The following is a 42,351-nucleotide window of genomic DNA, read 5'->3' as shown; positions in this document are numbered from 1 at the left end:
AGGGCATAGTGGTGGCACGAGGCTGAGGCGATCGCAGCCGATTATCCCATCATCGATAAACGATCCGTGCACCAACGTCGTCTGGAGCCAATACCGTGGTCGCCGCGCGGCTGGACGACGCTTAAAACGATCGCCGAGGCTGGCGGCCATACCGGTCTGCCTGGGGGCGGCTGGTGCCTGGCGTCCATTCGCTGGAACTGCGCGTCGCCAACACGGCTGCAAATCGCTATTACACCAACACTCCCTTTCTTGGCGACGGTCTCGACAAGAGCGGATTGACTGCCGCACCGAAGCTTATACCGTTGCTAAACTGAACGGAAACCATAGAGCCATGCCACAACATTCGACGATTCCCCTCATGCGCGCCTGGAACAGCTGGTCCAACAGACCGGCCGAAATGGTTTTCCTGCCGCTCGGCGTTCGGATCACGCCGATCCTCTATTCTACCCGCAGCAAGACGACCTCCGCGATCGAGCCGCGCCGCGATACCGTTCGGCTGGGGCGCCACACGATCGACGGCTCGTTGATCGAGCTGGAGACAGATCACAGCGGCACGACCGTGGCTTTTTCGACGACGAAGACCGATCCCTTTGCCGTTCGCGGCAGTTGGGACGGGAAGGTGTCGGCCGAATGGGGGCTGCGCTTCTGGCTGACGCTCGCGATCTCTTCCGATGGCGGTGAGATCACTACCCACGATGCAGGGAGAAACGTCACCCTCGTGAAGATCGGTACCCGGTTCGTGGCGGTCGCGACCGCTGAAGCGCCGGTGCATGTAACCGGGCATGACACGATCGAAGCCTTGCGCGCGGATTTCGAGGAGAACGGCTACTTCTACACCGCCACCCGCAAAAACGAGGCGCCGGTCATCGCCTTGCGCTTCAACCTCGAAATGATGCGCAGGGGCGCCTATGCCGCCGGTGTTGCCGATAGTGCGGAGCTTGCGATTGCGAAGGCAAAGGCCTGCCTCGCCGCCGGAGCACCCGCCGATATCTCCGATGCGCAGGCCGGTTTGTTCGAAGGCGCACTCGACGCGATGCGTGATGTGGTGGCCTGGAACACCATCTGGGACGAAACCAACGCGCGTCCGTACACGGCGGTGACGCGGATCTGGAACCTCGGGAAATTTGCCGTCTGGTTCAACGACCAGATTTTCGCGGCACTTCTCGCCGGCGTGTTCGATGCGGATCTGGCGCGCGAAAACATGGCGACGGCAATGGCGGGCGCGACGCCGCAGGGCAACATTGCCTGCATCGTCACCTCCAACGATGCATGGGTTGATCGCAGCCAGTTGCCGTTTGGCGCGCTTGTTGTCTGGCAGCTCTACCAGCGAACGGGCGAACGTTCGATGATCCAGGCGAGCTATGATGCGCTGGTGCGCAATCGTCGCTGGTGGCAGGAAAATCGGGATCCTGACGGCTTTGGCCTGCTCTCCTGTGGCACGTCGGATGTTGGCGAAGGCCTTTACAAGGGAACTGCGTTTGCCGCTCGCAACGAAACCGGCATGGACAACTCCGCTACTCACGACGAGGCGGTCTATGATCCCGTCACTCGTACGCTGTCGACCTTCGATTTGGGCCTCAACTGCGCAGCGGCTCTCGACGCCGAAATGCTGTCGAAAATGGCCGCCGTGATCGGCAAGCATGATGATGCGCGCGAATTCGCAGCGCTGGCCGAGCGCAGCCGCACACTCATCTCGGAAACGTTGTGGGACGAAAGCCGTGGCATCTTCGCCAACCGCCAGCGTCGTGGTGGCTTCGTGCGGTCGCTGTCTCCGACCAGCTTCTATCCGCTGCTCTGCGGCGCGGCGACATCAGCGCAGGCAGCTCGCCTGCTTGAGCATCTGAGCGATGCGAGCACCTTCGGCGGTGACTACGTGCTTCCGAATGCAACACGAGACGATCCCGCCTTCGCCGACAATGTCTATTGGCGCGGACGCATCTGGCCGAATGTCAACTACATGGTCTGGCTCGGCCTGCGCCGTTACGGCTTTATTGCGGAAGCGAGCAAGCTTGCCCGCCAGAGCTACGACCTCTTCATGCAGTCCTGGCGGAAGGATCGCATCGCCTCTGAAAACTACAACGCGGTGACCGGCGAAGCGATGGACCAAGGCGATACCGACCCGTTCTATATCTGGGCCGCCATGTTGCCGCTGATGGCGACGGGCGAGATTGTGGAGTTCGATCCTTGGACGGGCTGGACCATATGCAACACCGGACAAGATGTTGCTCTCGGACCGATGGTGTCGCCCTCGGGAGCGCTGCGTCTGAGCGTCGAAGCCGGAAACCTTGTGATGACGCTAAACGAGCGCGTGACGCTGAAGACTGATCTGCGGACCACGCTCTCTCGCATCGCGATCGCAGAGGGGCGGTTTGCCTGCACTGTCGCGCCAACCTCCGGAAGTGGCTACATCGAGCTGCCGGGCGTCAATGTTCAGAGCATTTTTGCCGCCCGTCTGGATGGAGAGAATGCCGGCTTCGTTGCATCTGAGGAAGGTATACGTATCACGGTTGCTGAAAGCGCCCGGGATCGCCAGCTCGAAGTCTCTTTCTCCCCGTGCGACCCTCTTGTGATGCAAGGTATCGCTTGACAGGTATCGCTTCCTCAATAATAGTTTGTGTACAAATAAAAAAACTACAAGACTGATGCTAAAATCAGAGGGTTGAACTGGAGGCTTGCCTACGATCAAGTGATGTAGGTGGGAGGTTATTGGAGTTATGCGCCACTTTTTGTTGTTAAATGATGTCCCGCCTTGTGCGGTGCAGGCTTTTGCTCGCCCAAAAAAGCGTATTTCAAATGCTGGATCACCTCTGATTATAGTTTGCATACAAACAATTTGATGTGCTTGCGACACGTCATCTGTTTTCGGCCTGGCCGATCCGTTGAGGTCGCTGACTGCGGTCACGATCATCCATAACTGTGTATGTTCCAGAGGGGTACCACAATGACTGAACTCACCAGACGCAACACGATGAAGTTGATGTCCGCGGCGTTTGTCGCCGGCGTCGGCTTCTCCAGCCTGCCGCGCAAGGCATTTTCCGCTGGCTCCATCACGGTGCTGAACTGGCAGGGCTACGGCACGGACGAAGCGTGGTCCATCAAGGCTTTCACCGAAAAGACCGGTATTGCAGTCGTTCACGACTACTACAGCTCCGAATCGGAAATGCTGACCAAGCTGCGCACCAATCCAGGCACTTACGACCTTGTTGTTCTCAACGCCGCACGTTGCGCCCAGGCCGCTGCCGAGGACCTGCTTCAGCCGATCGATTTCAGCAAGGTTCCGAACGCTGCAACCGTCGATGAAGCCCTGCGTTCCAATCCGAACTTCAGCAAGGACGGCAAGGGCTTCGCAGTGCCGTGGGTTTGGGGCATGACCTCCCTCGCCATCCGCGAGGGTATGCCTGTTCCAGACAGTTACGCCGTTCTGGCTGATCCCGCCTACAAGGGCCGCGTTGCCATGGACGACGACCCCATCATCAACGTCGGCGTCGGCGCCCTGATGAGCGGCCAGGACATCAACGATCCGAAGGATCTTGCCGCTGTAACGGCTGCGCTGAAGTCGATCAAGCCGAACGTCAAGCTGTTATGGTCCACGGAAGACCAGTGGAACAAGTCGTTCGCCGCCAAGGAATTCGATCTCTCGCTCTTCTGGTCTGGCGGTTCGGTGCGCTCCAAGCGTAATTCGAAGCTTCCGGTTCAGTTCGTCGTTCCCAAGGAAGGCGGCATCGGTTGGGTTGACGGCCTCGGTATCCCGGCATCGGCTCCGAATGCAGAAGGCGCCCTTGCTTTCGCCAACTGGCTGATCGATCCGGTATTCTACGTTGAATGGGCAACGAAGGTGGGTGCACCGGCTTCGTCGAACTCGGCCGCTCTCGCAGCGCTGCCGGCCGACGATCTCAGCCGCCAGGTGCACAAGCCGGAATACCTGAAGACGATGGGCATCATGTCGGCTCTGCCGGACGATCGCCGCGAAGCCTTCAACAATACATGGCAGGAAGTGAAAGCCTTCTATGCAGAATGATCAACTGACATCGGCGTCAGAGCGCGGACCTTCGGGTCCGCGCAGCCGGCGGACGCTTCCGTCATGGATTTCAACGACCGCCCTGCTGCTTCCGACGTACGGGTGGTTGACGCTTGCAGTTTTCCTACCGCTGCTGACCATGCTGGTGTTCAGCTTCATGTCGGCAACACCGATGGGCAAGGCCCCCATCGTCTTTACGCTGAAGCAGTACCGCGCCTTCATCGATCAGCCCTATCTGGTCGGTATTGGTATCACATCGCTGCTGATCGGCTTCTGGACAACGTTGTTCTGCGCCGTACTCGGCTTTCTCGCCGCCGTTGCGCTGGTTCGCTCAACCTTCGGCAAGACGCGTGAGATGCTGCTGATCCTGGTCCTTTTGCCCTTCTGGACCAACGGCCTCGTGCGCGTCTTTTCCTGGACGATGGTGCTCAGGGAAAACGGCTTCCTCGACAATCTGCTGCATATGATTGCGCCTGACGCCGGCTCGATCGGCTTTCTCTACACGCGCTATGCAATCGTGGTCGGTCTCGTTCACGGCTATCTGCCCTACATGATCCTGACCTGTTACATCGCCCTTGTGGCTATCGACGACGCGATCATAGAGGCTGCATCGAGCCTCGGCGCGCGCTGGTGGACCATTCTGTTCAAGATTTTGGTGCCACTCGCGGCTCCCGGCCTGATTTCCGGGTCCGTCCTGATCTTCATCCCTGTCATTGGTTCGTTCATGGAGCCGCGCATCCTGGGTGGTCGCGTCGGCGTCACCATGGGGACGGTGATCGAGGACCAGTTCACCCAGGCCTTCAACTGGCCTCTGGGCGCATCGCTGTCCTTTACACTGCTGGCCGTCGTGCTCGCTATTTTCGCAACCTTTTCCGGCGTCCTGCGCCGCGGCGCGGCAGCTTGAGGAGAGGATCATGAAACCGCTCGGACGTATCTATCTCATCGCTATTCTGATCTTCCTCTACACGCCTATTCTCGTGATGATGGCGATGGGGTTCAACGCATCGCCGCTCTACGAACTGCCATTCAGCTTTTCGCTGCAGTGGTATCAGGCGCTGTGGAGCAACACCGTGCTTCTGACTGCCGGCCTCAACAGCATCATCATTGCCACGATCACGGCCGTGCTGGCGACGACACTCGGGACCATGGCCTCGGTGGCGCTGTCGCGCAGGACATTCCGCGGCAAGAGCCTGCTGCAACTGATGCTGCTACCGCCAATCGCCATCCCCTGGCTGATCACCGGCACGGCAATGCTGATCTTCTTCTACTGGAGCGGCATCGGGCGCGGCATGCACGCCTTGCTGATCGGACATGTCGCACTCGCCATCCCCTATGTGGTTCTGGTGGTCGGCACCGGTTTCCGGACCATTCGTTCCGACCTGGAAGAAGCAGCGATGAGCCTTGGCTCTACCCCAGTGCACGCCTTCTTCTCGGTGACGCTGCCGCTGCTCTATCCGAGCATCCTGGGTGCCGCCCTGTTCGCCTTCGCGGTATCGCTCGACCAGTTCGTGATTTCCTACTTTCTCGCAACGCCCGGCTATACCACTCTGCCGGTGCAGATCTACTCCTCGATCCGCAAGGGCTTCACCCCAGAAATCAATGCAATCTCGACCGTGCTTCTGCTCGGCTCGATGACGGTCATCCTGATTTTTGCGCGCTTCGCCAAGCCCGGAGACACCCGTGACAAACGTTAAAGTCGAATCCGTTGCCAAGACCTATGGCGCCACGCCCGTCCTCGCCGACATCACCGCCGAGTTTCCGGAAGGCTCTTTCACCAGCCTTCTCGGACCGTCGGGTTCCGGCAAGACCACGCTGCTTCGTATCATCGCGGGTTTCATCAAGCCGGATCAGGGCGTGGTTACGATCGGCAACAACGATGTCACAGACATTCCGGTCTGGGGCCGCAACATTGGCATGATGTTCCAGTCCTACGCGCTGTTTCCGCATATGACGATCGCCCAGAACGTCGCGTTCGGCCTCGAGCGGCGCGGCATCAAGGGTGCGGCAGCCCGCAAGGAAGTCGACCGCGCCCTGGAGATGGTGCGTCTTCCGGGCTTTGGCGAGCGTACGCCCAAGCAGCTTTCCGGCGGCCAGCAGCAACGCGTGGCGCTTGCGCGCGCCATCGTCATCAAACCGAGCGTGCTGCTCCTCGATGAGCCGCTGTCGGCGCTTGATCGCCGGCTCCGTCAGGAAATGCAGGTCGAATTGCTGCGCATCCAGCGCGAAAGCGGGCTGACCACGATCTTCGTGACCCACGACCAGGAAGAAGCACTGACGCTGTCCGACAAGGTGGCCATCCTCGACAAAGGCCGTATCGTCCAGATAGGCGAACCGGAAACGGTGTACGAGCGGCCGCTGACGCGCTTTGCGGCGGAATTCCTCGGCGATTCGAATTTCCTCAACGGGACGGTCGATAATGGCGCCGTCCGCCTCAGCGATGGCGCGCTCGTCAGGACCACGGGCACGCTGCCCGCCAATGGCTCGAAGGTCACGCTGGCCGTCCGCCCGGAAAAGATGTCGATTGCATCCGGACCGACGGATGGCAACAGCCTGACCGCCCGCATCACTACCGTCATCTATGCCGGGCCGGTGTTGTCCTACCTCTTGGAGACCCCGGATGGCCTGCCGCTCAAGCTGTTTGCGCAGAACCGCGACGGTAAGGTTTTGAGCGATGGCGACACCATTACCTTGAGTTGGTCTCCGGAACATTCGGTTCCGGTGGCGAACTGATCATGGCAACGGCGCCTTTCTCGAACAACACGCTGCATGTCGTCATCGACATGCAGCGCCTCTTTGCCGAAGAAACGGCGTGGCACACGCCGGCGCTTGCGGAGATACTTCCGAACGTGCTGGCGCTCTGTAAAACGAGGCCATCCGATACGGTCTTTGCGCGCTTTATCGTTCCGCAAAACGCGGAGAGCGCCAAGGGCCGGTGGAAGAATTACTATCGTCGCTGGGCGGCTGTGACGGTCGATGAACTGGACATTGCGATGCTCGATCTCGTCGCGGAGCTTGCGGCGATCGCTGGCCCCGGCTCCATCATCGACAAGGAGACCTATTCGGTCTTCGGAGCGCCCGGTTTTGCGGAGCGATTGCAAGCAGCAGGTATCGATACACTGATCTTTTCGGGCGTGGAGACGGACGTCTGCGTCTACGCAAGCGTTCTCGATGCCGTCGATGCCGGCTATCGCGTCATTCTCGCAAAAGACGCATTGGCAAGCGGCGACAGGACTGCGCATTCAGTCATTCTGGAAAATTTGGCGCCAAGGCTTTCCGAGCAGATTGAAATCTTGTCGACCGAGGCCATCCTGAATCTGTGGCGATCATAAATCTTGCGGCGGTGCTGCTCGGAGAGGCGAACAGCGAAATTTGGGAGATCCGATGGACGTTCCGTTCAAAGACAAAGCCGGCTTGCCGACAGCTACATCTTCATCGACGACCAATGAGAAAGGCCAGCAAGTCGAATACGCTCTTGACGAGCAGATCGGGTTTTACCTGCGTCAGGCCAACCAGCGCCATGTGGCCATCTTCGCAAACCTGATGGCGGAGAAACTGACCACCACCCAATGGGCAGCCCTGGTCAAGCTCAAGGATCTTCAGCCCTGTTCGCAGGGCAATCTTGGCCGCGAGACGGCGATGGATATGGCGACCATCAAAGGCGTCGTCGATCGCCTCGTCAAGCGCGGGCTTGTTCACACTGCGCCGGATGCGGCCGATGCACGGCGTCTGGTCTTGCGGCTGACGGCCGAAGGCGAGGCGACGGTGGCGCGCAATTTGTCGATCGCGCTTGAGATTTCGCAGGAAACGATGAGCACCCTGACGCTCGCCGAGCGGATGATGTTGATGGAACTGCTTCAGAAGATCTGCTGAGCGGCCGTCGGCTGCAGCTTCGAACCCGAAAGACTATTCATGTTTCAGCCCAGCGAAGACGAAATCAAGTCGCTCATCGGCCGAATGACGGTTGCCGAGAAGGTCGATCTCCTTAGCGGACGCGGCCTTTGGAAAACAACAGCGATCGCAAGACTTGGGATTCCGTCGATCATCATGACCGACGGCGCTTATGGCGTTCGCTATTCGACCACACAGATCGACGCCGGCGACAGCGACGAGGACAGCCTGCAGGCATTCCTGCAGCTCGTCGACCAACAGGCTGACGCATCGGGCGGCATGTTCGGTGCGACCCGACCGGCGACGTGCTTTCCAAACGGCAACCTGCTCGGCTGTTCCTGGGACGTCGATCTTGCCTATCGCATGGGGGCGGCGTTGGCGGCGGAATGCCGGAATTTCGGTGTTCATCTGCTGCTTGGCCCCGGCATCAACATCAGGCGTACCCCGCTGGCCGGCCGCGCTTATGAATATTTTTCCGAAGATCCCGTGATCAGCGGCGATCTGGCGGCAGCTGTTATCTCGGGTCTGCAGGACAATGGCGTCGGTGCCTCACTGAAGCATTTTGCCTGCAACAATTCCGAGATGGAGCGGACCACGACCAGCTCCGATGTCGATGAACGGGCGCTCCGCGAAATCTATCTGGCTGGCTTCGAGCGCGCGATAGAAAAGAGCGCGCCGTGGACCGTCATGAGCTCCTATAACCTGCTGAACGGCGTCCAGGCTGCCGAAAACCGGTGGCTCCTCACCACTGTTCTGCGCGAAGAATGGGGTTATGACGGACTTGTCGTCTCGGACTGGCACGCGATCAAAGACCGTGGCACGGCACTTCTTGCCGGGACGGATCTCGATATGCCGGAGAGCCAACCGCGCAAGACGCGGCTCCAAGCCGCGATCGAGGCCGGCGATGTCGCCCCGGAGGCGGTGGACACAGCCTGCGTGAAGGTGCTGGAGCTCTTGCGCAAGTGCACGGCCCGCGAGCGGCTTCACACCGCCACCGATTTGGAGGAACACCATGCCCTGTCACGGGTGATCGCAGCGGAATCTATCGTATTGTTGCGCAACGAACGTAAAGCGTTGCCGATCGACCCAAAAAGCCCGGGGCGGCTTCTTGTCGTGGGCGATGGTGCCATTTTGCCCGTTATCCAGGGCTCCGGTTCCGCCACGACCAACCCCTATCGCGTCGATAGTCCCTTCGCCCAGATTGCTCGACGAGCAGGTGCGGACTTCAAGGTACAGCACCTGCCATTCGCATCTACAGCCAACGTCGAGATGGAGGCGTCGATCAACGCGATCGTCGACGCGGCATCAAAAGCGGATACGACAGTGGTGTTTGTGGAAAACGAGAAGAGCCGGCATGGCGAGGGCAACGATCGCGATACGCTCAAACTGGCCGCGAGCCACAATGCCCTCGTCCATGCGCTGGCTGCGGCCGGCTGCAAGGTTGTCGTCGTACTCTCCATGCCGGATGCCGTCGAAATGCCCTGGCTCGACGAGGTCGATGCGGTGCTGGCCGGCTTCTATGCCGGGCAGGGCGGTGGCGAAGCGATTGCCCGCATTCTGTTCGGCGAGCAGAACCCATGTGGCAAGCTGTCTGCCAGCATGCCCGCGCGGATACAGGATATTCCCGGCTGGCACACCTATCCCGGCGAGCAGGGGCGTCATCTCTACAGCGAAAGCATTTTCGTCGGATACCGCTTCTACGATCTCAAGGCCATTGCCCCGGCATTCCCGTTCGGGCATGGCCTCAGCTACACGACATTTGCCTATGAGGATCTCGCGATCAATATACAGGAGATCGCGCCGGGCGCGGCTTGTACCGTGAGCGTCACCATCCGCAACACGGGATCGGTCGCGGGCAAGGAAATCGTTCAGCTCTACGTCCGTCCGGTCAAACCCGGTTTGAAACGGCCGATCCGTGAACTCAAAGCCTTCGTCAAACTGCATCTGGAACCCGGTGAAGCGAAGACGGTGACACTTGCGCTCGTTGAGCGCGACTTCCAATATTTCGACGCCGCCCGCTCCGCGTGGGTGCTGGATGCGGAGGCTTTCGTCATAGAAGCGGGGGCATCATCGCGTGATATCCGTCTGGAGGTCACTATACCGTGCCGGCCGGAACGTCCGGCACTGCCTGTGCTTTTGCCCAATTCACCGACGGCGCAGGTGTTTGCCCATCCGAAGACCGAAGCCGCTCTCGTCACCTTCTTTGTCACCAAGCTTTCGATCACCGGCGCGGAAGCCACGGCGCTTCTTGCGAAAACCAAAGGCTCCTTCCTCGGCTTCTACGACACGTTGAGCTGGTACGTCGGTGATAGCGTTCGGGAGACGGATATCGCCGAAATCTTTGGAGGGTTGAACAACGTTTAGATACAGTATCCGCTGGAATGACAGCCATAACACCCTCAGCTGATCCACTTTTCGTCGCAGAGGCGTGGATAGCTGAAGGTCGGTCTGTCACCAATACGACGGTTATTGAGACCTGAGGCTTGGTACCGCAATCTGAAGGACGCCACTTGGTATAGATAACGTCGGGAACTTTGATGGCTCTGTTTCTGGCGGCTGTGATGACCGAGATGTTATTGACGGTAGCGCGCGAAATTTCGCGTTAACGGCATCGGGGCCCTTCATAGCCGATGGTACTGCTATCTATCTGGAATTTGATGCTTGCTGTTGTAGGCTGTTGACTTAAGCCGACCGCAGGATCAAGGGTTCCAAGTCCCTCAAGGCGAGCGAGTGAACCTCACCTCCGCCAATCTTCCAACATGGATGGTGAACGATGTGCTCCAAAACGGCGGGCTGTCCATTGCGCTCTTATTGACTCCGTCCTTCACTGAGCCGAAAAGAACTTGCGGCAACACAGGGGAGATAATTCATGGCTGACGAGAACAATACAGGCTCTATTGTCGGGGGCGTAGAGACGGATACACCGGCAAAGACGCCGGCTCCTAAGAAGCAACGCGCACCACGACGTCAGAAGATAGCCGCCGAAGCAACAGCTGCCTCAACTGCGGAGACTGTGAAAGTGCCGAGGGGGCGCAGGAAGCGTGTCGAGCAAGCCGGTGAAGCGACACTGGTCGAAACGCCAGTCGCCAAGCAGCGCAAGACGAGAGGCCCCAACAAGGGTCCCAGAAAAAATAGCGCGATAAAGCAAACCGGGCAGGCGGCCCAGACGTCTGTTCCGGCAATCGATGAATTCGCGGATCTTCTTCAGCTTGAAGAAGAGAACAAGCGGCTTCGCAAGACTCTGGCAGAGAAGTTGCGCGCGGAAAATGCCGATTTGCGCAAAAGACTCGGGCTCGATTGATCACTGCGCAACAATGCAGTGGTTACGGGATCGCTCTCGACCACTGCATTGTTGGTAGGAGAGATATTCCCGGGCTCGTCTCGCGAACCAGATCCAGAGCTGCGGCAACGTCGTGGTGCAGTTTGCTCGAGGTTGAAGCACGATGAAATCACCATGGAAATTTCTTGTTCAATTGACGTTGCGGGGACGAGCGACCGACACGCCGGTGGTTTCGATTGAGCATGATGCTGAAGCTACGGCAATCGAAAGCAAAGCAGAACGGACGTCGATACTTCCGTTAAGTTCCACGGAAGCATCCGATAGACCTGACCACGATCATACCCCACCTGCAGATCTCGCGGCGACGTCGCCGTCAAATGAAACTGGAAGCGATCTCGATGCGACGCCGGCGGTCTCGCTGCCAGGCGATATTGAAGAGGTCCGGGCATCGGCGCGTGAGGAAGTTCGCCAATCGAGTGTTGAAGCACATGCGTTGGTGCGGGAAAACGCGACAAGCAAACAGTCTCCGCGAACGCCACAGACAAGGCCGCCAACACACGTCAAGAAAGTTCGCACCAATTTGGATGCGGCAAGCATCGTTGCCACAAGTCAGAATCAAAGTGCGCAATCCCCGTCGCCCCTGGGAACTTTCTTCGATGAGGCGATCAGCCTTGATGAAGAAATCAAGCAACTGAGAGGCCAGTTGGCTCAAAAGCTGCACTTGCAGAATGTTCAGCTTAAAAAGCTGCTTCAGCGATTCGACCCATCGTGAGCTTGCCTTAAAATCTCAAAGATCGGACACATATGAAAACACAGCAACGAAGCTTCGTCGTCGAATTCAAATCGGGGCGTCGACGTTCAAGCCTGAAGCAAGATGCAATTTGGGGCAGCATGGATCTCAAGGCTCTTGCGCGTGAGGCGGAGGCGGAAGCGCCTCATCTGTTCAAGCCCAGCACGGTTTCAGCAACTGAGGACCAGGATGGCGTGATGTCGCCGAATTTGGAGCCGGCAACTCATTGCGACGACAGGATCGGGACCCTCGACGACAAAAAGATTTCGGCTTCATTGGCTGAGACGGAGCAAAATTGTCCGCCGCAGCAAAACGATATTGCAGCCTTCAATCCGATTTCGGAATCGAAAGAGAACCTTCCAGAGCAGGGATATCCGAAAGCGCCGCGGCGTCGGCGTGACGCAGGCGCCGTTCATCGCACCAAGGGTGCAAAAGGCGCAGCCATTGTGCGATCGACAGCGGTTCAACTCGAAGTACCCTCCGATGAGTTGGTCGTACTTGGGGAGGAGAATCGACGATTGAAGGGCTTTCTGGCAGAACATCTGCGTCAACAGAACATGCAGCTTCGAAAGATGCTTGAGCGATTTGGCGGCATTTGAAATCTCTCGCAAATTGGTCGCCTGGCTTGCATATCGACAGTTAGAATCCTATCAAGGGCACGGTTTACGGTTTTCGTCGGGGAAATGCTCCCATTGTGACCAAAGGCACGATTTGCGACAGAACCAATACTCGCGGCGATGGAATGATCCTGCGATGTTTAGGCAGAATTTGGTTCGTAGTATTCGCCAACTACCTTCAGGAATTATCTTTCAACCGCCGTTTTTAAGGCCGTTGACCCGCAACGAGCCTGGACTCGATATCGTCAATCACCGGCAGCAAATCCGCGACGGTATCGATGATGTAGTGCGCGCCGCGTGCGCGCAGCACGCCTGCGGCGCGTTGGCGGACGCGGTCGAGTGCGTCCGGGGCAAGTGCTGCGATCTCCTGTTGCGTCATGCCGGCTTCATTGCCGCTGAGTGCGACGCCGACCGTCCAGCAGCCGGCGGCGACCCCTTCATCGATGCCAACATCGGTGTCGTCGACCTTGACGACCGCATGCGCGGGCCAAACGTTAAGATCGAGAAAGCATTTGTACATGTTCATCGGCGTCGGCCGGCCCTCTGGCATGTCGCCGGCGCAGACGAGGTTGTCGGCTTCATATCCTTGCGCCTTCGCCAGCGGCAGGAGCCGCTCTATGATCGAGCGGGTGTATCCGGTCGTAGAGCCAATCTTCAAGCCGCGTGCGCGCAGTGCCCTGGCCATTTCCGGCGTTCCGGGCACGAGGTCGGCAAATTTATGGACGATCTCTTCGTTCATTGGCACGAAGACCTTGTAGATCGCGTCGACATCCGCCGATGTCGGCGTCTTGCCATGGCGGGACGTCCAGGCATCATGAATGCGCGGCTGCTTGAGCATGGCATCGATATGATCCCATTTCGGCCGTCCCATCGGCTGACGGGCCTCGGCAATCGTCACCTCGATGCCGAACCGGTCGAACACCTCGACGAACACGCCCATCGGGGCGAAGGATCCAAAGTCGATAACCGTGCCCGCCCAATCGAACACAACTGCCTTCAAGCCGCTCATTGTGAAATCTCCTGAAAAACTGAATGCGATCCGAAGAGATCGCCAATAACTTGTTCGCCAAGGGCAAAGCCCGTCGATGCACCCGTTCCGCCCGTCACCATTACGATCCTGACGTTCTCCGCCGGCCGATCCACGAGGACGGTGTGCTCCTTGGAAGAGGCGTAGGTGCCGATCCAGCGGTTGATCACCTGCCGGCCCGGCAGATCGAACACCCGGTCGAATTCGGCGAGGATAAGATCGTCGAGGCGTATTTCCGCGAAGGGCGCCTGAGCGTCGCCATAGACATGGCTGTCACCGACGACCAGCGAACCATCGCCGGATTGCACGGCAATCAGATGAATGCCGGCGGCGCGGCTTTCGGCCTCCTCGGCGTCCAGCCGCTTTGCCAAAGCTTCGGCTTCCGGCAGCACGGCGAAGCCTTCATAACGGGCAAGGCTCATATCCGACATGACGGCAGCGCCGAAGGGGGTCGGCGTGGCAGGCGCGACACGCAGCATCTGCAGGGTGCAGACGGAGAGGGCATGCGGGGCGATCCGTTCCGGATAGAGTGCCGAGAAATCGTCGCCGGGGCAGACGATGGTGGCGCCGGCATGGACGATGCCGCGGCTGGTTTCGATGCGCGATCCTTCGATGGCGCGCACCGCCGTGTTCCAACGGAATTCGACGTTGTGTTTCGCGGCAAGCCAAAGAGCGAGTTTCGGCAGCGCATCCATGGATTCGACCCGCAGCTCGTGCGGGCTGTAAAGGACCGATCTGACCTCGGAAAGCCGCAGCGCGGGAACGATGTCTGCCGCCTCTTTCTTGCTGATCATCCGGCAGCCTGCAGCCATCGGCCCCTTCAGGAAAGCCTCCAGAACTTCGGCCGCCTCGTCGCGCCTTGCCGGCAGCAGCGTTCCGCGATGGTGAACGGCAATACCCGCCTCCTCGACCACCTCTGCCCAAATATCCCGGCTTCGCATGGCGCGCGCCCAGTGATCGCCAGCCTTTTGGCCACTCACGGTGATGAAGCCGAAATTGCGAATGGAGGCACCGACCGCCTTGGCGTTGCGCTCGATAACGACGACTTTCTTACCCTGCCGAGACGCCGCCAATGCGACACCGAGGCCGACAATGCCCGCACCGACGACCGCTAAATCATACTCAACCGTCATATTTTAAATCCTTACAACTTGCGGCACAGGCATTCTCGTCCGGCCACATCTCGCTGCAGAAAACCATCCGCCGCGATCACTGTCGGGGACGACAAGTAAATCGGCCGCAGTCGATTGCGCTATGGGGTGACCATAGCTCATTATATATTACAATGATATGAATATTTTAAATTTATAGGCAAAAACTATAAATTTGCAGGTAGCCTATCTCGGGATTGGACCATCTGCCGAAGAACCGGATTCCTTCGCCACCTCGAAGAAGGCATTGACGGTGGAATGGTTACGGCACTCCGGTAAGGCGATCAGATAATGTCCGATTGCCAACTCAGGCTCGACAAGCGGTGCTACGTCGATATGTTCGTCGGCGCGAACCTCGCCCTCGATGGAAATGGCAAGGCCTATCCCCGCCGCTGCCGCAGCGTAAGCAACGTCGAGGGTTGCGACTTCCAGAACCGGTTTCAATTCTACACCGTATTTATTGGCCGCTTCCTCGATCACCGTCCGGGTTCCGGAAGCGCGATTCCAGAGGACCATATCCTGTCCATCCAGATCCGTGAGCTTCAACTGCCCCTTCTTCAAAAGCGGGTGATCTTTGCGGCCATAAATGGCGACACGCGAGTCAAACAGTTTGAACGATGCAAACCGCTTGTCCGGTACGGCCTGGGAAATCGTGGCGACGTCCAGTTCGCCCGACAAAACCGCGTCCGCCAGTTCCAGCGATGGCCCGCCATGCGTCGTCAGGCGCAGCCCGGGATATTTGCGCACGAACGCTGTCAGCGTCGGCATGATAAGGCGGTGTGCACTGAAGCCAACCGAAAGAAGCCCGCTCTTCAGGGCCGTCTTGTCCGTTATGGCCATTTCGACCTCGTCGACGCATTTTAGCGCAATCTTGATCTTGGCGATGAGATCGACGGCTGCCGGGGCGACATGAATGGTATGTCCGTCGCGAATAAAGACGCGCGTCCCGCAAAGCTCCTCGAACGACTGGATTTGCGTGGAAACCGACGGCTGACTGATTCCCAGGGCTTCGGCGGCCCGGGAAAACTTGCCCGTTCGCGCAAGAGCGTCAACGGCTCTCATTTGAGAAAGGGTCGGGGACGCCATGCTCGATATTCTCCATCGTTCGCTTCGCCGCAACACACCTCTTAGATGAGCCGCTTAGCCTAAGCAAACAATCCGTGTCCAGGGCTTTGCCATAGCCCTGGATCATCAGCGTCTTGTCTCAGCGCAACATCGCCTTTGTCGACAGTCGCGACAGCGCGAGAAGCACGATCAATGTCGCCGCACCGAGGATCATCGTCAGTGTCGCTGCATCGAAGATCGCTCCGCGATCGGAGAGCGCAAAGATATTGACTGGCAGCGTCACCCAGCCTGGCGGATAGACCATCACCGTTGCGCCAAGCTCGCCCATCGACATCGCGAAACTAAGGCTGAAGGCGGCAACCAGATAGGGCATGAGGAGTGGCAGGGTAACCCGGCGAAGCTTATAAAAGGGCCGCGCGCCGAGGCTTTCGGCGATCTGCTCGCAATCATTCGGCAGGCGCGACAGACCCGCCGTCACATTGCCGTAGGTAAATGCGGATATCAGCACGAAATGCGCGATCAGCACGATCAGCCATGTGCCGTTCAGCAGCAAAGGCCGATGACTGAAGGCAACAAGCATCCCCAGTCCGACCGACACGGACGGTACCGCACTCGGAATGAAGAAGAACAGATCCAGCAATCGCTTCGGCAGCGGCTTAAGTTCGCGCAAGGCAAGTGCCGCCCATGTACCGCTCACCAGCGCCGCGGCGCTCGCGATGATGCCGGTCCAGATGCTGGATTTCAGGTTTGTGAAAGAATCGCTCCTGAAAGCATTTGCATAGTGCGCCAGCGTAAGATGGCTGGGCAGTATATCGTTCCACTGGCCGCTGATGCTTGCAAGCGCGATCACGGCGACCGGAAGGCCGTAGATGACCAGGAACAGCGGTACAGCCACCGCCCAGACGGCAAATCGCCCTGTTTTAGACCACACCAGCACGGCCAGCTCCCAAATGCGCTATTGCGACGCGATAGAGACTATAAAGACCCAGCGAGAGAACGATATTGACGACGGCGATGACGCAGGCGGTCGTATAATCGAATTCCTGGATGGCTTTCCCATAGATCAGCAGCGGCAGGGTGATCACGCCCTTGGCGCCGATGAAGAGCACGATGCCGAACTCGTTGACCGTCAGGAGCAGACAAAGGCTGCCCCCGGCGACGAGTGCCGGAAGTGCTGCGGGTAAAATGATCTGCCGGACGATGCGCCAGGGCCTTGCGCCGAGACTGCTCGCCACTTCGATTTGTGCCTGATCGATCAGCGAGAACGACGCCAGGAGCGGGCGCATGACGAAAGGCGTATAGACCGTCGCTTCCGCAAGGATGACACCCCATTGCGAATAAAGAAAATCAAGCGGCGGCAGATCGGTATGCGTCAGCCTCATCAGCGATTCATTGAGAAGCCCCGCCGATCCGTAGATGAAGGTGAAGGCGAGCGTGACGAGGAAGGTCGGCAGGGCGACGAAGGTATCGATCAGCCGGCTCGCCAATTTCGCGCCGGGAAACGGAACGAAGGCGATTACGAGCGAGAAGACGAAGCCGAGGAGAAGGCAACCGGCCGTGGCGCCGATGGCGATGACGATGGTGTGAAGGAGCCCGTCACGAAACTCGTGCGAACCGAGCACCTCGGCGAAGGCGGCCGATGACAGAACATCGCCGTCGCCAAGGGATTGGCGCACGATCAGTCCTAGGGGATAGAGGAACAGCAACGCCAGTATCAATAGCGGCGGTGCGATCCAGAACCGACCCCATTTCATTTTGGGCGCGGGCACCGTGGCAGCGAGATCAGCCATGTCTGCTGTCCTCCGGCACGAGCGTCACGTCAGCGGCGGAAAAATGCACTTCGATCGAGGCGCCGGGCTGGGGAGGTTCGCTCATTGGCATGGAGGTCATCCGCAATTCGTGACCGCCGGCGTCGAAGGTAATGTTGTGCACGTCGCCCTGCCACTGGACGCTGCGTACGATGCCCGTCAGCGAATTTGAATCGTCGTGAGTTCGTCGAAGCTTGAAATCGTGCGGACGAACGCAGAGCAGGCAATCACTGCCCTGGGGCACGCCATGATGATTTTGTGCCGACAATGCAGCATTGCCGAACCCGACCCGCGCCCGATTGCTGTCAATCGTTTTCAACCCACTCACCGGAAGCAGATTGGCTCGTCCCAGAAATTCGGCAGCGAAGCGGTTCGGGGGGTGGCGAAACAGCGACTGCGTGTCGCCGAAGGCCCTGAGCTTGCCGTCGCGCATGATGCCGATGTGGTTGGCGAGCGTCAGCGCCTCGGACTGATCGTGTGTCACATAGAGAACGGTCAGCGCCGGCAGATCGCGATGCAGCTTGGCGATCTCGTCGACCATCGAACGGCGGATCTGTGCGTCGAGCGCCGAAAGGGGCTCGTCGAGAAGCAACACCTGCGGCCGGATCGCAATCGCCCGGGCAATGGCGACGCGTTGCTGCTGGCCGCCGGACAGCTCGCGCGGGTAGCGCTTGGCGTAGGCCGCCATGCCGACCATGGCCAGGGATTCAGGCACGCGCGACCGAATGATGTCCTCCGGCACGCGGCGGGCACGAAGCCCGAACGCCACGTTCTCCTCCACGCGCAAATGAGGGAATAGGGCGTAGTTCTGGACCACCATGCCGATATTGCGGTCATAGGGCGCCAGATGTGTGACGTCGCGGTCGCCGATGGTGATGCGTCCGGTGGACGGGCGCACAAAACCGGCGACCGTCCTCAAAGCCGTCGTTTTGCCCGATCCCGAGGGACCGATCAACGCGACTATTTCGCCCGGATTGACGGTCAAGGTCAGGGAATCGAGCACCACGAGGCCGCCATAGGCAACCGATACGTTCTCGAAACCGATCCGACTGCCGCCTTGTGTCTCGGGTGCAGCCGTGGTGGCTGCACCCTTCTTTCCTGTCAATACCGTGGTCGCGGACATATCAGCTCCCCGATACCGCTTGCTTATAGTCGGCGATGTCCTGCTTCAGATCGGTCAGAACCTTGGTCCAATCCGGCGACCAGATCTCCACGCCTTCCATGATGGCATGGAGCTTGGCGAAATTCTCGTCGGTTGGATGGATATCGGTACGCACCGGCAGGCCTTGCGCGACAGCGCTTACGTCCTTCTGGGCTTCCGCCGTCAGCAGGAAGTCGATCAGTTTTTTGCCATTATCGCTGTCCGGGGCGCCGGCGACCAGCGCGATATAATAAGGAAGGGAGAATGCCGTCTTCTTGCCGTCCGGACCGGTCGGGAAGAATATCTTGATGTTCGGATTGTCAGCCTGTTGCGCCAGGTTCATCTGGAGATCGCCGTTGGCAACATAGAGTTCGCCCTTGTTGACGAGCGCCGTGAGCTTGCCGGTCGAGGCCGAAGGGCCGAGATTGTTCACCTGAAGCTTCTTCAAATAGGCAAGGCCATCGTCCTTGCCGCCAAAAGCGTGGAACGCCTGCAGCATGAGCGCCGTGCCGTCGCCGGCCTGGCCGGGTGTCGAATACTGGACTTTCTGCTTGAATTTCGGATCGAGCAGATCGCTATAGGCCGTGGGAGCGGTCTTCAGGATCGAGGCATTGTAGATGAAATTGGGATAGTTATTGACGAGCGCGACGTAGAAGCCCTTCGGATCCTTGTCGCGAGCATCGATTTTGTCGGCGCCGGCTGGCGTATAGGCCTGAAGCAGGCCGTCGGCAGCTGCCTTTTGCACGAAGGGCGGGAGGGTCACGAGAACATCCGCCTGCGTGTTGGACTTTTCCTTCGCCAAGCGATCGACAACGCCGCTCGAGCCGCCTTCGACATATTGCACCTTGATGCCGGTCGCCTTCGTGAAGGCGTCGAACTCGTTGCCAAACCAGCTCGGCGTTCCGTCATGAAGTCCGTCCGCGCTGTAGATGGTGACGACATTAGCCGCCGCCATCGCCGGCAGCGCCGCTGCCGCCACAACGCCAGCAGCCAACAATATAGATCTTGCTGTCATGATCTTTCCCTCTTGTTGAATTGCGCGCACCCTGCCGTGGGTTCGCGATCTTTCCGGCCCTGCTCTCGTGCTTGGGAGATCCCTTTAAGAAGGGCTACGGTGAGCAGAATTATAGGAAATACCTATTTCATTTTTATGACAATAGTCTTTGTCTATTATTTTGGAGCGGCTGGCAGAGAGCATTGATCCGAGTACATCGCTAAATGGCGAGTATTTGCTCGCTGTGAAACGTACCCAAGAATGGTCCCGCCGGAGAGACAGAGGCTCTCAGCCGCGTCGGCAAGGTGCGTCAATTATCGGAATGGCATTTTTACTAGATGGCACCATTGCGCTATCTAGTGGAGCTGACCTTGCCCCCAAGTTTTATCCAGTTTTGAGTTCGCTCCGGCGGTTTAAACAATCCCACTTTGCCACACACTGGGGTCGTCGCGGGCGTCTACACCATCAACGCCCGTCTAATGCCAACGCTGTCATGCTCTAGAAATTTTCCCAGATGCTAGACGATATTAAAGCGGCAAAAATGAACCTACAAATTTGTGGCTCTAAACCTTCTTGGGGCTGACTGCATTGAGGTAGCGCGAGCTGCGCCACTTCGGAATAGAAGCCGCAAGCGGATGTTTCTGATCGCGAATGTGAGCTTGGATAAGATTCGCGATGAATCAGGCGCATCAGTGCGCTGATATAGACGCTGGTCATTGATGAAAGATCATTTCATGACGACAACATCATTCTTCGGAGAAAATGCAAACTCTGTCGCCCGTGTTCATACATTTACGAACTCTGATGTTTCTGCGTTTGCGGGTCTTAGCAAGGATTTTAACCCTCTGCACATGGATCGAAACTACGCCAGACATTCGCCTTTTGGAGGGTGCATCGTCCATGGCGCGATTGCGGTCTTGGCGGCTTTGGAGAAAACCGGAATTTCTGAACCCGTGCGCGTCAGGGAACTATCGGTTAGCTTCAAGAACCCGATTTTCTGTGACCAGAAATATACCTATGAGCTGGACCGGGACGGTAAAGATAGCTGCATCGTCTCCTTGCGGGATGGTGCGACCGTGCTCATGCAGTTGAGTATGTCATGGGGGCTGCTGACGCAATCTGCCGCGTTTGAGCTTGCCGAGGTCATGATGCCGCCTGAAAGCGAAAGCGATGAAACACCGCGCGAAGCCTGCGACTATGCGGAAGATGCTTTACTCGCGGGCATTGAGCTTAGTGGGACCTATTCGCCGAAAGGCCTGCAAGACCATTATCCGATTGCATATCGGATTTTCGGAAGGGCGGCCCTGGAGGTGGTTTCGCTTTGCAGCTTCCTTGTGGGGATGAAGCTCCCCGGGAAAAGAGCGCTATTCTCATCCATGCAGCTGACGTTCGAGGGGCGCGGGACCAACGGTGACTTGGCTTATGCCCATAAGACGCAATTCTACAATCCAGGATACGGATTGCTGGAAACCGAGCTCAGCGTGTACTCGGCGCAGTCCGTTGTTGCACACGGCCAGCTGACATCCTTTGTCCGAAAAGAGTTTGATGACAGGCCCGTTGCCAATTACCTTGCTAAGATACCCAGCGGAGAACGGGGGCTTCTGGCCGGCAAGGTCGCGCTTGTCACTGGTGGTGCGCGCGGTCTTGGTGCCTCCATGGTCAAGAGCCTTGCAGCACTTGGCTGCCATGTCTACCTGAATTTCCTGAGTAGCGAAGCACAGGCTCGGGCAATTGCGGAGGACCTTGAAGGCAATGGCTTGCCGGTAACTCTGTGCCAGGGAGATGCCAGCAATACTGATTGGTGTAACGGTCTGAAGGCCGAACTGCTGGAGAAGCATGGGCGGCTGGACATTCTCGTTTGCAATGCCTGCCAGCCCCCCTTGCGCACGGAAGAGGAGGAGTCCACCGCTTCCCGTCGAGCCGAATACGTCGCTTACAATCGCGCGATGGCAGAGGCTCCGATCGCGACGTTTTCCGATCTGCTTGAATCAAGCAGCGGAGTGTGTGCTGCCATCTCGTCGACCATGGTCGACAGCAAGCCCAAGGGTTTTTCTCATTATGTCGAGCTGAAGCAGCAGGTCGAGGCAATGCTTGCGAAACTTGCCGAGGACCATCCGTCCATCAGAACCCTCATTGCCAGGCCGGCAAACCTGCTCACGGAAATGAGCAACACTCCCGCCCGGATCTTCAATGCCATTTCTCCCGACGATGTTGCCATGCAGGTCGTCAATGCGCTGGTGACGACGACGGATCGTACGAAGCTGATAACGGAGTTTGGCACGGGCAAAGCCAAGAGCACCGCGCCGGCTATCATGTTAACCGGAAGCTTTACCCTGGATCCCATTGTCGAGGAATTCAAGGAGTGGCTGGACTTCTTGCCTCGTGACTACGTGGTTCAACAGACCGGCTACAGCCAGATCATGCCTGATCTGCTTAACCCCGTCAGCCTGCTGAATACGGATGCTGGCACCGTCAATATCGTTTTCATGCGTATCGGCGATTGGGTCCATGAGCGCAAAGACTACTGGGGTCCGGCTGGCCTTAATCTCTCCAAGGCAGAAGATTTTATCCGGCAAGTCGCAGGGGAATTTGCGACCGCGCTCGGTGAGTTTTGCCGGCGAAGCCGCGCCTGGCAATTGCTGGTGGTTTGCCCGGAGCCCGGCCTCGATCCGGAGGATCGTCGCGGCGCCGCCCTTATCGAGGAAATACAGGCGCAGCTGCTGGCGCTCGATAAGGATACTCCAAATCTGACCACGGTGATCGCTCGCGACCATCATGCCGTCTATGACATCGATAGCCATCTGATTGGCGACGCATCGCGGGACCGGATCGCGCATATTCCCTTTGTTCAGGACTATTATCGGTTCCTAGCGCTGCTCTGCGTCAGGACGCTGAATGCGAAGATACAGAAACCTTACAAAGTTGTCGTTCTCGACTGCGACAATACCCTGTGGAAGGGGGTTTGCGGTGAGGAGGACGACGTCAATAATCTGATTATCGATTACGAATTTTCGGAATTCCAGCGGTCGATGAAAGGCTTGCTGGAGAAGGGCTACATCCTCTGCCTGTGCAGCAAGAACAGAGAGGAGGATGTCTGGAAGGTATTCGACCAGCATCCGGGCATGGTGCTGAGACGGGAAGACATTGCTGCTTCGAAGATCAACTGGCAGCCGAAGTCGGAAAACATCCAGGCATTGGCAGACGAGCTCAATCTTGGCCTGAACAGCTTTGTGTTTTTTGACGACAATCCGATGGAGTGCGCGGAAGTGCGCGCCGGCTGCCCGGACGTTGTCACGATCTGCCTGACCGAGAGCAATCTTCGCTTCTCGCGCTGGGCGCGATTGTTGTGGGCGTTCGATCAGCTGACCCATACGAGCGAGGATAGCTCCCGAACGCAGATGTACAGGGAGCAGTCCCAGCGGGAGCAATTCAAGAAATCGGCGGTATCGTTCAGGGAGTTCCTGGAGGGGCTGGGTCTAGAGGTTGCGATCAACCCGCTGACGGCCGATCTGGTGGACCGGGCGTCACAAATGACGTTGCGCACCAATCAGTTCAACAATACGACGATCCGCAGGGATCAATCCGAAATTGCCTCTCTTTCAGAGAGCGAGGGGTTGCGTCCGCTGGTCATCCAAGTCACCGATCGTTTCGGCGACTACGGAACCGTGGGCCTCGTAACATATCGGCTCGAAGAGAATTGCCTTTTCGTCGAGTCCTTCCTTTTGAGTTGCCGCGTGCTCGGGCGTGCCGTCGAGGATCGGATCCTTCAACGGCTCCTGGCGATTGCCGAAGACGCGCGGCTGGACGAGCTTCACATCGGCTTCGTTTCCTCCAAGAAGAACACGCCCTTCCTGCAATTCCTGGACAAGCTTTCGCCTGCGAAAATCCTACCCGGCAATGGCACCTCGAAGGGGATAAGCCGTTATGTCTACGACCGGCGCTCACTCCAGCTGCTGCTCGACAATCAGGTCTATATGGAAGAGAAGACGGTCGCCAAGGAGGCACCGAAGGCACCGTTCGTGCTGGCGACGGATGATGCGCAATTCGACGTGGACTATGTAAGAATTGCCGAACAATCGAGCGTTGCCTTCGGCGATCTTGAAGACTCTTCGAGGAAAACGCCGGCAGCGAAGGCTGCAGGGCGAGAGCGAAGTGCCGATGCGCGGAACGGCAACTACCAAGGCCGTCCGACAGAGCTTGTGCTGATGGTCAAGACCTTGTTCGCCAAAGCCTTGGCGATCAGTCCCGACCAGATTTCCGAGTATGAAGAGCTTGAGAAATATGGTCTGGAGTCGATCGATATCGTCAATATTACGGTCGCGATCAGCAAGATCGTTCCCAGCCTGTCTCCCACTTTCTTGTTTGAACATCGCACTCTGCACAGCATCGTGCAGAGCCTGCAACGGGACTACGGTCTCGCCGTGCTCTCGGGTCTGCCGGTTGACGCCCTGGTGTCCGAAGCGCCGGATTCGCAACGGAACATCACCGTGCCGTCCTCAATATCGAGAGACGATGTTGCGCTAGATGAAGACATTGCGATTATCGGTCTGCACGGAAACTATCCCGGCGCCGAGAGCATGGATGATCTTTGGCGGATATTGCGAGTGGGAGAGTGCCGGATCGCTCCATTGCCGGAGGCCCGGCGACAGCTTATGGAACGATCCTTCCCGGGGATTTCGTCATCGCTGCGCGGGAGCATGGATCACGCAGGCTACATTGACGATATTGACCGGTTTGACGCGGAAATTTTCGGCATCACCCCGAAAGAAGCAGAGCTGATGGACCCACAGCAGCGTCTGTTCCTGCAAGTGGTGTGGGGGCTCCTCGAGGATGCCGGCTATACAAAGCAGACGTTGGACAGATCGACCGGCGTGTTCGTCGGCGTGCTTTCCAATGACTACGCGATGTATGCCAATCTGCATGCGCTGCAGCATGCCGAACAATATCGTCATACCGACTATTATCAGATCGCCAATCGCGTTTCCTATCACTTCGACCTGCATGGGCCGAGCATTGCGGTTGATGCCGCCTGTGCCTCTTCAGGCACTGCGTTTCACCTCGCTTGCCAGGCAATCCGTGCGGGCAATTGCAACACCGCCATCGTCGGCGGCGTGAACCTCATCCTGCATCCGAGCCGCCTGATACAGTACACGCAGACGGGGATGCTCTCGATCAACGGGCGTTGCCAGCCATTTGGGCACGGGGCTGATGGCACTTTGCTGGGCGAGGGAGTCGGCGCCGTTCTGCTGAAACCGCTGTCGCAGGCACGGCTGGACGGAGACAACATCTATGCCGTCATCAAGTCCTCCTGGATCAATAGCGGCGGCAAGACCAACGGCTTCACCGTCCCCAACCCCATTGCACAAGCCGAGCTAATCCAGCAGGCGCTGCAAGAGGCGGATTTGTCCATCCAAAGCATTGCCTATGTCGAAGCGCATGGCACCGGAACCTCCTTGGGGGATCCCATCGAGGTCAGTGCTCTCAGTCGTGCGTTTCGTAGTCTGGGCGACGGCGGTTCTCGAAAGATCGGTTCGATCAAGGCAAATATCGGCCATACGGAATCCAATGCCTTCATCGCGGGTCTGAGCAAGATATTGCTGCAGTTCAAGCACAGGCAGTGGGCGCCGACGCTGACCTCTGACGAGGCCAACAAGGCAATAGATTTTTCCACCGCGGGATTTGAAGTCCAGCGTGTGCTCAGCGATTGGGACGTCCAACCTGCCGGTGCCGGGTTACCGGAAGTCGCGCCCCCAGTTGCCGCCTGCATCAGCAATTTCGGTGCGGGTGGATCCAACGTGCACGTGGTCTTGCAGGAGTTCCGCCAGGAAAAAGTCGCCGCTCGGGATGGCGGAAGCATCGCACGCTACTTGGTGCCACTTTCTGCTAACAAGCAGGAACAATTGCCTTTGATGTGCCGACGCTTGCACGACATTCTGAAGGGAAGCGATCTTACTGCCACGGACCTTGCCTCGATTGCCTACACGCTGCAGATCGGTCGGCAGTCTATGGACCATCGGGTGATCTTTGTCGTCAGCGACATGGACGAGCTGCTGAAGGCGCTGGAGGAATTCAGTTCCGGTGTTGGCGAAAGTCCTGTCTGGCTCAGCGGCAGGACCGCCGCTCGGGATACATTGGGCAGCTACCTCGACCAGCAGGGGGATATGCAGGAACTGCTGAAGAAATGGGTGGGCGAGCAGGATTACCATCGCATTGCCCGCTTGTGGCTGCATGGTTTCAGCATGCCTTGGGCGGAGTTGTACGCAGACGCTCCTCCGTCCAAAATCAGCCTGCCGACCTATCCGTTCAGGGGGCGGTCACACTGGCTTGAGCATGCCTATATCCCGCGGCAGGCTGGTTTCGGGCAGTCGCCGATCGCTGCCATCCCTCAATCGGGTGAAGAAGAAAATCCCGTAAATGATGTGGCGAACTTCTTCGAGCCCGTTTGGATCGAGACGGATATCGCCAAGTCTTCCTCAATGCCTTGTCTCTTCGAGGATCGCCGCATTGTTTTCTGTGGTCTTGATGATGAGCAGCGGGCCAAGCTGGAAGGCGAGCTGAGAAACTCCGAGGTGACCCACTGCTTTCTGCCTCACACAGGGGAGGGTGCCTTTGCAGATGGTGCGGTTGCCCTGTTCATCTACATACAGGATCTCCTGAAGAGTGGTCTGCGCAAGAGCATGTTGTTGCAGGTGGCGGTGGTATACGGTGATCAGCATGAGTCCTGGACAGGTCTCGCAGCTCTGCTGAAGACGGCGACGCAAGAGAACCCGCTACTGTCCGGCCAGTTTGTCGAGCTAGACGCGGAGCACGAGGCAAAGAATTGGCTCGCTTTGCTTCAGGACGAAATGCAGCATGGGAAAGACGTGGTCGTACGTTACCGCCCTAAACGGCAGGTGCGGACCTGGCGGGCTTTACCGCTGCCGCCACAGCCACCGTCGTTTTCAAATGTGCGAAAATCCGATGGTCCGCGGAACTATCTGATTACCGGCGGTTCGGGAGCACTGGCCCTGGTCTGCGCCAAGTGGGTCGGCATGATCGATGACAGCGCGACGATATTTCTGCTTGCGCGCAGCGATTATTCGAGCATTGCGGGCTCAGAGCGCGGTCGGGAAATTGAAAGCCTCAGGAAGCAGGGGCTGCAGATCGAATATCGTCAGGTTGACGTTTCCGACGGGCCGGCTCTAGCCAATTGTGTCGATGATATCCGCGCCATGCATGGCGACATAAGTGGTGTGATTCACTGCGCCGGGGTCATCCGGGATGCTTATCTCTTGCGCAAATCCCCGATCGAGTTTCGGGAGGTTCTGTCGGCCAAGGTCGCGGGAACGGTCAATCTCGACCACGCCACCCGGGACCAGCCTCTGGACTTCTTTGTCCTCTTTTCCTCGATCAGCGCGGTACTGGGCAATCCGGGCCAAGGGGATTATTCGGTGGCGAACGCGTTTATGGACGAGTTCGCCCATTATCGAAACCGACTGTCGCTCGACCAAAAACGTTCGGGGCGTAGCGTATCCATCAACTGGCCGTTGTGGAGCGAGGGCGGGATGGCGCTGGATCCTGAACTTGCGGGCATGCTGGAGCAACAGCACGGGCTCGCCTCCATCTCGAATGAACAGGGCAGGCAGATGCTGCATGGCATTCTCGCCTCGGCGAAACCTCAAGTGTTCGTGGGTACGGGTAGTAATGCGGCGGCCGCGAATACGCTGCGTGCGTCTGAGCGGCTTCGACCAGAACAAGGGGGTAACGAGACGCCATTGCCTGAAACGGGGGCCATAGGCGAGCTATTCGGGACAGGTGAGGAGAGGTCAAGCGCCAAGGACCTCTATCCTTATTTGAAGCAGATACTCAGCGATGTGACCAAACTGGATGTCGCTGACATCGATGAGCGCAAAGCCCTGCCGGATTTCGGTTTGGATTCGGTCATGATTGCCAAGCTGAACAAGGCCCTGGCCGAGGATTTCCGACAACTGCCACGGACGTTGTTCTACGAATATTCGACGCTGGAGGCGCTGGCTAGATATCTGGTCGGGCAGGTCCGCATACGGAAAGCTCCCGCAGAAAAGCTTGTGTCGGTCAATCGAGCGCCGGTTGGCAGGTCGATTTCGGCAAGTGGATATCGTTCGTCTGCGCTTACGCATCGGTCCGGTGAAGCCATATCCGAAGCGCTGACGGATGTGGCCAGACGTCGTCAACAATCGATCGCGATTGTCGGCATGGCCGGGCGTTATTCGAATGCTCAGTCACTGGATCTCTTCTGGCAGCAAATTCAGGCCGGGGCCAGCCAGATTGGCGAGATCCCCGTCCGGCGCTGGTACGGTGAAACAGAGCAAAGAAACATCCACGCAGGTTTGCAAGACAAGAAAGGGGCTTTCCTCGAAGGCTTTGCCCAATTCGATCCGTCATTTTTTCAAATCGCCCCGATAGACGCCTACTCCATCGATCCTCAGGAACGACAGGTTCTGATGACGTGCTGGGAGGCGCTCGAAAATAGTGGCTACACTCGCCAGCGCCTGAAGGAGCAGCACGGCCAGAGAGTTGCGGTATGCGTGGGAGCGACAAAAAGCGGCTTCAATTATTTCTCCGCCGAAGCGGGCGTTGCCGGTCAGGTCAATTCGACCTCGTTTTCCGGCATGGCCAATCGCGTGTCGTATTTCCTCGATGTCAAAGGCCCGAGCATCGCGTTTGACACGATGTGCACCTCCTCCATCACGGCGATCCACCATGCTTGCCAATACCTGCAGCATGGGGATTGCGAGCTGGCGATTGCCGCGGCCGTCAACCTCTATCTCCATCCTAACGATTACCTGGCCTTGCAGAAACTCGGGATGCTGAGTGGTGAGGCGCAGGTGCATTGTTTCGCCGCCGAAGGAACCGGTTTCATCCCCGGCGAAGGGGTGGGCGCGATCATCCTGAAACGGTTGGACGCGGCCATTGCCGATGGCGACAGAATAGAAGGGATAATTTCCGCGACCGCTCTAAGCCATAGCGGGCGGACACACGGCTATACGGCACCCAGTCTTGCCCAGCAGGAGCAGTTGATCCGCGAGGTCATCGAAAAGTCGGGCAATAATGTCGAGGATATCTCATATGTCGAGTCTGCCGCCAATGGCTCGAGCATGGGCGATGCGATCGAATGGGGTGCACTGAAAAACGTCTTTCGCTCCCGGCAGACGCCTGGTTTGATCGGCAGCGTCAAGCCAAACACCGGTCACCTTGAGGCTGCGGCCGGGATGGCGCAGTTGAGCAAGGTCGTGGCCCAGATGAAGCATCAGGCTCTGGCGCCGACCCTGATTGATGAGAGGCGCCTGGATCATGATTTATTGGCCGATAGCGGCCTGCAATTGGTCAACGACAGCCGTCCCTGGCCGAGTTCCGACAGTCCGCATAAGTGCCTTGTTACCGCTGCCGGCGCTGGCGGCACCTATGCGGCCATGGTGGTGGAGCAGGCGCCAAGCGACGCGGACCACGGAAAGGCAGCATGCGAACCGCTCGTCGCCATCACGCTCTCGGCCCGGACGGCAGATGCACTGAAATGCATTGCCGGGAATTTGTCCGATCACCTGGCAGCTCACTTCGAATATGGAATCGAAGACATCGCCTACACCCTGCATGTTGGGCGTGAGGCGATGAAGATCCGCACTGGGTTTGTGGTCGCGAGCCGGCAGGAACTCATGCGCAAGCTTCGAGCCATTGCTTTGGCCCGCTCGGCAGATGTTGCGAGCATGTTTATCGGCGGCGGCGACGCTGACGGTTCCGATGATCCCGGTGAAGCGGCTTTTTCGCCGGAGCGTTCCGGGCTTGAATCCGTTGTCCGCGAATGGGTGAAGGGCGGAGCGGTCAACTGGCTCGATCTCTACCCAAACAGGGGGCCTGATGAGCACCCCAGGCTGCTGGCTCTACCTGCCTATCCCTTTGACGACAGGGAGTACTGGCGGCACCCCGCTCCCGTGCAGGAAAACCCCCATCAAACCTCGTGCCATCCAGATACGGCTGTAGCAACTTCCGTTGGCATGGTGCCCGAAGTTGAGGCTATTTCCATGGACATGCATGATCAAGGCTCGCGTGAACCACATGCATCGGGGCTAGGCGAACGGACGCAGGGTCTCGTTACGCGGTCAACGATTGACCATCAGGTCAAGGATGCCGTCAGGGAGCTGCTGCATTTCCAGAAGACGGACGAGATCGACGACAACGCCACATTCTTCGAGTTGGGCATAGATTCCATTCGCATGGTGGATTTCGTGGACGGCATGGCAAAGAAGCTTGCTCTCAGTCTGGAAGAAACCGTGCTGTTCGACCATCCGACCGTAATGCAGTTCTGCCAGCATATCTATCGGCTGGTGAGTGGCCATCCTGTTGCCGTCATAGATGTTAGCGAAAAAGATCGCTTAGCAAGCCCGCCGATTCAACCCCATTCTGTCCCGCAGAAAGAGTCGGAAGTTTCCATTTGTCAGGAAGGGCTTGCAGAGATCACAAGGCGGCTGAAGGACACTGTAAAGGAGATCCTCCATTATCCGACTTCGGAGATCCTCGATGACGACGTTACGTTCTTCGAACTGGGCGTGGACTCGATCCGTATGGTGAGCTTCATTAATCAGCTTTCGGAAAGGCTGGAGCTGGAGCTGGAAGAAATGGTGCTTTTCGACCACCCCTCGATTATCGGTCTTGCCAAACACTTGGTCGAGGGCCTTGGAGCAGGGGGTGTCAGCAATACGGCAGATGTGAAATTGTCGGACAGCTCGCGGCCATCTCCACTCAGCAGTGCCGAGTTGCAGGAAAATGTACTGCGCCATGGGCGGGGAGCTTACGAGGAAATTGTGCCGCTTCAGTGCGAGGGAGATGGGCCGATCCTGTTTTGCCTCCACCCCGCCTCCGGTGATGTCGCGATGTTCAGCAAGTTGGTGACCGGCGTAGGAGCCAAGTGCCGTATTGTCGGGATCAAGGCCAGAGGCTTTCTGACGAAGAAGCCACTTTGTGACGATGCGGAAGAGATGGCGCGGTATTATGCCGAGATCATCCAGGCAGTGGATCCTGTCGGTCCCTATCACTTGATGGGCGCATCGATGGGAGGGGTGGCCGCTTACGCAGTTGCAAGAGTGCTGCAGCAAGCCGGCAAGCATGTGAAGTCGGTCTTCATGCTCGAAACACCCCTCATAACGCGGGAGAAGGATCAGGATATCTTCTCGCTGGACGAGGTGCAGAATTGGCTGACAAATGCCAATTTCCTGATGATCGCCATGCTTCATCTCGATCCGGCCTTTCGGCAACGCAAGAAGGCGGGCGAGGTGAAATGGGCGGATCTTGTCATCACCACGCCCGAGTTGACGGCAACCGATAGCGAAGACATCGACCTCGGCACGATCGAAGATCGTCTGGTCGAACGGATCGTCCATCGAGGGGTCCGGCAGTCGCCGGATATCCTGCGCCTGCGGCTGCGCTCCATGTCGGAAACGCACCGGAATAACCTGCGCTGCATGCGGGAATATCGCTGGCAGCCTCTGTCTCGGCCAGACGAGGTGGAGATCCTGATGTTCCGAACGGAATCCGCCAAGGCCACGTCCGACGAGGTCTATAATCCCAACTATCTTCATAAGCTGCAACTGGACCTCGGTTCGATGATCCCATTGCTGGACACCTGGACGGAGAAAATGCCCCAGGTAAAAACCGTGATTGCGGACGGCAAGGATCATTTTGAACTGTGCAATCACAGCATCGGTAGCGAGCAAGTCATCGGCCCAATACTGGCTTCCATGAATCGCCAAGCCAAATTGAAGCGGGATGTGCAAGAGGCACTGCCTGCAAAGATCTCGAAGGAGCGGGTCAGTTCGGGGGGAGCCGATTTCGCACCGGTAATCTCGATTGCCGAACCTGGCCCCGCCATCAGGTCAACCACTCCGGACGATGGCTTTAAGGTTGCCGTCATCGGCATGTCTGCTCGTTTCCCCGGTGCGGAAAACGTCGACGCGTTCTGGCGCGAATTGTCGGCCGGAAGGAGCCTACTGCAACCTTATCCCACCGACCGTTTCGTGGCACCGAACCCGGAGGACGAGGCGCCTGAATATGGCTGCTTGTTCGAACGGATCGACGGTTTCGACCATGCGTTCTTCCACATAAGTCCGAACGAAGCGCAACTGATGGAGCCCAGCGAGCGGCTGTTCCTGCAGGAAGCCTGGCGTGCGGTGGAAGATGCAGGCCTGGTGCCGGACAGGCTTGCGGGTTCCCATTGGGGCGTGTTTGCCGGCAGCGGCGGCGACTATAGTCTGCATGTACAAAATGTTCTTGGAATAGCGCCGCATGTGTCGCAGTCGACGCTTCCCGGGCGTGTTGCCTATCACCTCAATCTGAACGGCCCGACGGTTTCCATAGACGCCGGCTGCGCCTCCTCGTTGATGGCGGTCAAGCATGCCTGCGACAGCCTGAAACTCCGCCAATGCAACGTCGCGATCGCTGGTGGTGCGATGGTGTATTCCACCCGGAATCTGATCTCCACCAGCCACTACTATCGGCTGTTAAGTAAGGGAAGCCGGGTCAACGGTCTCGGCGCCGAGGCGCGCGGCATGTTGCCCGGGGAGGCCGTCGCTGCGGTCGTTCTCAAGTCTCTGAAGGAGGCGGTGCGAGATGACGATCGCATATATGCCGTCATTGACGCCTGGGGCAGCAATCATAACGGCCGGACGCAGGGTATCGCGGCACCCAGCGGGGCGGCGCAGGCCGAGTTGCTGTCGTCGACCTACCGGCAGTTCGGTATAGACGCCAATTCATTGGATTTCTTCGAGGCCAATGCCAGCGGATCACCGCTGGGCGATAAGGTCGAGTTGCAGGGATTGAAGAAAGTGTTCAATCAGCGCCCGGAGCGGAGCATTGCCCTGGGCACGGTCGAGAACAATGTCGGACACTCCTTTGCCGCATCCGGCATGGCTCATCTGCTGAAAACCATCCTGGCACTGCATCATGAAGTCATCCCCGCAACTCCAAATGTCGACCCCGACAACTCGATCTTGGGGAAGGAGCCGGGTCCCTTCTACATCAATAGCCAAGCACAGCCTTGGCCGCGGCGACCCGAAGTGCGCCGAGCCGGGGTAAGCTCCTACAGCGCCACCGGCATCAATACCCATCTCGTGATCTCGGACTGGTTACCACCACTGTCTTCTACGATCGATCAGGGATCGGCGGGACCGGTGCTCATGGCGATCTCGGCGCACACGCCTGAAGCTCTGTATCAGCGCTGCCACGATCTTCTCGCGTACTTGACCGGCAAGGCCGACAAGCCGCTCTCCCTCAGGCAGTTGTCGGCCAACCTGCTCTCGCGGCGCCATCATCAGCGCTACCGCTATGCCGTGTTGGCTCGCGACAAAGCACATTTCGCGGAGTTGCTCGAATGCATTCTTTCGCAAAAAGCGGATCCGAATATCCTTTGCAATATTGCCCCGGCAACAAGCGGGGGTGAGGCCGATGCACGAACGATCACGCTCGATGAATCGGATCGGTCGAGATTTCGGCAGGCGGCGCGAAAGGGTGCTGCCGATTGGCAGACAGTCCCCTTCGACCAGGCGGCACTGTGGTTCGTTCATGGGATCGAATTTGACGCGAGAGGCTTCTTCCGCGCCGAGGAACTCGTGCCGCTCTCGCTCCCCGGCTATCCGTTTACCGATACGCGCAGCTGGTTGCTCCCTGACGTGGCGGCTGCTTCCACCGAGCAGGCTTCCCCGACCGTTGAAGGACCGAGGGACTGGCTGTTGCAACAGGTCGCGAAGATCACTGGCAATCGTTGGCAAGAATTGCGCCTGGATACGGGCTGGAATGCGATGGGTTTCGACTCGTTAATGAGTATCCGATTTGTGTCGCTGATCAACGAGCAGACCGAAGCCAATGTCCAATTGGTGGACCTGCTCGATAGGGAGACACCGGGGGAATTGCTCGATTATCTGACTGAGTTGGAGGCGTTCTCCCGGCCAGAGCATGCATTGCAGAAATCAGAGGAAGCAACATCGCAGCTGCTGCCTTCTATACAATATCCTTGGTTCGAGAGCCGCTTGGGCAGTCTGCCGCGCACCATCGGTGTCACCAGCTTTGCCCTGGAGGCTTCGGCATCTGATCTGGATCAAGAGGAACGGCAGTATGTCATATCCGACGTGCTTGCCAGCGGCATCGCGATCTTCCGCGATATCGACAAGGTGGTGCTGATTGCTCCACAAACTGTCGATATCGATGACCAATTGGGATGGTCCTCAAAGGAAGTCCTGAACGCCAGCTTCAATTCCCTGATCCCCGGTCGCCTTTGGGTGCCGATTTCCCAGGAACAGGAACGGAATTTGTACATCACGGAAGAGATGAAGAGTACCGCCTGGAACGTCTTTCATATCTTCCGCTTGCAGGCTGTCGATGTCGACCTTCCGCGTCTCCAACATGCATTGACCCTGCTGGCAAGGCGGCAGGACCTGTTGCGGACGCGCTACTGCAAGTTTGGCGATGTCCATTCGCAATGCATTTCCGAGCTGGTTTGCGTGTCCCTGGATTATATATCCATGCCCGGTTCCGAGGCTTTCTATCAGTTCATCCAAGGTCAACGCTCCCATCAACTGCTGGAGGCGGACGGCAGCACTCCGATCAAAATGTGGCTGACCGAGACAGACGGAACTTTCTATCTTGGTCTGGTAGCCCACCATGCTCATGCAGACGCATTCACGTCCGGTCTGCTTTTCTCGCAACTGATGGAGATCTATCAGGCGCTCACGGAACAATCCGATACACAGGCAGATCCGGAGCGCGAACTGGAGCAATACTGGCTTTACGCACTGCAGCAGTACGACACTTCGGTCTTTGGCGCCAAGGAGCAAGAGGAATACTGGCGCGACAAGCTAGACGGCGTGGATGTGGCAATGCGGCTCCCCTATCGGGAGCACTCCGAAGCCGCGCCATCATCACGCAAGCTGGCGGCCAATCACATCAGTCCGGTTTCCAAGTCCCTCAACGACAGCATTGCAAATCTGAACAGGCAGCACGGAATTTCCTACACACAATTGTTCGCTGCCGTCATCGTCGTCATCCTTCAGAGGTTCCTCGGCAATCGCAGGCCGGTTCTTCAGGTCGTTCACAATCACAGGGATCGGGCTTCGCTCGCTGCGTGCCTGGGGGATTTCTCGAACATCGCCCTCATACCGTTCCAGCTGAAAGAACATCAGAGCGTGATCGAGTTCCTGAGCGACGTACGCAAGACATTGTTGGATGCCTTGCAGAATTCCAAGGTGCAATTCAAACAGCTGATGGAAATCGCCGGTCTCGATGGCTATCCGGAGTTTTGCGATATGCGCGGCGACATCATCCTGGACAGTGCCGACATAGACACCGCTAATGTGAATATCGCCGGCGAACATGGCGCCTCAGCCTATATGGACGCCGTGTTGGAGCAGCGCAAAATCCATTTTCTCGAGCAGTCTCTTGCCTCGATATTCTTTCAGTTCCTGAAGCTCGATGGCCGCCTGTACATCTTCCATTCCTACGATCAGGCGTCGTTCGAACATGAAACCATGCAGAAGTTTCTACATCTGATCGTGGACTTTGCCGATGCGATGCTGCGGGACCTGAACAGGCCGGTGTCCGATCTGGTCACGGAATTTGAACAGCGGGCCGCTGAGATCGCGCCTGATGTTAGCGAGCCCCCGGATAATTCCCAGATCACAGATGGGCGGCAGAGGGGCATTATCGATTTGCTGGAACGGCTCAATCGTGGCGACATCTCCATCGGTCAGCTGCACAGCTGGGTGTAGTGACCTGACGGAATCTCCCTCGATTACAGCTCCGGTGGAGTGACGTCGAGGAAAGCGTCGGCAGGCAGACCGGATACCTGCCGAGATAGCAAGGAAGCTTAACTGGCATCTTATTTCGCCGCGCTAGTCGGCGCGTGAGTAATCGCATGCCGATATACTCGTATAGATTGTTTTAATATTAAGTGACAAAATTAAAGGTTGCTTAATGGGCATGAGAACGGAGCAGTCCAATGAATGTGGTGAATAAGCCGATGACGCCCGAACATATTCAGCGCGGCTATGAGAAGGGGCAACTTACTCAAGCCGATGCCGAAAAAATGCTTCTGCAATATTATTCCGTTGCGGCCGACGCTCCTCTCTCGCAAAATCAGCAAGGCATCTGGTCCCGACAGGCGTTGTTTCCCGCGGATCCCTTGTACAATGTGACCGTTGCCTGCGTTGTCGGAGACAATTTCGACAAACACTGCTTCCGTCGCGCGTGTCAGCGCTTCTTGAACAGCAATCAGGTACTGAACACCCATATTTCCTTTGGTGGTGGTGAAGTATTGCAGCGGATCAATGCCCGCCAGGAGATGCCATGGCAGGAAATTGATCTGGACGGCGAGTTGCCGGAATGCCTGGATCAGATCAAGCAAGACGCGCAAACCCCATTTTCAATCGATGACGGCGCTCTTTATCGCATCAATGTCTATTCACTGAACTCCGGCCGATATGTCGTGCTGCTGGCCGCTCATCATATCATCTGCGACGGCAGTTCGATCAGCCTGTGGCTGTCGACGATCTGGCAGGATTATCGTTCTCTTCTGCAGGGCCGGTCATTGCCGTGGCAGGAGACGCATTCGAATTTCTTTGATTTCGTGAAATTCGAATCCGAATACATGAATTCGCCGGCAGGGCACAAAAGCCTATCCTTTTGGAAAAACCAATGCGCCGACGGCCTGCTGCCGTTGGACGAGCGGCTCGAGCTGGCCCTCGGGTCAGAGGATGCGTCGGTTTTCGCCACCGACAAGATCAGTTTTGAGATAAAAGGCGATCTTGCCGATCGATTGCTCAATTTCCGGGAAACCAAGAAATACAGGGCCTCCACGGTGCTCATGGCGACGTTCATGCTGGCTCTTTCGGCATGGCGCGGCAAGCAACGTTTCACCATCGGATTGCCGACGTTGGGGCGGCCTAGAAAAGAGTTTCAGCTAACCCTCGGCAACTTCGTCAATATGATGCCGGTCGCCTGTGACATCGATCCAGCGCTGCCCTTCTCCAAGTGGCTCAAGGCGTGTCATCGCTATGTCTACCAGGGGCTCGATCATTCCTATCCCTTCGCCAGCTTGCTGCGTGCGATCGCGCAGGACAATGGCCGGCGCGCGGGGCTGCAGGCTGTCTTTACGTATCAAAAATTTGACGCGGCCGTGGACATACAGGGCCTGCCGGAAAAAGTCGCAGATGTCATCGAGATCTCGTTCCTGGACGAGATCTATCAGAGGGACGAATACCCCGTAACCTGCGAGGTATTCGAGCTGGAGGGCGCCTGGAAGGTCAACATCAAGTATAAGACCGGCATCATTGACAAGCAAGACGCGCTGTCATTGCGAAGAGCCCTGGTGTCCGTTCTCGACAATGTGCTGCTCCATCCGGAGGCTACCCTCGGCTCTCTGCTTCCTGTCGCGCAGGATATTGAGGATGAGCAGACGACCGCTCCTGCCTCCGATGGAATCTCATCGGATACCTCACCGAAGATCTCGTCGGCTACGGTCCATCAATACGACAGTTTGGACCAGCGTTTTTCACGGCAATGCGCTCTTGCGACAACATCGACCGCGCTGACCTACAAATCTCGTGACGTGAGCTATTCGGAGCTGGAGCGTGACAGCAGCATACTTGCATCATGCCTGGTAGCCCGTGGGGTCAAGCCCGGAGATCTGGTGCTTTTGTGCATGGGGCCGTCTCCGGATCTCATCAAGGGAATCCTCGGCATACTGAAAGCGGGCGCAGCCTATGTGCCGCTCGATCCTTCGTCTCCTCAACAGCGTCTCGATTATATCCGCGAGGATTGTGGAGCCCGCTTCGCGGTGACCAATTCAGAATACGAGGGGCTGGTCGCGCAGGTCGAAAATTGCGTTGTGGTGGACCGTGATTGGCGCGCGATCGCAAAGGCGGAGCGAGCTCATGTACTCCCGTTACCAAGGGCGAAGCCGGAAGATCTCGCCTACGTCATCTATACCTCCGGCACCACGGGGCATCCCAAGGGCGTCATGGTCGAGCATGGCAATGTCCTGCGCCTTTTCGACCAGACCAACCACTGGTTCGCATTCGACGGCAACGACGTTTGGACTCTGTTCCATTCGCCCGCCTTCGACTTCTCCGTATGGGAGATATGGGGCGCGCTGCTCTATGGCGGACGGCTGGTCATTCTGGATGCGGAGCAGCGGCGGGACACGGACGCGCTGCTGGACTTGCTGATCGATGAAAAGGTCACTGTCTTCAATCAGACGCCAGCGGCTTTCTATTCGGTCGTGCGGGCGGCGACAGAGAATGCCGCCGAGCGGATATTGCATCTGCGCTACATCATCTTCGGCGGAGAGAAGCTCGATTTTTCCCAGCTGACGCCTTGGATGGATCTCTACGGCGACCAGAGCCCCCGGCTCATCAATATGTACGGCATCACCGAAACGACCGTGCATGTGACCTATTGCCCGGTGACCCAGGAGAGGTGCCGGAACGCAAGTGCGTCTCTCATTGGAAATCCCATACCCGACCTGGAAATCCATCTGTTCGACGAACGCATGGAGCAGGTCAAAAACGGTGAGACCGGAGAGATCTACGTTGGCGGCGCCGGGGTGGCTCGAGGCTATCTTAATAAGCCAGAACTTACGCAGCAGCGTTTCATTTCGCATCCCCGTAATAACGCGGAAAGACTGTACAAGACTGGAGATCTGGCACGCTATAGCGCGAACGGCGAACTGGAATACATAGGACGCAACGACAGCCAGGTGAAAATACGCGGCTTTCGCATTGAACTGGGCGAAATCGAAGCGTGTTTGAACCAACACCCGCAGGTGGCCAATTGCGCCGTGGTGGCGCACGAACATGAGGGTGGCAACAAGCATCTTGTTGCCTATTGTTGCACCAGGCCGTCCCCGCCTGACACTTCGGTCGATTTGGACGCGTTGCGTCAGTTCATCAAGCAGCGGCTCCCCGACTACATGGTGCCGGCTTTTTTCGTCGAGCTGGATGAACTGCCCATCACCGGTAACGGCAAGGTCGATCGCCGGCAATTGAGCCTGAGGTCGATCGCTGTACCGTCCGAACCAAGTGCCGCTGCGGCAGCTTTGACAGAAACGCAGGAACGAATTCTGTGCCTTTGGCAGCGGGTGCTGAAGATTGCTCCCGCCCATATCGACCAGGGATTTTTCGAGGCGGGTGGAGACTCGATCTCGGTCGTTCTTCTGGCCCGAGCCCTCGAGCAGGAATTCCGGTGCCAGTTTCCGGCGGTCAATCTGTTCAAATACGCCAGTGTTCGCGAGATCGGCGATTACATCCAGACACTCGCGGACGGCGAAAAGGCGCAACTGCCCACGGCGGTTCCGCCTGTGGACGAGCGGGAGAGCGGGCCGGTATCCCCCATCATTCCGAACTACTACGAAGACAGTCTCGCCATTGTCGGCATTTCCTGTGAATTTCCAGGCGCAAAAGATCACCGTCAATTCTGGGAAAACATACTGGCCGGCGAGGAAAGCGCCGAGCATTTGTCTGGACGGGCGCTGGAAGAAGCAGGGGTCGAGCCATCATTGGCGGCACATCCGGACTATGTGCCGGTGCGCTTCACTATCCCCGACAAATATGCCTTCGATGCCGAGTTCTTCGGGCTTTCCGCCAAGGTTGCCGAGTTTGCCGATCCGCAGTCGCGTCAGTTGCTGATGCATGCGTGGAAAGCCATCGAGGATGCAGGCTACGCCCCTGAGCAGTTGGAGAGCGCGGGTGTCTTTGTTGCCACCGGCAACAGCGGCTATCAGACATTGCTGGATACTGCCGAGGATATCGAGCAGAACGACCGCTATCTGGCCTATGTGATGTCCCAAGGGGGCTCCACGGCTGCATTGATTTCCTATCACCTGGGATTGACCGGCCCCAGCATGCATATCGGCACGAACTGCTCATCCTCGCTTGTGGCGATGGATGCTGCGTTCAAGAGCTTGCGGTCGGGTGAATGCCGCTATGCCCTGGTCGGAGCATCGACCCTCTTCCCTCATCCCAATGCGGGCTTTCTCTATCAACCCGGCCTCAATTTCTCCAGCACCGGCCGTTGCCGCACCTTTGATGCCGAAGCTGACGGCATGATGGCCGGCGAAGGCGTGGCAGTGGTGGTCCTGAAGAACGCACGGCAGGCCGTGGAGGATGGCGACTCGATTTACGCCGTGCTGCGCAGCGTGGCGGTCAACAATGATGGGCGCCAGAAGAGCGGGTTCTATGCGCCAAGCGTGCAGGGGCAGAGCAAGGTCATCCAGTTGGCGCTGGATAGAGCGCCGGGGGTAAGCGCGGACTCCATTGCCTACGTCGAGGCCCACGGAACCGGCACTCGCCTGGGAGATCCCGCGGAGGTCATGGCCATAAACGAGGTTTACAGCCGCCATGCCGATGCGAAGCAATTCTGTGCCATTGGATCGGTGAAGCCCAATGTCGGTCACCTGGACACGGCGGCCGGACTTGCCGGATGCATCAAGTTGGCCATGGCGCTCAAGCACCGGACGATTCCACCATCGATCAACGTGGAGACTCCCAATCCGTCCATCGACTGGAAGGGGTCGTGTTTCTATGTCCCTCAGAACGCTTCGCAATGGCCCGAACACACCCAGCCGCCGCGAGCCGCACTCAGCTCCTTTGGCCTGGGCGGAACGAACGCGCACGCGATCATGGAAGCTTATTCGGCGGTACTTCCCGTACCCGGTGCTGCGACTTTGGAACGGGGTGAACCGCCCAAGAGCATGCTCGTCCTGTCGTCCAGGGAGCCGCATCTGCTCCCGGCCATGGCGCACAGCCTATTGTCCTTCCTGAACGATCAGCCGCATCTGCCGCTGAGTTCCGTCGCTCATACTCTTCACCTTGGCCGGAAGGCCATGCGCCATCGCCTGGCGGTCGTTGGGTCTGATGTGGAAGCGGCATGTGCGCTGTTGAGCCATTACGTCGAAAAGGGAAGTGACGCAGGCAATGTCACCCTACCCAACGGCTTGTATCTCTCGAGGCCGGAGGATCGCGCCGAGACGGCCCTCGGTGGTTCTCCCGCGCAGATCGAAGCTTATTTGGCGGATCGTGACCTGATGGGTCTCGCCGAGCGCTGGGTCGATGGGCAGGATATACCGTGGCAGAAACTCTATTGCGGGCAATCGATACGCCGAGTGAGCCTGCCCACCTATCCTTTCTCGCGACGCCGGTTCTCCATTGATAAAAGCGAGAGTGGCTATCGTCCGAAGAGCACTAAAGCCGGTTTGTCGAGCGTTGACGGCGGAAAGCCTCCAAAGCTGCTGGCCCAGGTTCAGAACGAGAGTGTCCAGCAAGTTCAATTTCAGTTGTCCGGCAAGGATTTCTATCTGCGAGATCACCTCGTTGATGGAGCCGCGGTGTTGCCTGCGGTTATGACGTTCGAACTCGCGCGGGCAGCGGCCATGTCCACCGCGTTCTCGCCTGAGAGGCATTCCTTGTGCTTTGAACGCGTGGCGTGGTTGCGTCCGGTGATTTGCAGAGATGCGGCGGTTTCTCTGACCATCGATCTGCCGTCTCATCGATTCGGTCAGGAATTGCAGCCATCCGGCGCTTTTTCTGTCAGCGGAGCTGACCCCGAAACCGGCGAGCAGGTGGTTTTCAGCGAAGGCCACATCGCATTCAAGCCGACCGAGCAGATGCGGCTTGCATACCAGCAAAGCGGCGAACATTCCGTATCCCCGGTGGAGTTGCAACAGCGCTTGGCCGGCAATCGCATCGACGGGCCGCAATTCTATCGCTGGCTCGAGGCGGGTCGCGTGCAATATGGCCCGGCTTATAAGGGTCTTGTAGAGGCGGGGTGGACCAGCCGCGAGCTCTACGCGCATGTGCGCCTTCCAAATTCCACGTCACAGTCCCTGACCGATTTTCCGTTGCATCCAGCCCTTCTCGACTGCGCATTGCAGGCGAGTGTCATTCTTGAGACTGCCAGGCAGTGCGGCGGGAATCCCGCCGGATGGCCATCGGCCGCGCAAGTGCAGCAAAAGCTTCCGTTCTGCGTGGAGCAACTGGAGGTCTTGGCCCCGCTCGAACCGGAGGTGTGGCTTTGGGTACGCGGCAGCGAGGTGGCTGAGACCTCACGGGAGGCACGCTATGACATTCATATCTATGGCCGATCCGGATCATTGCTCGTTGCTATCAGTGGCTTTGTAACCCGCGCCTTCCCACATAAGTCAGGCGTGCAGAGACCGGCCGCGCTGCAGGCTTTGCATTCGGATGTAATCACCGGAACGCCGTCCATCATTCCCGCCAGCGGGAGCACTGCCGGAACGGGGCTGACGGCGGGAGATCACGTTAAGACGCTTTCGGCCAGATGGACGCCACTGGAGAGTGGCCGCCAGTCACCTAGCTCGTCCACTCCAGTCATTCTGATCGGCCTCGCTGATACGTCTTCACCGGATCTGGACGCGCTTTTGGCTGGTCGCGTCGCTCGATACTTCTCCCTCCGGCAAGATCCCGCCGGGCAGGACCTGTCGGCGCTTCCGGCAAATTCGGACGTCATATTCGCTCTGCCCGCAACCACCTCCGACCGGGTGGAGGGCCTGGATCTTAT

General features: G+C 58.0%; 20 protein-coding genes and 1 pseudogene (1 of these 21 cut by a window edge). 14 read left to right on the top strand and 7 right to left on the bottom strand.

Going from position 1 to position 42,351, the window contains the following annotated elements:
* Nucleotides 1–89 precede the first annotated feature (89 nt).
* The 12 genes and pseudogenes from AC1RO0_RS28960 to AC1RO0_RS28905 form a co-directional block, all read left to right on the top strand.
* A pseudogene (locus AC1RO0_RS28960) lies at nt 90–314 on the top strand (hypothetical protein); the annotation flags it as partial.
* Between the two features lie 17 nt (nt 315–331).
* On the top strand, nt 332–2,587 hold the full coding sequence (locus AC1RO0_RS28955) for an MGH1-like glycoside hydrolase domain-containing protein (RefSeq protein WP_498595995.1): 2,256 nt from the start codon (nt 332–334) through the stop codon (nt 2,585–2,587).
* Between the two features lie 354 nt (nt 2,588–2,941).
* Complete coding sequence (locus tag AC1RO0_RS28950; RefSeq protein ID WP_498595994.1) at nt 2,942–4,018, top strand: ABC transporter substrate-binding protein; 1,077 nt, start codon at nt 2,942–2,944, stop codon at nt 4,016–4,018.
* Nucleotides 4,008–4,922 carry an ABC transporter permease gene (locus AC1RO0_RS28945; protein WP_498595993.1) on the top strand — a complete coding sequence of 305 codons (915 nt, stop codon included), beginning with the start codon at nt 4,008–4,010 and terminating at the stop codon, nt 4,920–4,922. Before AC1RO0_RS28950 ends, AC1RO0_RS28945 begins: the two co-directional genes overlap by 11 nt.
* Nucleotides 4,923–4,932: 10 nt before the next feature.
* Nucleotides 4,933–5,712 carry an ABC transporter permease gene (locus AC1RO0_RS28940; protein WP_498595992.1) on the top strand — a complete coding sequence of 260 codons (780 nt, stop codon included), beginning with the start codon at nt 4,933–4,935 and terminating at the stop codon, nt 5,710–5,712.
* Nucleotides 5,699–6,748 (top strand): ABC transporter ATP-binding protein, encoded by a 1,050-nt coding sequence (locus AC1RO0_RS28935; protein ID WP_498595991.1) that lies wholly within the window; start codon nt 5,699–5,701, stop codon nt 6,746–6,748. The genes AC1RO0_RS28940 and AC1RO0_RS28935 overlap by 14 nt, the downstream gene beginning before the upstream one ends.
* A 2-nt stretch (nt 6,749–6,750) precedes the next feature.
* The gene (locus AC1RO0_RS28930) at nt 6,751–7,347 is read left to right on the top strand and encodes a cysteine hydrolase family protein (protein ID WP_498595990.1); all 597 of its coding nucleotides are present in this window, start codon (nt 6,751–6,753) and stop codon (nt 7,345–7,347) included.
* Nucleotides 7,348–7,399: 52 nt separating this feature from the next.
* Nucleotides 7,400–7,888, top strand: coding sequence for a MarR family winged helix-turn-helix transcriptional regulator (locus AC1RO0_RS28925; RefSeq protein WP_498595989.1), 489 nt, complete (start codon nt 7,400–7,402; stop codon nt 7,886–7,888).
* A gap of 39 nt (nt 7,889–7,927) precedes the next feature.
* Nucleotides 7,928–10,270, top strand: a complete 2,343-nt coding sequence (locus AC1RO0_RS28920; RefSeq protein WP_498595988.1) for a beta-glucosidase family protein — start codon at nt 7,928–7,930, stop codon at nt 10,268–10,270.
* Between the two features lie 505 nt (nt 10,271–10,775).
* Complete coding sequence (locus AC1RO0_RS28915) at nt 10,776–11,207, top strand: SyrB-like regulator (RefSeq protein ID WP_498595987.1); 432 nt, start codon at nt 10,776–10,778, stop codon at nt 11,205–11,207.
* Between the two features lie 142 nt (nt 11,208–11,349).
* Nucleotides 11,350–11,958: a hypothetical protein gene (locus AC1RO0_RS28910; RefSeq protein ID WP_498595986.1), complete on the top strand. Its 609-nt coding sequence runs from the start codon at nt 11,350–11,352 to the stop codon at nt 11,956–11,958.
* Between the two features lie 32 nt (nt 11,959–11,990).
* Nucleotides 11,991–12,575 (top strand): hypothetical protein, encoded by a 585-nt coding sequence (locus AC1RO0_RS28905; RefSeq protein WP_498595985.1) that lies wholly within the window; start codon nt 11,991–11,993, stop codon nt 12,573–12,575.
* Between the two features lie 223 nt (nt 12,576–12,798).
* Here AC1RO0_RS28905 and phnX read toward each other — a convergent pair whose 3' ends face one another.
* From phnX to AC1RO0_RS28870, 7 genes are all read right to left on the bottom strand, one after another.
* Nucleotides 12,799–13,602 carry a phosphonoacetaldehyde hydrolase gene (phnX, locus tag AC1RO0_RS28900; protein WP_498595984.1) on the bottom strand — a complete coding sequence of 268 codons (804 nt, stop codon included), beginning with the start codon at nt 13,600–13,602 and terminating at the stop codon, nt 12,799–12,801.
* Nucleotides 13,599–14,753: a TIGR03364 family FAD-dependent oxidoreductase gene (locus AC1RO0_RS28895; protein ID WP_498595983.1), complete on the bottom strand. Its 1,155-nt coding sequence runs from the start codon at nt 14,751–14,753 to the stop codon at nt 13,599–13,601. Before AC1RO0_RS28895 ends, phnX begins: the two co-directional genes overlap by 4 nt.
* 204 nt (nt 14,754–14,957) lie before the next feature.
* On the bottom strand, nt 14,958–15,857 hold the full coding sequence (locus AC1RO0_RS28890) for a LysR family transcriptional regulator (protein WP_183687259.1): 900 nt from the start codon (nt 15,855–15,857) through the stop codon (nt 14,958–14,960).
* 118 nt (nt 15,858–15,975) lie between these two features.
* A complete protein-coding gene (locus AC1RO0_RS28885) occupies nt 15,976–16,773 on the bottom strand; it encodes an ABC transporter permease subunit (RefSeq protein WP_183687257.1) in 798 nt (265 codons plus the stop codon).
* A complete protein-coding gene (locus tag AC1RO0_RS28880) occupies nt 16,757–17,626 on the bottom strand; it encodes a 2-aminoethylphosphonate ABC transporter permease subunit (protein ID WP_498595982.1) in 870 nt (289 codons plus the stop codon). The genes AC1RO0_RS28885 and AC1RO0_RS28880 overlap by 17 nt, the downstream gene beginning before the upstream one ends.
* On the bottom strand, nt 17,619–18,767 hold the full coding sequence (locus tag AC1RO0_RS28875; RefSeq protein WP_498595981.1) for an ABC transporter ATP-binding protein: 1,149 nt from the start codon (nt 18,765–18,767) through the stop codon (nt 17,619–17,621). The genes AC1RO0_RS28880 and AC1RO0_RS28875 overlap by 8 nt, the downstream gene beginning before the upstream one ends.
* A 1-nt stretch (nt 18,768) precedes the next feature.
* Nucleotides 18,769–19,800: a 2-aminoethylphosphonate ABC transporter substrate-binding protein gene (locus AC1RO0_RS28870; protein ID WP_498595980.1), complete on the bottom strand. Its 1,032-nt coding sequence runs from the start codon at nt 19,798–19,800 to the stop codon at nt 18,769–18,771.
* 713 nt (nt 19,801–20,513) lie between these two features.
* On the opposite strand from AC1RO0_RS28870, the gene AC1RO0_RS28865 reads away from it, so the two are divergent.
* Together AC1RO0_RS28865 and AC1RO0_RS28860 are read left to right on the top strand one after the other, a co-directional pair.
* A complete protein-coding gene (locus AC1RO0_RS28865; protein WP_498595979.1) occupies nt 20,514–35,546 on the top strand; it encodes an SDR family NAD(P)-dependent oxidoreductase in 15,033 nt (5,010 codons plus the stop codon).
* Between the two features lie 230 nt (nt 35,547–35,776).
* Nucleotides 35,777–42,351 carry the start of an amino acid adenylation domain-containing protein gene (locus tag AC1RO0_RS28860; protein ID WP_498595978.1) on the top strand. The gene runs 17,230 nt beyond the window's last position, so only the first 6,575 of its 23,805 coding nucleotides appear in the window; it begins with the start codon at nt 35,777–35,779; its stop codon lies off the right edge, out of view.

It is taken from the genome of Rhizobium sp. GW821-FHT14E12 (assembly GCF_058803745.1).
Note: the sequence above shows the minus strand (reverse complement) of the source record. Positions and strands in the feature narration are given on the sequence as shown.

Bases quoted from the DNA above. Each gene is read 5' to 3' on its own strand.
- AC1RO0_RS28905 (WP_498595985.1), top strand. From the start codon at position 11,991: ATGAAAACACAGCAACGAAGCTTCGTCGTCGAATTCAAATCGGGGCGT.
- AC1RO0_RS28875 (WP_498595981.1), bottom strand. From the start codon at position 18,767: ATGTCCGCGACCACGGTATTGACAGGAAAGAAGGGTGCAGCCACCACG.
- AC1RO0_RS28865 (WP_498595979.1), top strand. From the start codon at position 20,514: ATGACGACAACATCATTCTTCGGAGAAAATGCAAACTCTGTCGCCCGT.
- AC1RO0_RS28945 (WP_498595993.1), top strand. From the start codon at position 4,008: ATGCAGAATGATCAACTGACATCGGCGTCAGAGCGCGGACCTTCGGGT.
- AC1RO0_RS28920 (WP_498595988.1), top strand. From the start codon at position 7,928: ATGTTTCAGCCCAGCGAAGACGAAATCAAGTCGCTCATCGGCCGAATG.
- AC1RO0_RS28890 (WP_183687259.1), bottom strand. From the start codon at position 15,857: ATGGCGTCCCCGACCCTTTCTCAAATGAGAGCCGTTGACGCTCTTGCG.
- AC1RO0_RS28930 (WP_498595990.1), top strand. From the start codon at position 6,751: ATGGCAACGGCGCCTTTCTCGAACAACACGCTGCATGTCGTCATCGAC.
- AC1RO0_RS28925 (WP_498595989.1), top strand. From the start codon at position 7,400: ATGGACGTTCCGTTCAAAGACAAAGCCGGCTTGCCGACAGCTACATCT.
- AC1RO0_RS28870 (WP_498595980.1), bottom strand. From the start codon at position 19,800: ATGACAGCAAGATCTATATTGTTGGCTGCTGGCGTTGTGGCGGCAGCG.
- AC1RO0_RS28880 (WP_498595982.1), bottom strand. From the start codon at position 17,626: ATGGCTGATCTCGCTGCCACGGTGCCCGCGCCCAAAATGAAATGGGGT.
- AC1RO0_RS28955 (WP_498595995.1), top strand. From the start codon at position 332: ATGCCACAACATTCGACGATTCCCCTCATGCGCGCCTGGAACAGCTGG.
- AC1RO0_RS28915 (WP_498595987.1), top strand. From the start codon at position 10,776: ATGGCTGACGAGAACAATACAGGCTCTATTGTCGGGGGCGTAGAGACG.
- AC1RO0_RS28940 (WP_498595992.1), top strand. From the start codon at position 4,933: ATGAAACCGCTCGGACGTATCTATCTCATCGCTATTCTGATCTTCCTC.
- phnX (WP_498595984.1), bottom strand. From the start codon at position 13,602: ATGAGCGGCTTGAAGGCAGTTGTGTTCGATTGGGCGGGCACGGTTATC.
- AC1RO0_RS28950 (WP_498595994.1), top strand. From the start codon at position 2,942: ATGACTGAACTCACCAGACGCAACACGATGAAGTTGATGTCCGCGGCG.
- AC1RO0_RS28910 (WP_498595986.1), top strand. From the start codon at position 11,350: ATGAAATCACCATGGAAATTTCTTGTTCAATTGACGTTGCGGGGACGA.
- AC1RO0_RS28895 (WP_498595983.1), bottom strand. From the start codon at position 14,753: ATGACGGTTGAGTATGATTTAGCGGTCGTCGGTGCGGGCATTGTCGGC.